This is a genomic window from Allobosea sp. CCNWLY174 (assembly GCF_037120455.1).
Lineage (GTDB): Bacteria > Pseudomonadota > Alphaproteobacteria > Rhizobiales > Beijerinckiaceae > Allobosea > Allobosea lupini.
The window spans coordinates 110,080-165,943 of the sequence record NZ_JBBBBQ010000010.1; the positions used below are offsets into that span (position 1 = coordinate 110,080).

The 55,864-nt window shown below is 67.6% G+C and carries 53 protein-coding genes and 1 tRNA gene (2 of these 54 running past the window's edge); 30 read left to right on the forward strand and 24 right to left on the reverse strand.

Annotation, left to right across the window (positions count from 1 at the left end; translation table 11 throughout):
• The 9 genes from deoA to V7S63_RS23900 form a co-directional block, all read right to left on the reverse strand.
• On the reverse strand, positions 1-882 hold the 5' portion of the coding sequence (gene deoA, locus V7S63_RS23860; protein ID WP_336532051.1) for a thymidine phosphorylase. It extends 426 nt beyond the left edge of the window; only the first 882 of its 1,308 coding nucleotides appear in the window; it begins with the start codon at positions 880-882; the stop codon falls past the left edge of the window.
• Positions 882-1,643 (reverse strand): deoxyribose-phosphate aldolase, encoded by a 762-nt coding sequence (deoC, locus tag V7S63_RS23865; RefSeq protein ID WP_336532052.1) that lies wholly within the window; start codon positions 1,641-1,643, stop codon positions 882-884. Before deoC ends, deoA begins: the two co-directional genes overlap by 1 nt.
• Before the next feature lie 2 nt (positions 1,644-1,645).
• Entirely contained in the window at positions 1,646-2,458 is an 813-nt protein-coding gene (locus V7S63_RS23870) for a purine-nucleoside phosphorylase (protein WP_091835537.1), read from the reverse strand.
• A 61-nt stretch (positions 2,459-2,519) separates the two neighbouring features.
• Positions 2,520-2,930: a cytidine deaminase gene (locus tag V7S63_RS23875; protein WP_336532053.1), complete on the reverse strand. Its 411-nt coding sequence runs from the start codon at positions 2,928-2,930 to the stop codon at positions 2,520-2,522.
• Positions 2,931-3,902 (reverse strand): ABC transporter permease, encoded by a 972-nt coding sequence (locus V7S63_RS23880; RefSeq protein WP_336532054.1) that lies wholly within the window; start codon positions 3,900-3,902, stop codon positions 2,931-2,933.
• Between the two features lie 4 nt (positions 3,903-3,906).
• Positions 3,907-5,007, reverse strand: a complete 1,101-nt coding sequence (locus V7S63_RS23885; RefSeq protein ID WP_336532055.1) for an ABC transporter permease — start codon at positions 5,005-5,007, stop codon at positions 3,907-3,909.
• A complete protein-coding gene (locus tag V7S63_RS23890; RefSeq protein WP_336532056.1) occupies positions 5,004-6,536 on the reverse strand; it encodes an ABC transporter ATP-binding protein in 1,533 nt (510 codons plus the stop codon). Before V7S63_RS23890 ends, V7S63_RS23885 begins: the two co-directional genes overlap by 4 nt.
• Positions 6,537-6,549: 13 nt before the next feature.
• On the reverse strand, positions 6,550-7,551 hold the full coding sequence (locus V7S63_RS23895; RefSeq protein ID WP_336532057.1) for a BMP family lipoprotein: 1,002 nt from the start codon (positions 7,549-7,551) through the stop codon (positions 6,550-6,552).
• 132 nt (positions 7,552-7,683) lie between these two features.
• On the reverse strand, positions 7,684-8,454 hold the full coding sequence (locus V7S63_RS23900; RefSeq protein ID WP_336532058.1) for an SDR family oxidoreductase: 771 nt from the start codon (positions 8,452-8,454) through the stop codon (positions 7,684-7,686).
• Positions 8,455-8,582: 128 nt separating this feature from the next.
• On the opposite strand from V7S63_RS23900, the gene V7S63_RS23905 reads away from it, so the two are divergent.
• Positions 8,583-9,368 (forward strand): HesA/MoeB/ThiF family protein, encoded by a 786-nt coding sequence (locus tag V7S63_RS23905; protein WP_100963842.1) that lies wholly within the window; start codon positions 8,583-8,585, stop codon positions 9,366-9,368.
• Position 9,369: 1 nt separating this feature from the next.
• Here the strand turns inward: V7S63_RS23905 and gshB are convergent, their stop codons facing one another.
• The 3 genes from gshB to rsmI all read right to left on the reverse strand — a co-directional run bounded on the left by gshB (position 9,370) and on the right by rsmI (position 11,691).
• Positions 9,370-10,317 (reverse strand): glutathione synthase, encoded by a 948-nt coding sequence (gshB, locus tag V7S63_RS23910; protein ID WP_100963840.1) that lies wholly within the window; start codon positions 10,315-10,317, stop codon positions 9,370-9,372.
• A gap of 70 nt (positions 10,318-10,387) precedes the next feature.
• Complete coding sequence (locus V7S63_RS23915) at positions 10,388-10,768, reverse strand: YraN family protein (RefSeq protein WP_336532059.1); 381 nt, start codon at positions 10,766-10,768, stop codon at positions 10,388-10,390.
• Positions 10,765-11,691 (reverse strand): 16S rRNA (cytidine(1402)-2'-O)-methyltransferase, encoded by a 927-nt coding sequence (gene rsmI, locus V7S63_RS23920; RefSeq protein ID WP_336532060.1) that lies wholly within the window; start codon positions 11,689-11,691, stop codon positions 10,765-10,767. The genes V7S63_RS23915 and rsmI overlap by 4 nt, the downstream gene beginning before the upstream one ends.
• Before the next feature lie 171 nt (positions 11,692-11,862).
• Here rsmI and V7S63_RS23925 point away from each other — a divergent pair, with 171 nt between their 5' ends.
• Complete coding sequence (locus V7S63_RS23925) at positions 11,863-13,074, forward strand: penicillin-binding protein activator (protein WP_244543843.1); 1,212 nt, start codon at positions 11,863-11,865, stop codon at positions 13,072-13,074.
• Between the two features lie 134 nt (positions 13,075-13,208).
• Here V7S63_RS23925 and V7S63_RS23930 read toward each other — a convergent pair whose 3' ends face one another.
• On the reverse strand, positions 13,209-15,494 hold the full coding sequence (locus V7S63_RS23930; protein WP_091835501.1) for an NADP-dependent malic enzyme: 2,286 nt from the start codon (positions 15,492-15,494) through the stop codon (positions 13,209-13,211).
• A 134-nt stretch (positions 15,495-15,628) separates the two neighbouring features.
• Positions 15,629-17,464, reverse strand: a complete 1,836-nt coding sequence (locus V7S63_RS23935; protein WP_336532061.1) for a methyl-accepting chemotaxis protein — start codon at positions 17,462-17,464, stop codon at positions 15,629-15,631.
• 102 nt (positions 17,465-17,566) lie between these two features.
• On the opposite strand from V7S63_RS23935, the gene mutS reads away from it, so the two are divergent.
• On the forward strand, positions 17,567-20,293 hold the full coding sequence (gene mutS / locus V7S63_RS23940) for a DNA mismatch repair protein MutS (RefSeq protein ID WP_336532062.1): 2,727 nt from the start codon (positions 17,567-17,569) through the stop codon (positions 20,291-20,293).
• On the opposite strand, the gene V7S63_RS23945 is transcribed toward mutS, so the two are convergent.
• On the reverse strand, positions 20,277-21,506 hold the full coding sequence (locus tag V7S63_RS23945; protein WP_336532063.1) for a BaiN/RdsA family NAD(P)/FAD-dependent oxidoreductase: 1,230 nt from the start codon (positions 21,504-21,506) through the stop codon (positions 20,277-20,279). The genes mutS and V7S63_RS23945 overlap by 17 nt on opposite strands.
• Before the next feature lie 160 nt (positions 21,507-21,666).
• Positions 21,667-22,710, reverse strand: coding sequence for a GMP reductase (locus V7S63_RS23950; protein ID WP_091835488.1), 1,044 nt, complete (start codon positions 22,708-22,710; stop codon positions 21,667-21,669).
• A gap of 189 nt (positions 22,711-22,899) precedes the next feature.
• Here V7S63_RS23950 and V7S63_RS23955 point away from each other — a divergent pair, with 189 nt between their 5' ends.
• The 16 genes from V7S63_RS23955 to phoB all read left to right on the forward strand — a co-directional run bounded on the left by V7S63_RS23955 (position 22,900) and on the right by phoB (position 38,429).
• The gene (locus V7S63_RS23955; protein ID WP_336532064.1) at positions 22,900-23,253 is read left to right on the forward strand and encodes an ArsR/SmtB family transcription factor; all 354 of its coding nucleotides are present in this window, start codon (positions 22,900-22,902) and stop codon (positions 23,251-23,253) included.
• Entirely contained in the window at positions 23,250-23,723 is a 474-nt protein-coding gene (locus V7S63_RS23960; protein WP_336532065.1) for an SRPBCC family protein, read from the forward strand. Before V7S63_RS23955 ends, V7S63_RS23960 begins: the two co-directional genes overlap by 4 nt.
• A gap of 65 nt (positions 23,724-23,788) precedes the next feature.
• Positions 23,789-24,463 carry a glutathione S-transferase family protein gene (locus tag V7S63_RS23965; protein ID WP_336532066.1) on the forward strand — a complete coding sequence of 225 codons (675 nt, stop codon included), beginning with the start codon at positions 23,789-23,791 and terminating at the stop codon, positions 24,461-24,463.
• Positions 24,464-24,508: 45 nt separating this feature from the next.
• Positions 24,509-24,985: an SRPBCC family protein gene (locus V7S63_RS23970; protein WP_091835474.1), complete on the forward strand. Its 477-nt coding sequence runs from the start codon at positions 24,509-24,511 to the stop codon at positions 24,983-24,985.
• A 144-nt stretch (positions 24,986-25,129) separates the two neighbouring features.
• On the forward strand, positions 25,130-26,923 hold the full coding sequence (locus V7S63_RS23975) for an ABC transporter ATP-binding protein/permease (protein WP_336532067.1): 1,794 nt from the start codon (positions 25,130-25,132) through the stop codon (positions 26,921-26,923).
• 64 nt (positions 26,924-26,987) lie between these two features.
• Positions 26,988-27,551, forward strand: a complete 564-nt coding sequence (locus V7S63_RS23980) for a hypothetical protein (RefSeq protein ID WP_336532068.1) — start codon at positions 26,988-26,990, stop codon at positions 27,549-27,551.
• Between the two features lie 327 nt (positions 27,552-27,878).
• Positions 27,879-29,402, forward strand: coding sequence for an ABC-F family ATP-binding cassette domain-containing protein (locus V7S63_RS23985; RefSeq protein ID WP_336532069.1), 1,524 nt, complete (start codon positions 27,879-27,881; stop codon positions 29,400-29,402).
• Positions 29,403-29,622: 220 nt separating this feature from the next.
• Positions 29,623-30,570, forward strand: coding sequence for a lysylphosphatidylglycerol synthase domain-containing protein (locus V7S63_RS23990; protein WP_248307383.1), 948 nt, complete (start codon positions 29,623-29,625; stop codon positions 30,568-30,570).
• Between the two features lie 105 nt (positions 30,571-30,675).
• Complete coding sequence (locus V7S63_RS23995) at positions 30,676-31,779, forward strand: helix-turn-helix transcriptional regulator (RefSeq protein ID WP_336532070.1); 1,104 nt, start codon at positions 30,676-30,678, stop codon at positions 31,777-31,779.
• A 90-nt stretch (positions 31,780-31,869) separates the two neighbouring features.
• On the forward strand, positions 31,870-32,922 hold the full coding sequence (locus V7S63_RS24000; protein ID WP_336532071.1) for an ATP-binding protein: 1,053 nt from the start codon (positions 31,870-31,872) through the stop codon (positions 32,920-32,922).
• A 108-nt stretch (positions 32,923-33,030) separates the two neighbouring features.
• Positions 33,031-34,056: a phosphate ABC transporter substrate-binding protein PstS gene (pstS, locus tag V7S63_RS24005; RefSeq protein ID WP_091835456.1), complete on the forward strand. Its 1,026-nt coding sequence runs from the start codon at positions 33,031-33,033 to the stop codon at positions 34,054-34,056.
• Positions 34,057-34,230: 174 nt separating this feature from the next.
• Complete coding sequence (gene pstC / locus V7S63_RS24010) at positions 34,231-35,202, forward strand: phosphate ABC transporter permease subunit PstC (protein WP_091835453.1); 972 nt, start codon at positions 34,231-34,233, stop codon at positions 35,200-35,202.
• A 15-nt stretch (positions 35,203-35,217) separates the two neighbouring features.
• Positions 35,218-36,108 carry a phosphate ABC transporter permease PstA gene (gene pstA, locus V7S63_RS24015; RefSeq protein ID WP_091835450.1) on the forward strand — a complete coding sequence of 297 codons (891 nt, stop codon included), beginning with the start codon at positions 35,218-35,220 and terminating at the stop codon, positions 36,106-36,108.
• 22 nt (positions 36,109-36,130) lie between these two features.
• Entirely contained in the window at positions 36,131-36,937 is an 807-nt protein-coding gene (gene pstB, locus V7S63_RS24020) for a phosphate ABC transporter ATP-binding protein PstB (RefSeq protein ID WP_091835447.1), read from the forward strand.
• Between the two features lie 39 nt (positions 36,938-36,976).
• On the forward strand, positions 36,977-37,702 hold the full coding sequence (gene phoU, locus V7S63_RS24025; RefSeq protein WP_091835444.1) for a phosphate signaling complex protein PhoU: 726 nt from the start codon (positions 36,977-36,979) through the stop codon (positions 37,700-37,702).
• A 28-nt stretch (positions 37,703-37,730) separates the two neighbouring features.
• Entirely contained in the window at positions 37,731-38,429 is a 699-nt protein-coding gene (gene phoB / locus V7S63_RS24030; protein ID WP_091835441.1) for a phosphate regulon transcriptional regulator PhoB, read from the forward strand.
• A gap of 9 nt (positions 38,430-38,438) precedes the next feature.
• Here phoB and V7S63_RS24035 read toward each other — a convergent pair whose 3' ends face one another.
• Both V7S63_RS24035 and V7S63_RS24040 read right to left on the reverse strand, forming a co-directional pair.
• Positions 38,439-38,759, reverse strand: a complete 321-nt coding sequence (locus V7S63_RS24035; RefSeq protein ID WP_336532072.1) for a YnfA family protein — start codon at positions 38,757-38,759, stop codon at positions 38,439-38,441.
• A gap of 77 nt (positions 38,760-38,836) precedes the next feature.
• Positions 38,837-39,385, reverse strand: a complete 549-nt coding sequence (locus tag V7S63_RS24040) for a GcrA family cell cycle regulator (protein ID WP_091835435.1) — start codon at positions 39,383-39,385, stop codon at positions 38,837-38,839.
• Between the two features lie 660 nt (positions 39,386-40,045).
• Between V7S63_RS24040 and V7S63_RS24045 the strand changes: the two genes are divergently transcribed.
• The 3 genes from V7S63_RS24045 to V7S63_RS24055 are packed head-to-tail and all read left to right on the forward strand — an operon-like array spanning position 40,046 to position 43,187.
• On the forward strand, positions 40,046-41,257 hold the full coding sequence (locus V7S63_RS24045) for an aspartate aminotransferase family protein (RefSeq protein ID WP_336532073.1): 1,212 nt from the start codon (positions 40,046-40,048) through the stop codon (positions 41,255-41,257).
• Positions 41,258-41,262: 5 nt separating this feature from the next.
• Positions 41,263-42,189, forward strand: coding sequence for an ornithine carbamoyltransferase (gene argF, locus V7S63_RS24050; protein WP_336532074.1), 927 nt, complete (start codon positions 41,263-41,265; stop codon positions 42,187-42,189).
• Positions 42,189-43,187, forward strand: coding sequence for an Hsp33 family molecular chaperone (locus V7S63_RS24055; RefSeq protein ID WP_100959790.1), 999 nt, complete (start codon positions 42,189-42,191; stop codon positions 43,185-43,187). Before argF ends, V7S63_RS24055 begins: the two co-directional genes overlap by 1 nt.
• Before the next feature lie 121 nt (positions 43,188-43,308).
• On the opposite strand, the gene argE is transcribed toward V7S63_RS24055, so the two are convergent.
• Positions 43,309-44,487 carry an acetylornithine deacetylase gene (argE, locus tag V7S63_RS24060; RefSeq protein WP_336532075.1) on the reverse strand — a complete coding sequence of 393 codons (1,179 nt, stop codon included), beginning with the start codon at positions 44,485-44,487 and terminating at the stop codon, positions 43,309-43,311.
• Positions 44,484-44,876, reverse strand: a complete 393-nt coding sequence (apaG, locus tag V7S63_RS24065; protein ID WP_100960770.1) for a Co2+/Mg2+ efflux protein ApaG — start codon at positions 44,874-44,876, stop codon at positions 44,484-44,486. The genes argE and apaG overlap by 4 nt, the downstream gene beginning before the upstream one ends.
• A 244-nt stretch (positions 44,877-45,120) precedes the next feature.
• On the opposite strand from apaG, the gene V7S63_RS24070 reads away from it, so the two are divergent.
• The 3 genes from V7S63_RS24070 (at position 45,121) to V7S63_RS24080 (ending at position 47,041) form a co-directional block, all read left to right on the forward strand.
• Positions 45,121-46,284 (forward strand): 2'-deoxycytidine 5'-triphosphate deaminase, encoded by a 1,164-nt coding sequence (locus tag V7S63_RS24070; protein ID WP_336532076.1) that lies wholly within the window; start codon positions 45,121-45,123, stop codon positions 46,282-46,284.
• Positions 46,285-46,537: 253 nt separating this feature from the next.
• Entirely contained in the window at positions 46,538-46,840 is a 303-nt protein-coding gene (locus V7S63_RS24075) for a hypothetical protein (protein ID WP_336532077.1), read from the forward strand.
• 126 nt (positions 46,841-46,966) lie between these two features.
• Positions 46,967-47,041: transfer RNA gene (locus tag V7S63_RS24080), tRNA-Gly, on the forward strand.
• 99 nt (positions 47,042-47,140) lie between these two features.
• On the opposite strand, the gene V7S63_RS24085 is transcribed toward V7S63_RS24080, so the two are convergent.
• Positions 47,141-48,028, reverse strand: coding sequence for a LysR substrate-binding domain-containing protein (locus V7S63_RS24085; protein WP_336532078.1), 888 nt, complete (start codon positions 48,026-48,028; stop codon positions 47,141-47,143).
• Positions 48,029-48,136: 108 nt separating this feature from the next.
• On the opposite strand from V7S63_RS24085, the gene psrA reads away from it, so the two are divergent.
• The 5 genes from psrA to V7S63_RS24110 all read left to right on the forward strand — a co-directional run bounded on the left by psrA (position 48,137) and on the right by V7S63_RS24110 (position 52,681).
• Entirely contained in the window at positions 48,137-49,225 is a 1,089-nt protein-coding gene (gene psrA / locus V7S63_RS24090; RefSeq protein ID WP_336532079.1) for an iron-containing alcohol dehydrogenase PsrA, read from the forward strand.
• 78 nt (positions 49,226-49,303) lie between these two features.
• Positions 49,304-50,179 (forward strand): phosphate/phosphite/phosphonate ABC transporter substrate-binding protein, encoded by an 876-nt coding sequence (locus V7S63_RS24095; RefSeq protein ID WP_100959792.1) that lies wholly within the window; start codon positions 49,304-49,306, stop codon positions 50,177-50,179.
• A 31-nt stretch (positions 50,180-50,210) separates the two neighbouring features.
• Entirely contained in the window at positions 50,211-51,020 is an 810-nt protein-coding gene (gene phnC / locus V7S63_RS24100) for a phosphonate ABC transporter ATP-binding protein (RefSeq protein WP_336532080.1), read from the forward strand.
• Positions 51,021-51,034: 14 nt separating this feature from the next.
• On the forward strand, positions 51,035-51,838 hold the full coding sequence (phnE, locus tag V7S63_RS24105; RefSeq protein WP_100959796.1) for a phosphonate ABC transporter, permease protein PhnE: 804 nt from the start codon (positions 51,035-51,037) through the stop codon (positions 51,836-51,838).
• 105 nt (positions 51,839-51,943) lie between these two features.
• Positions 51,944-52,681, forward strand: coding sequence for a metallophosphoesterase family protein (locus tag V7S63_RS24110; protein ID WP_336532081.1), 738 nt, complete (start codon positions 51,944-51,946; stop codon positions 52,679-52,681).
• Positions 52,682-52,700: 19 nt separating this feature from the next.
• On the opposite strand, the gene V7S63_RS24115 is transcribed toward V7S63_RS24110, so the two are convergent.
• The 3 genes from V7S63_RS24115 to V7S63_RS24125 all read right to left on the reverse strand — a co-directional run.
• Positions 52,701-54,257, reverse strand: a complete 1,557-nt coding sequence (locus V7S63_RS24115; protein WP_336532082.1) for a SpoVR family protein — start codon at positions 54,255-54,257, stop codon at positions 52,701-52,703.
• Between the two features lie 11 nt (positions 54,258-54,268).
• Positions 54,269-55,573 carry a YeaH/YhbH family protein gene (locus V7S63_RS24120; protein WP_336532083.1) on the reverse strand — a complete coding sequence of 435 codons (1,305 nt, stop codon included), beginning with the start codon at positions 55,571-55,573 and terminating at the stop codon, positions 54,269-54,271.
• Positions 55,574-55,648: 75 nt separating this feature from the next.
• Positions 55,649-55,864 carry the 3' end of a PrkA family serine protein kinase gene (locus V7S63_RS24125; RefSeq protein ID WP_100959804.1) on the reverse strand. Its footprint extends 1,731 nt past the window's final position, so only the last 216 of its 1,947 coding nucleotides appear in the window; the start codon falls outside the window, past its right edge; the stop codon is at positions 55,649-55,651.

Sequence of the window (55,864 nt, forward strand, 5' to 3'; positions counted from 1 at the left end):
CGCTTCTTCGCGCGTCGCCGCCAGCCGGCCGAGCAGCAGCATCTCGGCGGAGAGCGCCACGGTGACCTCATGGAAGCGCGGCTCGCGCCGCCGTCCGGTCAGATGATCGAGCGCATAGGCGACCTCGAGCGCATTGCCGGCGGCTGAGGCCAGCGGCTCGCTCATATCGGTGAGCAGCGCCCGCGTCGGCAGGCCGGCGCCATTGCCGACATCGCTGAGGCTCTGCGCCAGCGCTTGCGCCTTTTCGAAATCGCGCATGAAGGCGCCGGAGCCGAACTTCACGTCCATGGCGAGGCCGGAGAGCCCGGCGGCCAGCTTCTTCGACAGGATCGAAGCGGTGATCAGCGGGATCGATTCGACCGTGCCGGTCACGTCGCGGATCGCATAGAGCCGCTTGTCGGCCGGGGCGAGATCGGCGGTCTGGCCGATGATGGCGCAGCCGGCCTCGCGCACGACATGGCGGAAGAGGTCGATGCCCGGCTGGGTGACATAGCCCGGCACCGCGTCGAGCTTGTCGAGCGTGCCGCCGGTATGGCCGAGGCCGCGGCCGGAGATCATCGGGACATAGCCGCCGCAGGCCGCCACTGCCGCGGCGAGCGGCAGCGAGACCGTGTCGCCGACACCGCCGGTCGAGTGCTTGTCGAGCGCCGGGCCCGGCAGGTCGCGCCAGTCCAGTACCGTGCCGGAATCGCGCATGGCCAGGGTCAGCGCGACGCGCTCCTCGGCGTCCATGTCGCGAAAGAAGATCGCCATGGCGAAGGCGGCGGCCTGGCCCTCGCTGACCGCGCCGTCGGTCAGCCCGGCGATCATCTGGCGGATGTCGTTTACGCTCAGGCGCTCGCCATCGCGCTTGGCGGCGATGATTTCCTGCGGCAGGCGCATCAATAGGCTCCGTCGGTCCGTTCGGCCGGGGCCGTGCCGGCGATGATGTCGACGAGCACGCCATAGAGCCCGCTGGCGCCGAAGCGGAAGGTCTTCGCCGTCGCCCAGTCAGGGCCCATGATCTCGTCGGCGAGATCGAGATAGGTGTTTGCGTCGGCCAGCGTGCGCAGCCCGCCTGATGGCTTGAGGCCGACTGGTTTGCCCGAGGCCTTGATTGCCTCCAACATGGTGCGGGCGGCCGCCGGCGTGGCGGAGGTCTTGGTCTTGCCGGTCGAGGTCTTGATGAAATTGGCGCCCGCTGCGATCGCACGCTCGGAAGCGGCGCGAACCGCGAGCTGATCGGGATACTCGCCGGTTTCGAGGATGACCTTGAGCGTCTTGTCGCCGCAGCTGCCGCGCGCCTCGGCGACCATCTCGCGGGCGATCTCGGCATCGCCGGCGAGGAAGGCGCGCCAGGGCAGCACCAGGTCGATCTCGTCGGCGCCATCCGCGATCGCCTCGGTGATGTCGCTGCCGATCAGGCTGCAATTGCTGTTGCCGGCCGGAAAGTTGATCACGGTTGCGATCCTGACCGGCGAGGCTTTCAGCGTCTGGCGCGCCAGCTTGAGGAATTGCGGCCAGATGCAGATCGCCGCGACCGGGCCGGGCGCTGCGACCGCCCGTGCACAGAGCTGCAGCGTGCCGGTCTCGTTCGCCTGATCGGACAGATCCGTCAGATCGAGCAGGCGTAGCGCGCGCAAGGCGAGGTCGGCGTCCGACATGATCAGAGCTCGCTCAGGAAGGCGCGCAGCACCCGCCGCAGCGCCGTGGTCGCGGTCGCCGCGACGTCGCGCGTCTCGCCATGGCTGGGCGCGCCGCCCAAAATGCCCGCGCCCATATTGGTGACGATCGAGAGGCCGGCGACGCGCAGGCCATAGCGGCGCGCCAGGATCACCTCCGGTACGGTCGACATCCCCACGAGATCGGCGCCGAGCGTCTTGGCCATCTTGATCTCGGCCGGCGTCTCGAAGCTCGGTCCGGAGAACCACATATAGACGCCTTCGCCCATATTGGCGCCGCTGGCCGCCGCCGCCTTCTTCAGCCGGGCGCGCAGATGCGGGTCATAGGCGTCGACCATCGGCACGAAGCGGCCATCGCCGGTATCGCCGACCAGCGGGTTGGGGCCATTATAGTTGATGTGGTCGGTGATCAAAGCGAGGCTGCCCGGCCGAAGATCGGGCCGCAGCGAGCCGGCGGCGTTGGTCAGCACCAGCGGCGGCGAGCCGAAGGCGGCGAGCATGCCTAGCGGCACGCGCATGATGGCGGGATCGCCGGTTTCGTAGAAATGCGCGCGGCCCTCGAAGACCAGCACCCGCTTGCCGTGCAGCACGCCATAGCTGAGCCGCTTGGCATGGCCGGAGACCGCGCCCTTCGGGAAGCCGGGGATCTCCTCGAACGGAATCGAGATCGGCTCGACCATGTCGTCGATGATGCGGCCGAGCCCGGTGCCGAGCACGATGGCGCAGTCGATGCCGCCATCGATGCCACGATCGATCAATACCGATGCCGCTTGGTCGAAAAGCGCATCCGCTGCCATGTTGTCTGCTCCATCGGCGCGTTGGCCGCGCTCGTCGGGTCACCTGGACGGTGCCCGCAAATCACTTCGGCAAATTGGCCGGTCCGAACGAGGCTGGCAACAGCTCGGCCAGCGAAAATCGGGCGCGGATTCCGTCCGGCCCGGCGATCAGGATCAGCGTCTCCGGCGCGGCGAATTCGCGGATACGCTGCCGGCAGGCGCCGCAGGGCGTCACCAGCTCGGCGCCATCGCCGATGACGACGATCGCGCGGATCGCCCGCGCCCCGCCCGCGATCATCGCCGAGATCGCTCCCGCTTCGGCGCAGGCGCCGACCGGGTAGGCGGCGTTCTCGACATTGCAGCCGGGATAGACCTTGCCGTCATCGGCGAGGATTGCGGCCCCGACCTTGAAGCGGGAATAAGGCGCATAGGCCTTCTGTTGTGCTGCTAGCGCCGCGGCAAAGAGCGCGTCGAGATCGGGTTCGGCGGACACTCAGCGTTCCTTGACATAGGGCAGGCCGGACGCCTTCGGCGGCGTCGCCTTGCCGATGAAGCCGGCGAGCAGCACCACGGTCATCACATAGGGCAGGGCCTGAATCGCCTGCACCGGCACCTGCCCGATGCCGGGTAGGACGACGCCTTGAAGTCTGATCGCGACAGCGTCGAGCAAGCCGAAGAGCAGGCAGGCGAACAGGGCCGGCCAAGGCCGCCAATTGGCGAAGATCACGGCGGCCAGCGCGATGAAGCCCTTGCCGGCCGTCATCTGCGGGAGGAAGCCGGCCGATTGCGAGACGGCAAGATAGGTGCCGCCGAGGCCGCAGAGCGCGCCGCAGATGATCACCGCGGCATAGCGCAAACCGGCGACCGAGACGCCGGCCGTGTCGACTGCGGCCGGGTTCTCGCCGACGGCGCGCAGGCGCAGGCCGAAGCGGGTGTGCTTCAGTGTCAGCGCCGTCAGCACGAGGGCGAGCACGGCGAGATAGACCGGCGCCGCGTGGCCGGAGATGGCGATGTCGTAGATCGGTCCGAAGACGGGGATATCCTTCAGCGCCCCGACGAAAGGCAGATCGAGTTCGGGAAAGCGGGCGGCCCCTTCGAGGTTGGGCGTGCGCCCGCCCTGGCCGTACCAGGCATTGCCGAGGATGGCGGTGAGCCCGACCGCCAGCATGTTGATCGCGACGCCGGAGACGATCTGGTTGCCGCGCCAGGTGATTGCGGCAAAGCCATGCACCAGCGAGAGCGCAATCGCGGCGAGCATGCCGGCCCCTAAGCCGGCCCAGGCCGAGCCGCCGTGATAGGCGACCACCGCCGAGGCGAAGGCGGCGATCAGCATCTTGCCTTCGAGGCCGATGTCGACGACGCCGGAACGCTCCGACCAGAGCCCGGCCAGCGCCGCGCAGAGCAGCGGGATCGACAGGCGGATCGTCGAATCGAGGATGACGGCGATGGTCTGCACGATCTCCATCGCCTTAGCCCCCGCGCCCGAGAGCAAGCACGCTGGCGACGAGCCGCCGGAACAGCCCGTCGAGCGCGCCGGCGAAGAGGATGACGATGCCGCCGATGACCACGACCATGTCGCGGGTGATGGTCGGCTTGTCGAAGGAGAGCTCTGCTCCGCCCTGATAGAGCACGCCGAAGAGCAGGGCCGTGAGGCCGACGCCGACCGGATGGCCGCGCCCCATCAGCGCGACCGCAATGCCGACGAAGCCGTAGCCCGCGGTGAAATCGAGCACGAGCCGGTGCTGCACGCCCATGGCTTCGTTGACGGCGAGACCGCCCGCCAGCGCGCCCGAGATCGCCATCGCCACCATGATGATCCGCGCCGGCGGGATGCCGGCATAGGCGGCGGCGCGGGGATTGGCGCCGACGGTGCGGATCGCATAGCCGAGCCGCGAGCGGTAGATCAGCGCCCAGACCGCGACCAGCGACGCCAGCGCCAGCAGGAACGAAGTGTTGAGCGGCGTCGAGGGCAGTTTCAGCCCGAAGGCGCCGAGCAGCTCATGGATCGGCGTCAGCACCGCCTGCTTCGGGAAATCCGGAGTTTCCGGCTGCATCGAACCGGTTTTCCCCATCACCTCGACGAGGAGATAGACGATCAGCGTCGCGGCGATGAAGTTGAACATGATCGTGGTGATCACGACATGGCTGCCGCGCGTCGCCTGGAGATAGCCGGGGATGAAGGCCCAGAGCGCCCCGCCCGCCGCGGCCGCGAGAATGGCCAGCGGCACCAGCAGGATGCCCGGCAGCGGCGCCAGCCAGAGGCAGGCGAGCGCGGCGAAGATGCCGGCGATGGTGGCCTGGCCTTCGCCGCCGATATTGAACAGCCCGGCGTGGAAGGCGACCGCGACGGCAAGGCCGGTGAAGATGAAATTGGTGGTGTAGTAGAGCGTGAAGCCGAGGCCTTCGAGGCTGCCGAGCGAGCCTTTGAGCAGCAGCGCCGTCGCTTCCAGCGGGCTTTCGCCGATCGAGAGGACGACGAGCCCGGCGACGACGAGCGCCGCCGCGACCGAGACCAGCGGCACCAGCGCGGTGTCGGCCCAGCGCGGGAGATCGATCGGGGCGGCGCTCATGCCGCCCGCTCGCTGACGCCGGCCATCAGCAGTCCGAGATCGCGCTCGTCGGTCGCCACCGCCTCGCGCTCGCCGGTGATCTGGCCGCCGCAGAGTGCCAGGATCCGGTCGGACAGCGCCATCACCTCTTCCAGCTCGACCGAGACGAGCAGGATCGCGACCCCAGCGTCGCGCAGGGCGATCAGGCGGCGATGGATGAACTCGATCGCGCCGATATCGACGCCGCGCGTCGGCTGGCCGACCAGCAGCACCTTCGGCGCCCGCTCGATCTCGCGGGCGAGCACGATCTTCTGCTGGTTGCCCCCGGAGAACTTCGCGGTCTTCAAACCGGGATCGACCGGGCGGACATCATAATCCTGCATCCCGGCGCGGGCATGCTGCTCGATCAGTGTCGGCGACAGGAAGGGCCCGCGCCCGAAGGCCGGGTCGTCATGATAGCCCAGGATCGCGTTCTCGGCCGCGGCGAAGGCGGTGACGAGGCCGGTGCGCAAGCGGTCCTCGGGAATGTGCATCAGGCCGAGCCTGCGCAGATTGGCCGGGTTGCGGTCGGCGGCGTTGAGGATCTGGCCGCCGAGCCGGATCACGCCGCGGGCCGGCTGGGTCAAGCCGGCGAGCACGTCGAGCAATTCGCTTTGCCCGTTGCCGGCGACACCGGCGATGCCGACGATCTCGCCTTCGTGCAGGGTCAGGCTGGCATCGCGCAGCGTCTCGCAGCCGCGTTCGTCGATCACGGAGAGGCCAGCGGCTTCCAGCACCGGCGCGCCGCGCTTTCGCGGTGTCTTCTCGACGCGCAGCAGCACGCGCCGGCCGACCATCGCCTCGGCGAGCTCGGCCGGGGAAGTCCGTTCCGTCTCGACATGGGCGACCATCTCGCCGCGCCGCATCACCGAGACGCGGTCGGTCACCGCCATGATCTCGCGCAGCTTGTGGGTGATCAGGATCACCGTCTTGCCCTGCGCCTTCAGCGCCCGCAGCAGTTCGAAGAGCTGGTCGGCCTCGGCAGGGGTCAGCACCGCCGTCGGCTCATCGAGAATGAGGACCTCAGCCCCGCGATAGAGCGCCTTCAGGATCTCGACGCGCTGCTGCAGACCGACCGAGAGCTCGCCGACGATCGCGTCGGGATTGATGGCCAGGCCGTATTCCTGGCTGAGGCGCGCCAGTTCGGCCCGCGCCTTGCCGATGCCGCGCTTGAGCAGCGCCCCGCCCTCGGCGCCGAGCACGATGTTCTCGACGACCGAGAGCGGCTCGACCAGCATGAAATGCTGGTGGACCATGCCGATCCCGGCGGCGATCGCATCAGAAGAAGAGCGGATGCGACGCGGCTCGCCGCGCACCCGGATCTCGCCGGCATCGGCCTCGTAGAAGCCGTAGAGGATCGACATCAGCGTCGACTTGCCGGCGCCGTTCTCGCCGACGATGCCGTGGATCGAGCCGGCGGCGACCGACAGCGAAACGTCCTTGTTGGCCTTGACCGGGCCGAACGCCTTGCTGATGCCGCTGAGCTCGATCGCAGGGTGCGGGTTGTTCACCGACGCGCCGCGCTCACATCGTGCACTTGGAATCCGACATGTAGTCGTGGACCTTGACGGTGCCGGCGATGATGTCGGCGCGCGCCTTGTCGGCGGCGGCCTTCATCTCGGGCGTGATCAGCGCCTTGTTGGTGTCGTCGAGGGCCCAGCCGACGCCGTCTTCCTTCAGCCCGAGCACCGAGACGCCGGGCTTCCAGGTGCCGTCGCGCGCCTCCTTGAACGAGGTGTAGGCGGCGACGTCGACGCGCTTCAGCATCGAGGTCAGCACCTTGCCGGGATGCAGCATGTTCTGGTTGGAATCGACGCCGATGCCGAGCTTGCCGGCGTCGGCCGCGGCGCGCAGCACGCCGATGCCGGTGCCGCCGGCGGCGTGGTAGATCACGTCGGCGCCGCGATCGATCTGCGACTTGGCGAGCTCGCCGCCCTTGACCGGGTCGTTCCAGGCGGCCGGGGTCGAGCCGGTCATGTTCTGGAAGATCTCGGCGTCCTTCTTGCCGGCCTTGACGCCCTGGACGTAGCCGCAGGCGAATTTGCGGATCAGCGGGATGTCCATGCCGCCGACGAAGCCGACCTTGTTGGTCTTCGAGGCCAGGCTGGCGAGGAGGCCGACGAGATAGGAGGCCTCATGCTCCTTGAACACCACAGACTGCACGTTCGGCAGCTCGACCACCATGTCGATGATGGTGAACTTCAGATTCGGGAACTCGGCTGCGACCTTCTGCAATGCGGTCGCCTGCGAGAAGCCGACGGCGATGATCGGCGAATGGCCGTCGCGGGCGAAACGACGCAGCGCCTGCTCGATCTGCGCATCGTTGGTCGGCTCGAAATCGCGGAACTCGACGCCGGTCTCGGCCTTGAACTTCTCGGCCCCGACGAAGACGCCCTCGTTGAAGGATTTGTCGAACTTGCCGCCCTTGTCATAGACGATCGCCGGCTTGATCGCCGTCTGGGCGACGGCCGCCATGGCCGAAAGGGCGACGCCCGCCAGAGCGAGGGCGAGAGATTTCAAACGCATCGAGCCGTTCCCCTGTCACATGCGGAATGGTTGCGCCATTCCTGCCTGGGGTCACGATGGCACGGCTTGCGGACGGGGCCAAGCGGGCTTGCAGGCCCGCTCGGCGATATCGGTCACATATGAACAGTCGGCTCAGCCGCGCTGGATCGAGACGCCGCCATCGGCGAGGAAAGCCGTGCCGGTGACGAAGCTCGATGCGTCCGAAGCGAGGAAGAGCGCGGCGCGGGCGATCTCCTCCGGCTGCGCCATGCGCTTCAAGGCGTGGATGCCCTCGACGAAGGCCAGCACTTCGGGTCCGGCGCCCGGCGCATTGGTCGTCGCGGCCGGCGTGTCGGTACCGCCCGGCAGGAGGGCGTTGACGCGGATGCGCTTGCCGCCGAGCTCGGCTGCGAGCGCTTTCACCAGACCGATCTGACCTGCCTTGCTGGCGGCATAGGCCGACATGCCGGCAAGCCCGGCGGTATGGCCGACGAAGCTCGAGGTGAAGATCAGCGAGCCGCCGCCGCGAGCCTCCAGCGCCGGCGCCTGATACTTCGCGCCGAGGAAGGCGCTGGTCAGGTTGATCGCGATCACCTCGTGCCAGTTCTGGTTCGCCATCTGCCCGATCGGGCCGAGCTCGCCGATGATGCCGGCATTGTTGAAGCCGATGTCGAGCCCGCCGAAGCGCTGGGTCGCGGTCTCGACCAAGAGCTGCGCCAGTGCCTCCTCGCGGATGTCGCCGGCGACGGCGATCGCTTCGCCGCCGTCCGCCTTGATCTCGCCGACGAGCGCATCGAGCTCGCTCTGCCGCCGCGCGGTAACGACGAGGCAGGCACCCTCCGCTGCGAAGAGTTTTGCCGCTGCCCGGCCGATCCCTGAGCTCGCGCCGGTGACGATCGCGACCTTGTCCTTCAGTGCCGTCATGTCCCGTTCCTTCGTTCAGACGATGAGGCGCGGGTGATCGCAGGCGCGTGGACGGTGCAGACACCCGCTTCCTGTCACCGCATCGCACCCGATTGCTGAGGCGAACGGATCGGCCTAGCTTGCCGGCCATGACGCTGAACGAAGCCGAGATCGAGCGCTATGCCCGCCATCTGGTGCTGCCGGAAATCGGCGGCCCCGGCCAGGCGAAGCTCAAGCGCGCCCGCGTTCTGGTGATCGGCGCCGGCGGCCTGGGCGCACCATTAATCCCCTATCTCGCGGCGGCCGGCGTCGGCACGATCGGCATCGTCGACGACGACCATGTCTCGCTCTCGAATCTGCAGCGGCAGATCATCTTCGGCGCGGAGGATATCGGGGCACGCAAGGTGGTCGCCGCGGCCAATTTCGTCACGCGGCTCAACCCGCGGGTCGAGATCGAGGAATACGTCACGCGGATCGACCCGCACAACGCGCGCGCCCTCGTCGCCTTCTATGACGTGGTCGCCGATGGCTCCGACAATTTCGCGACGCGTTATGCCGTCTCCGACGCCTGCTTCCACGAGAAGAAGCCGCTGGTGACGGCGGCGCTCGGCCGCTTCGACGGCTCGCTCACCACGATCCGCGCGCATGAGACGGCTCCAGACGGGAAGCCCAACCCGACCTATCGCTGCCTGTTCCCGGACGAACCGCCCCCCGGCACGGTCGCGCCCTGCGCCGAGGCCGGCGTGCTCGGTGCGCTCGCCGGCGTGATGGGCTCGCTGATGGCGCTGGAAGTGATCCGCGCGATCACCGGCTTCGGCGAGCCGCTGGTCGGCAAGCTCCTGCTCGTCGATGCGATGGCGATGCGCTTTGAGACGATGAAATACGGCTGGGATCCGGACAATCCGCTGAACGGGACGTCTGGCGTCGCCGCCTGAACTAGTTCGCCGCGCGCTTGGCCTCGATCACCTCGAAGAGCTGGGCCGCCAGATCGGGACCGCCGAGCTTCTTGATGGCGCGCACCCCGGTCGGCGCGGTGACGTTGATCTCGGTCAGCTTGCCGCCGATCACGTCGATGCCGACCAGCAGCAGGCCCCGCTCCCTGAGCGCCGGGCCGATGCGCTCGCAGATCTCGAGCTCGCGCTTCGACAGGTCGGTCGGCCTCGCCGCGCCGCCGCGCACCATGTTGGCGCGCAGGTCGCCGGCCGCCGGCACGCGGTTGACCGCGCCCGCCGCCTTGCCGTCGATCAGGATGATGCGCTTGTCGCCCTCCGTGACCTCCTTGAGGAAGGCCTGCACCACCCAGGGCTCGCGGAAGAGATTGGCGAACAGGTCGTAGAGCGAGCCGAAATTCGGGTCGCCCTTGCCGGTCTTGAACACGGTCGCGCCGCCATGGCCGTAGAGCGGCTTCATCACGATGTCGCCGAACTCCTCGCGGAAGGCTTCGATCTCGGCGCGGTCGCGCGTGATCAGCGTCGGCGGCATCAGCTCGGGGAAATGCGTGACGAAGAGTTTTTCCGGCGCATTGCGGACCTCGGTGGGGTCGTTGACGACCAGCGTCTTCGGATGGATGCGCTCGAGCATATGCGTCGAGGAGACATAGGCCATGTCGAAGGGCGGATCCTGGCGCAGCAGCACCACGTCGAGCGTCGAGAGATCGGTCCGCTCGGGCTGGCCGAGGGTGTAATGGTCGCCCTCGACGTCGCGCACCTCGACCGGGCTTATCACGGCGGTGACCTTGCCATCGCGCAAGGTGAGCTTGTCGGGGGTGTAGGTGAAGAGCCTGTGCCCGCGCGCCTGCGCTTCCAGCATCAGCGCGAAGCCGGTGTCGCCGGCGATGCGGACCTTCTCGATCGGGTCCATCTGGATGGCGACGTTCAGCGGCATGGCGGAAGCTCCGGTTGCGGCCGTTATATCGGCTGCGACAGCCCGCTCGTGCAAGTGGCTCAGCCTTGCGTCAGAGCACCAGCTCGAACACGCGGGGCACATGGCGGGGCGGCCGCCAGGGCGCGAGGAAGACCGCGTCGGCCCTGAGTTTACGTTGCATCGCCCAGGGATTGCGCGCCAGCCATTGTCGGATGCGGGCTTCGATCAGCCGGCGCTTGTCCGCCGTGATCGCGCTCGCCGCGTCGTCGAGCGATGCGCGCGCCTTGACCTCGACGAAGACGATGTCGTTCCCGCGCGCCATGATCAGGTCGATCTCGCCGCCCTTGCCGCCGAAGCGGTGCTGCAGCAGGCGGTAGCCCTTGAGGCTGAGGAAGGCGACGGCGAGCCATTCGCCGCGGCGGCCGGACAGGCCGGAACGGCGCGCACGCCGGCTGCGCAGCGCCTCGCTCATGGCGTGCGCGTCAGTTCGAGGGCGCGGGCATAGACGACGCGGCGCGGCTGGCCGCTGGCGGCGGCGACCTGCGCCACCGCCTCCTTCAGCGAGACTTTCGCCAGCGCGACGCGCAGGGCTTCGTCGAGCGTGTCGCCCTGCGCGGCCGTGGCCACGGCGGAGGCGTCGGGCGGGCCGATCACCACGACGATCTCGCCGCGCGCCTCCTCGGCTTCGGCATAGTGGGCGGCAAGCTCGGCAAGGGCGCCGCGGCGGACGTTCTCGTAATATTTGGTCAGTTCGCGCGCGACCGCGCCGGAGCGCGCGCCTAGCACTGCAGCGGCGTCGGCCAGCATCTCGGCGAGCCGGCGCGGCGATTCGAAGAAGACGAGCGTGCCGGGAATGGCGGCAAGCTCGGTGAGGCGTGCCTTTCGTGCCGCGCTCTTCGGCGGCAGGAAGCCCTCGAAGAAGAAGCGATCGGTCGGCAATCCCGCCAGCACCAAAGCCGCCAGCACGGCGGAGGGGCCGGGAATGCCGGTGACCGGCAAACCCTCCGCCACAACTTCGGCGACGAGCTTGTAGCCGGGATCGGAGACGAGAGGCGTGCCGGCATCCGAGATCAGCGCCAGCTTGCCGCCCTGGCGCAGCTTGTCGAGGATCTTCGGGCGCATCTGCGCGGCGTTGTGCTCGTGATAGGGCAGCAGCGGCGTCGCGATGCCGTAATGCGCCAGCAGCGTCTTAGAGGTCCTTGTGTCCTCGGCCAGCACCGCGTCGGCGGCAGCCAGCGTCGACAGCGCCCGGAACGAGATGTCCTTGAGATTGCCGATCGGCGTTGCGACGATATGCAGGCCCGGTACGAGCGGCTCGGCCTCGGCCCGGAGCCCGAAGGCCGCATAGCTCGGGGCGCGACCTGGGGCGGGCGGGGCGGATATGGGGCCGGACATGGCGGCGAAACTGCCACAGCGGCCCGGAAGATGCCACTGCCGGTACGGCAACCTAGAGTTAACAACTTGAAAATAGCCTTGCTCACTGGCAGGACTGGTCCACGGTTCGGGACAAGATTCAGCTGGTGTGGGCTTGGTCTCGCGCCTCGCCGAGGAGTGGAGACGAAAGCCGTGTCGCGTCAGAGCAAGCTCCTCACTCCGCCGAGCCGCCGCCTCATCCTGTTGTCCGGTGTCGGCGCGGCGCTCGCCGCCTGCAGCGGCGGAACCGGCGGCCTGCCCGGCTTCGACAGCTCCACTGCGCCGCAGGCGGGCGGCGCTGCCCAGCCCAGCGGCCCGACCATCGGCACCGGCTCGGTCAAGGTCGGCCTGATTCTGCCGCTCACCGCCGAGGGCTCGGGCGCGACCGTCGGCAACTCGCTGAAGAACGCCGCCGAGATGGCGCTTGCCGAATTCCCCGGCGCCGACCTCACGCTGCTGGTCAAGGATGATCGCGGCACGCCCGATGGCGCCCAGGCCGCGGCGCAGGAAGCTCTCCGCGAAGGCGCCGAATTGATCATCGGCCCGCTCTTCGCGCCCTCCGTCCAGGCCGTCGGCCAGGTCGCCCGTGGCGCCGGCAAACCGGTGATCGCCTTCTCCAGCGACAGCAACGTCGCCTCGCGCGGCATCTACCTGCTGTCGTTTCCGCCGGAGAACGACGTCAACCGCGTCATCGCCTATGCCTCGGCACAGGGGCGCAAATCCTTCGCCGCGCTCGTGCCTGAGACCGCCTATGGCAAGGTCGTCGAGGGCGCCTTCCAGCAGGCGGTCGCCAATCGTGGCGCCCGCGTCGCTGTGATCGAGCGCTTCGGCGCAGACCAGAACAGCATGCGTGCCGCCGCCACGCGGCTGGCGCCGGCGCTGCAGCAGGCGGACGCGCTGTTCGTGCCGGCCGACGCCGCGACGATGCCGACGCTGGGCCTCATCCTGCAGCAGGCCGGCTACGACCCGGCCAAGGTCAAGCCGCTCGGCACCGGCGTCTGGAACGACGCCAATGTCGCGCGCGTTCCGGCGATCCAGGGCGGCTGGTTCGCCTCGCCCGACACCGCCGGCTTCAACGCCTTCGCCGGCCGCTACCAGAAGCGCTTCAACAGCGCCCCGACCCGCACCGCGACATTGTCCTATGACGCGGTCTCGCTGGCGGCGGCGCTCGCCCGCACCCAGGGCAGCCAGCGCTTCTCGGAAAGCGTACTCACCAATGCGTCCGGTTTTGCCGGTGCCGACGGCGTTTTCCGTTTCCGTCCCGACGGGCTGAACGAGCGCGGCCTTGCCGTGCTCGAACTACGCAACGGCCAGATCGTCACGGTCAACGCCGCCCCGCGCGATCTCGGCCCGCGCACGAACTGACGCGGCAACAGGGTGTCATTCTCGGGCGGTGCGCAGCGGAGAGCCAGGAATCTCCAGCATGAAGAGGCGCCCCTTCAAGGGCGCCTTTTTTGTCATGAGATGCTCGGGTCTTCGCCCGAGCATGACGGCAGGTGTCACCCGCCGATGTTGAACGCCGCCAGCGCCGCCATGTTGACGATGTCGGAATCCTTGGCGCCGAGCGGCACGATCTGCACCGGCTTGTCGAGGCCGACCAGCAGCGGGCCGATCACGGTGGCGCCGCCGAGCTCCTGCAGCATCTTGGTCGAGATCGAGGCCGAGTGGAACGCCGGCATCACCAGCACGTTCGCCGGTCCGGTCAGGCGGCAGAACGGATATTGCGCCATCAGGTCGCGATTGAGTGCGACATCGGCGGCCATCTCGCCATCGTACTCGAAGTCGACGCGCTGGCCGTCGAGGATCGTCACGGCATCGCGCACTTTCTCCGAGCGCTCGCCGGCCGGATGGCCGAAGGTCGAGAAGGCGAGCATTGCGACCTTCGGCTCATAACCGAGCCGGCGGGCGACGCCGGCGGCCTCGATCGCGATCTCCGACAGTTCCTGCGCCGTCGGCATCTCGGTGATCGCGGTGTCGGCGATGAGCACGGTCCGCCCGCGCGTGATCGCGATCGAGACGCCGATCAGGCGGTGGCCCGGCCGATCGTCGATGACGCGGCGAACCTCCTCCAGCGCGATCGAGTAGTTGCGGGTGACGCCGGTGACCATCGAATCGGCATCGCCGAGCGCGACCATCGCGGCAGCGAAATGGTTGCGGTCCTGGTTGATCAGGCGCTGGCAGTCGCGGAACAGATAGCCGTGCCGCTGCAGCCGCTCGTAGAGATACTGCGCATAGGCGGAGTTGCGGTGCGAGAGCCTGGCGTTCTGGATCTCGATGCCCTTGGCGGCGAGGTCGACGCCGAGATGCTCGGCGGTCTCGTTGATGCGCTCCTCGCGGCCGACCAGGATCGCCCTGCCGAGCTCCTGGTTGACGAAAGAGACGGCGGCGCGGATGACCTGCTCCTCCTCGCCCTCGGCGAAGACGACGCGCTTGGGATAGCGTCGCACGCGCTCGAAGATGCGGTTGAGCGTGCCGGCGACGGGATCGCGCCGGGCCGAGAGCTGCGCCTTGTAGGCGTTCATGTCGACGATCGGCTTGCCGGCCACGCCGGACTCCATCGCCGCCCTGGCGACCGCCGCCGGCACGACATGGATCAGGCGCGGGTCGAACGGCACCGGGATGATGTAATCCTTGCCGTAGCGTGGGCGTGAGCCCTGATAGGCGGCGGCGACCTCGTCCGGCACGTCCTCGCGGGCGAGCTGCGCCAGCGCCTCGGCCGCGGCGATCTTCATCTCCATGTTGATCGTGGTGGCGCGCACGTCGAGCGCGCCGCGGAAGATGTAGGGGAAGCCGAGCACGTTGTTGACCTGGTTCGGATAGTCCGACCGCCCGGTCGCCATGATCGCGTCCTCGCGAATGGCGTGGACCTCCTCCGGCGTGATCTCCGGATCGGGGTTGGCCATGGCGAAGATGATCGGGTTCTCCGCCATGGACGCGACCATCTCCGGCGTCACCGCGCCCTTCTGCGACAATCCAAAGAAGGCGTCCGCCCCTTCCAGTGCCTGCGCCAGCGTGCGCCGGTCGGTGACCGCCGCATGGGCCGACTTCCACTGGTTCATGCCTTCGGTGCGGCCCTGGTAGATCACGCCCTTGGTGTCGCAGAGGATGACGTTGTCGGGCTTGAAGCCCATCGCCTTGAGCAGCTCCGTGCAGGCGATCGCGGCGGCGCCGGCGCCGTTGACGACGAGCCTTGTCGTCTGGATGTCGCGCCCGGTCAGGTCGAGCGCATTGATCAGGCCGGCGGCGGCGATGATCGCGGTGCCATGCTGGTCGTCATGGAAGACCGGGATATCCATCAGTTCGCGCAGGCGCTGCTCGATGATGAAGCATTCCGGCGCCTTGATGTCCTCGAGGTTGATGCCGCCGAAGGAGGGGCCGAGATAGCGCACTGCGTCGATGAACTTGTCGGCATCCTCGGTGTCGACCTCGAGGTCGATCGAATCGACGTCGGCGAAGCGCTTGAACAGCACCGACTTGCCTTCCATCACCGGCTTGGAGGCAAGCGCGCCGAGATTGCCGAGGCCGAGGATGGCGGTGCCGTTCGAGATCACCGCGACCAGGTTCGAGCGGGTGGTGTAGTCATAGGCGCGGCTCGGGTCCTCCGCGATCGCCAGCACCGGCACGGCCACGCCCGGCGAATAGGCCAGCGACAGGTCGCGCTGGGTCGCCATCGGCTTGGTCGGCACGATCTCGAGCTTGCCCGGCCTCCCCTGCGAGTGGAAGAGCAGCGCCTCCTGGTCGGTGAAGGTCGGACGGGTGCGCTTGGGCGGGGAGCGATCGTTCATGCGCTTATTCTTTTTCACAGGCGTTTCCTCGGGGGGAACGACCATAGGGCAGCGTCGCTTTCCTCGACAAGGCGCGATTGCGCGACAGCAGTTTTCCCGCTGCGGCAGGGGTCGGCCTGCGCTCGGATCCGGTTCTAGAGGCCGGCGCGCATGCGCGCGACGCTGTCGCCGACATAGCGGTCGAGCTCGACCGCCTGCTCAGAGACCAGGCGCGCCGCGGCGACGACGCGCACGGCGGCTTCGCCGGTGGCGCGGGCTTCGCCGCCGGCACTGGCGACGTTCTGCGTGACGGTGGCGGCCGAGCCGGCGACGACCTGGGCGTCGAGGGCGATGCCCGAAGCGATCGCGCCCTGACCGGTGACGACCTGTGCGATCGCGTCCGAGGTCGTCTCGATCGTCCCCATCGTGCCTTCGATCTGTCCGACGGCGTCGGCGACTGCCGCTGCGGCGCCGCGGATCTCCTGCAGCGTCGCGGCGATGTCCTGCGTCGCCTGCTGGGTCTGCTCGGCGAGATTCTTGACCTCGCCGGCGACCACCGAGAAGCCGCGCCCGGCGACGCCGGCGCGCGCCGCCTCGATCGTCGCGTTGAGCGCGAGCAGATTGGTGCGCACCGCGATGTCCTCGATGAAGGCGAGTACGGCGCCGACCTTGTCGGCGGCGACCGCGAGCCCGTCGACATCGGTCCTGGTCGAGCGGACATGCCTGGCCGCCTGCCGGGCGGTCTCGGCTGCGAGATCGGTCTGGCGGGTGAGCTCGCGGATCGAGGCGTCGATCCGCTCGGCCGCATCGGCGACGCTGCCGACCCGCTGCGAGGCGAGCTCGGCCTGCTCCGTCGCTTCGCCGGCGCGGGCAGTGGTGCGGTCGGCATTGGCGGCCATGCCTTGCGCGGCTTCGAGCATGCTGCGCGCGGATTCGCCGACCCGGCGCAGCGCCTTGCCCACGGTCACTTCGAGATTGACGGCGAGCTCCTCCAGCGCGGCCTTGCGCAGCGTCTCGATCTCCTGCCGGCCGTTCGCCAGCGTCTTTTCCGTGGTCACGTCGATCAGGATGCCGTCCCAGACGGTCGTGCCGTCGGGCAGGTGCCGCCGGGTCGCCTCGCTGCGCAGCCAGACGACGGCGCCGCTGGCGGCTTGGTAGCGCAGTTCGGTGCGCCGGTGCCCGAGCTCGTTGATCTGGTCTTCCTCGTTGGTCGACGAGCAGCGCTGGCGATCCTCCGGCAGGATTCTCGACAGGAGAATCTCGGGATCGCTCTCGATCGCCTCGCGGCCGATGCCGAGCAATTCGTCCAGGCGGTAGCTGACGAAGCGGTAGCGGCGCTCGCCGTCCGGCCGATCGATCCGCTGATAGAGCGTGCCGGGCACATGATCGAGCAGCGTCTTGTAGCGATAGGCGGTCTCGCGCCGTTCGCGGTCATTGCTGAGGACGAGCCCGACCAGCACGGTGCCGAGCGTGCCGACGACGATCATGATCGGCACCGCCTCGGTGAGGAAGCGCTCGGCCGCGGCCCAGTTCGGCATGAAGATGTTCGAGGCGATCAGGCAGCCGGCGCTGATCAGGCTGAGCCAGGCGAGATCGCGCAGCGTCAGCGAACGCTTCTGTCGGCCGAGCCAGGCGGCATAGATCGCGCCCGCGACGGCATGCAGGACGATCCCCGCGATCCCGGTCGGCATGCCGACGCCGCCGAGATTGTAGCGTGCCACCGCCAGCGGTAGGGCAGTCAGCAGCGCCGCGATCGGCCCGCCGATCGGCCCTGCCAGGATCGCGAAGGTGTTGCGGGAATCGACCACCAGCCCGGGCTGGATGACGAAGGGATTGGCCATACTGCACAGCGCACCGACCGCGAACAGGACGCCGACCGCAAACTGGCGCAGCAGCGGGCGCTGGTCGATCCAGCTGGCCGCTGCGGTCAGGATCAGAGCCGCCAACAGCAGGAAGGACAGGCTCTGGATCAGGTTTATGAACAGCGACATGACGGGCCTTGGCCGGAGACAGCTCACGGACCCTGCTTAAATATGTTGAAAGCAGTCCTAACGGATGGCCTTGCCGGCGCGATTTGCTAGCGTGCGCGCCCCATGCGCCACACAAAACCAGACGACATCGCGGACGCCAGGACCGCAGCTGCGGCCGACGCCGGCCGCGTTACGCCGATGATGGCGCAGTACGTCGAGATCAAGGCAAACAATCCGGACTGCCTGCTGTTCTACCGGATGGGCGATTTCTACGAATTGTTCTTCCAGGACGCCGAGATCGCCTCGCGCACCCTCGGTATCGTGCTGACCAAGCGCGGCAAGCATCTCGGCCAAGACATCGCCATGTGCGGCGTGCCCGTAGAGCGCGCCGACGACTACCTGCAGAAGCTGATCGCCGCCGGCCATCGCGTCGCCGTGTGCGAGCAGATCGAGGACCCGGCCGAGGCCAAGAAGCGCGGCGCCAAATCGGTGGTGAAGCGCGACGTCGTGCGCCTCGTCACCCCCGGCACCATCACCGAGGAGCGCCTGCTCGATCCCGGCCGGGCGAGCCTGCTCGTCGCCGTAGCCCGGCGCCGGCTCTCGGACGAGATCTACGCCTATGGCATCGCCGCGCTCGACATCTCGACCGGCCGCTTCGCCGTGCTGGAGACAGATGAACGCGGCCTTGCCGTCGAACTCGCTCGTCTGGAGCCGCGCGAGATCGTCTGCCCCGATGCGATTCATGACGATCCCGAGCTCAGGGAATTCTGGCGCGATGTCGCCGCTCCCGTGACGCCGCTGGCACGCGAGGGGCTCGACCCCGCCTCCGGCGAGCGGCGGCTCAAGGAGTTCTTCGGCGTCGCCACGCTCGACGCCTTCGGCGCCTTCAGCCGCGCCGAGATTGCCGCCGCTGCGGCCGCGCTCGCCTATGTCGAGCGCACCCAGCTCGGCGCCCGCCCGCCTTTGTCGCCGCCCGTCCGCGAGGGGATGAGCGCGACCATGCTGATCGACGCGGCGACCCGCGCCAATCTCGAACTCACCCGGACCCTCGCGGGAGAGCGCACCGGCAGCCTGCTCGCCACCATCGACCGGACCGAGACGCCGGGTGGCAGCCGCCTGCTCGCTGAGCGACTCGCTGGCCCGCTCACCGATCCCGAGGCCATCGGCAGGCGGCACGACGCCGTCACGCTGCTTGTCGAGGTGCCCTCGCTGCGCGAGGCGCTGCGGCGTGATCTGTCGCGCGTGCCCGACATCGCCCGTGCGCTGGCGCGGCTTTCGCTCAACCGTGGCGGCCCGCGCGATCTCGCCGCGCTCGGCGCCGGGCTGGAGGCCGCCCGCGGTGTCGCCGCGGCACTGCTGCGCCAGGGCGATCTGCCCGACGAACTGCGCGAGGCGGCGCTGGCGCTCGGCCGCACCGATCCGGATCTGGCGACCCGCCTCTCCGCGACGCTGGCGGACGAGCTGCCGCTGCTGAAGCGAGACGGCCGCTTCGTCCGCGAGGGCTTCGATCCGGCGCTCGACGAGCTCCGGCTCCTCCAGGTCGATTCCCGCAAGGTGATCGCGCAATTGCAGGCGCGCTATGCCGCCGAGACCGATTGCCGGACCCTGCGCATCAAGCACAATTCCATGCTCGGCTATTTCGTCGAGGTGCCGCAGGCGGTTGGCGAGACCTTCCTCCGGGAGCCCTGGCGCGCCGTCTTCGTGCATCGCCAGACCATGTCGGACGCGATGCGCTTCTCCTCGGTCGAGCTCGGCGAGCTCGAAGCCAAGATCGCCTCGGCCGCCGACCGGGCGCTCAAGCTGGAGCTCTCGATCTTCGCCGCCCTGACCGAAGCCGTGCTCGCGCAGGCCGAGCCGATCAAGGCGGCGGCGCAGGCGCTGGCGGTGATCGACGTTGCCGCGGCACTGGCCGAGCTTGCCATCGATGGCGGCTGGACCAGGCCCCAGGTCGATGACGGAGCCGCCTTCACCATCAAGGCCGGCCGCCATCCCGTGGTCGAGGCGGCGCTGAAGCGGCAGGGCCAGCCCTTCGTCGCCAATGACAGCGAGCTGTCCGCGTCAGGCAAAGACCGCGATGGCCGCATCTGCCTGATCACCGGCCCGAACATGGCGGGCAAGTCGACCTTCCTGCGCCAGAACGCGCTCATCGCAGTGCTCGCCCAGATGGGCTCTTTCGTGCCGGCGCAAAGTGCCCATATCGGTATTGTCGACCGGCTGTTCTCGCGCGTCGGCGCCGCTGACGATCTGGCGCGGGGCCGCTCGACCTTCATGGTCGAGATGGTCGAGACCGCGGCGATTCTCAACCAGGCCGGGCCGCGGGCGTTGGTGATCCTCGACGAGATCGGCCGAGGCACCGCGACCTTCGACGGTCTCTCGATCGCCTGGGCCGCGATCGAGCATCTGCACGAGGCCAATCGCTGCCGAGCGTTGTTCGCGACGCATTACCACGAGCTGACCGCGCTGGCCGAGCGGCTCGACCGGGTCGCCAACGCCACCGTGCGCGTCACCGAATGGAATGGCGAAGTCGTCTTCCTGCACGAGGTCGTGCCGGGCGCGGCCGATCGCTCATACGGCATTCAGGTCGCCAAGCTCGCCGGTCTGCCGCCGGCGGTGGTCGAGCGCGCCCGCGCCATCCTCTCCGAGCTGGAGAAGAGCGAGCGCGAAAAGCCGGTCGCGGCTTTGGTCGACGATCTCCCGCTCTTCGCGGTGCAGATGCGCAAACCCGCGCCGGCAGCCGTCCCGGTCGCCGGCCCCGACGAACTGCGCGAGGCGCTCGCCGGGCTCGACCCCGACGAGATGACGCCGCGCGAGGCGCTGGAGGCGCTCTACAGGCTCAAGCGGCTGAATTGAGCCTGCGCCCGATCCCTTCGGCCGCTGCGACGCCCGTGGCGAAGCAGGCCTGCAGCAGATAGCCGCCGGTCGGCGCCTCCCAGTCGAGCATCTCCCCGGCGACGAAAATCCCAGGCAGGCGCTTCAGCATGAAATATTGGTCGATCTCTTCGGCCCGGATGCCGCCGGCGGTTGAGATGGCGCGGGCGAGCGAGGCCATGCCGGTGAGGCGCAAGGGCGCAGCCTTGATAAGCCCCGCGAGCGCGTCGGGCTCGGCCGTCAGCGGTCCGCTCGTAGCCTCCCGCAGCACGGCCGCCGCAACCGGCGAAAGCCCCGCCGCCTTGCGGAGATAATTGCTCAGCGTCTCGCCCGCACGGCGCTTCGCCAGCCGGTTGGCCAGCTCCAGCTCGGTCAGGTCCGGTCGCAGGTCGATCGTCAGGGCCGCTTCGCCATCGCGGGCGATGGTCTCCCGCAGCGGGCCCGACAGCGCATAGATCGCTCCGCCCTCGATACCTCCTGCGTCGATCATCGCCTCGCCCATCACGCGCTGTCCGGCGAAGCTCAGCGCGATCCGCTTCAGCGGCTGACCGGCGAAGCGCTCGCGCATCAAGGGCGACCAGTCGACCGAGAAACCGGCATTGGCGGGGCGCAGTGGCGCGATCACAGCGCCCTTGCCAGCAAGCAATTCGACCCAGGAGCCGTCCGCGCCGAGCCGCGGCCAGCTCGCGCCGCCGAGCGCCAGCAGGGTCGCGCGCGGCGTCACGATCTCCTCGCCGCCATCGCGCAGGGCGAAACGCAGCCCGCCGCTCTCGTCCCAGCCCGTCCAGAGCCGCCCTGCATGCAGCTGCACGCCGAGCCCGTCGAGCCGGGCCAGCCAGGCCCGCAGCAGCGGCGAGGCCTTCATTGCCCTGGGGAAGACGCGTCCGCTCGACCCGACGAAGCTCTCCGCCCCGAGCCCATCGGCCCAGTCGCGCAGCGCCTGCGGCGGGAAGGCGCGGATCACCGGCTCCAGCCAGGCGCGCGCGGTGCCATAGCGCTCAAGAAGAGCGTCGAGCGGCTCGGAATGCGTCAGGTTGAGCCCGCCGCGGCCGGCGAGCAGGAACTTGCGCGCCGGCGAGGCCATCCGCTCGTAGAGCGCGACCTTGTGGCCGGCCTGCGCCAGCCGCTCAGCCGCGATCAGCCCGGCCGGGCCGGCGCCGATGATGGCGACGTCGATGTCTCTAGTATGAACCATCCGGCCTTTTCTCGCGGGTCATCCCGGACGCAGCGAAGCGGAGATCCGGGATCCATTCCGGAGCCTTTCCGAAAGAGGTTCGGGAATGGGTCCCGGGTCTCCCTCCGGTCGCCCGGGACGACAGCATTCTTTTTTGCTCGGGACTATGCTGCCGGCAGTCTCAATTGCCGAACACGGTGTTGAGCTGGCTGCCGACCATGATGAAGGTGGTGCGCTTCGGCATCTCCTTGAGCCGGACCGCGCCGATATAGGTCATCGCCGAGCGCACCCCGCCCATGATCTCCTGCATCGTGCCCTCGACCGGGCCACGATAGGGCACCTCGACGGTCTTGCCCTCGGAGGCCCGGTATTTGGCGACGCCGCCGGAATATTTCTTCATCGCCGTGTCCGAGGACATGCCGTAGAACACCATCGCGACCGGCACTTTCTCGCCGTCATGGGTCTCGTAGCGGATCTCGCCCTCGCATTCGTCATGGCCGGCGAGCATGCCGCCCATCATCACGAAGTCGGAGCCGCCGCCATAGGCCTTGGCGACGTCGCCCGGCACGGTCAGCCCGCCATCGCCGCAGACCAGTCCTTTCAGGCCATGGGCCGCGTCGGCGCATTCGATGATCGCCGAGAGCTGCGGATAGCCGACACCGGTCATCTTGCGGGTGGTGCAGACCGAGCCCGGGCCGATGCCGACCTTGACGATATCCGCGCCGGCCAGGATCAGCGCCTCGGTCATGTCGCCGGTGACGACGTTGCCGGCCATGATCGCCGCGTTCGGGAAGGCGTCGCGGGTCGCCTTGACGGTGTCGACGAATTTTTCGGTGTAGCCATTGGCGACGTCGAGGCAGATCTTGTCGATCGGCGCCTTGGCATGCACCGCCTTGAGCTTGTCATGGTCGGAATCGGTGGTGCCCAGCGAATAGAAGGCATTGGCCGATCCCTCCTCCTTGAAGAAGGCGATCAGCTCGTCGGCGTCGTAATGCTTGTGCAGCGCGACCATGGCGCCGTGTTTCAGCAGCGCCCGCGCCATCGCCATGGTGCCGACCACGTCCATGTTCGCGGCGATCAGCGGGAAGCCGGTCCATTCGCGGCCGGTATGCGCGAAGCGGAAGCTCCGGTTGACGTCGACCTCGGCGCGGCTCCCGAGCGTCGAGCGCTTAGGCCTGATCAGCACGTCGCGGAAGTCGAGTTTCGGATCGTTCTCGATGCGCATGATCAAAGCTCCGGCGACTGGCGCATGTCAAAAAAGGCGCACGCGGCGTGAGGGAGCGTGCCGGGATTCATAGCCGCTCGAACCTTACGGAGCAATGCGCCGGGAGTGGGTGGGGTTCCAGCGGAAGGAAACTTTAGTGATCTCTAAAGTTTCTCTGGACAGGCTGCTCGCAGCACGATACTTAAGCATATGCTTCACCAATCTGACCAGCTCGATCTCATGTTCCAGGCGCTGGCGGACCCGAACCGCCGGCAGATGGTGCAGCGGCTCTGCGAGGGGCCGGCGAGCGTCAGCGAGCTCGCGGCTCCGCTGGAGATGACGCTGTCGGCGGTGGTGCAGCATCTTTCGGTTCTCGAGGGAGCCGGGCTGGTGCGGACGCAGAAGATCGGGCGGGTCCGCACCTGCCAGCTCGACACGCAGGCCCTGCGCGCGGCGGAGCGCTGGATCAGAGAGCGCCGCGCCCTCTGGGAGCGACGCTTCGACCGGCTCGGGGCCTTCCTTGCCGAGCAGGACCAGGACGCGAAGCAAGGAGACGAGCCATGAGCGAACGGACCGTCGTCCACGCCGATTTCACCATCGAGCGCCATTACGATGCGAGCCCGGCCCGCGTCTTCGCCGCCTTTGCCGATCCCGCCGCCAAAAGGCGCTGGTCGGCCTGCCATGACGAGGGCGGACTCGGCGAGCATGTGCTGGATTTCCGCGAAGGCGGCCGCGAGACCATGCGCGGCGCCCCGGCCGAAGGCGGCGTCTACGCGATGAACGCGACCTTCCACGAGATCGTGCCGGAGCAGCGCATTATCTATAGCTACGAATTGCTGCGCGACGATATCCGACTGTCGATCTCGCTGGCGACGATCGAGTTCCATCGCGACGGCGCCGGCACCCTGCTTCGCTTCACCGAGCAGGCCGCCTTCCTCGACGGCCATGACCGGCCCGACTGGCGCGAGCAGGGTTCGCGCGTCGGCTTCGACCGGCTGGCGGACTATCTCGCGCAGGAGCAGGCGCCAGCCTGAACCACGCCCTTCTTCAACCATCTCGGTTTCAGCCCGCTCCTTTCCAGAAGCAGGAATGCACAGCCATGTCCCTGACGCTCTATTTCCACCCGCTCTCGGGCTTCTGCCAGAAGGTGCTGGTTGCGCTCTACGAGAACGAGACACGGTTCACGCCGCATCTCGTCAATTTCGGCGATGCCACCGAGCGCGCCGATTTCCTGAAGCTCTGGCCGATCGGCAAGTTCCCGCTGCTGCGCGACGACAGCAATGGAAGGCTGGTGCCGGAGACCAGCCTGATCATCGAGTATCTCGCCCTGCACTATCCCGGCCCGATGGCGCTGCTGCCGGAGAACCCGGTCGCGGCGCTCGAAGTCCGGCGGCTCGACCGGATTTTCGATCTCTATGTCGCCATCCCCATGCAGAAGGTGGTGCTCGACCGGCTGCGCCCGGAAGGCAGCAGTGACCCGGTCGGCGTCGCCGAGGTCAAGGCGACCCTCGCTTGCGCCTATGACGTGCTCGAAGCGGAGATCGGCGAGCGGCAATGGGCCCTCGGCGACGCGTTCAGCCTGGCCGACTGCTCGGCCGCACCGGCGCTGTTCTATGCCGAGCGGGCGCTGTCCTTCCGCGACAGCCATCCGCGGCTCTGGGCCTATTTCGAGCGTCTGCGCACGCGGCCGTCCTATGCCCGCGCTCTGGCCGAGGCCGAGCCCTATTTCGAGTACTTTCCACGCAATCCAGGCGATGCCGGGCTCTCCCGCTAGCACGGCTTCGCGAACCCACACCGCCACTATCGAAAGGACAAGACCATGACCGCCAATCCCGTCGTCCATGCCAGCTTCACCATCGAGCGCAGCTATGCCGCCTCGCCCGCCCGCGTCTTCGCAGCCTTCGCCGATCCCGCGCAGAAGCGCCGCTGGTTTGCCGAGGGCGAGGGCTGGGAGGTCGAGCAGTTCGATGTCGATTTCCGCGTCGGCGGCCATGAGCGCAGCCGCTTTCGCTTCCAGGGCGGCCCGCCGATCACCAATGACACCGTCTACCAGGTGATCCAGCCGAACGAGCGCATCATCCTCGCCTATGCCATGGCGATCGATGGCGCGCCGCTCTCGGGCTCGCTGCTGACCATGGAGTTCGTGCCCGAGGGAACCGGCACCAGGTTCGTCTTCACCGAGCAGGGTGCCTATCTCGACGGCAAGGACGGCCCGATCCATCGCGAGGAAGGCTCGCGTGAATTGCTGGAGGCGCTTGCCAGGATACTCGGCGAGCCCGCTAACCCGGCCGCCTGACGCCTCGATCAGGCTGAATGGAGCCTAACTCCATTCAGCCACAGTTCATCCCCGGCCGGCTAACCGGCATGCTGGCGGCATCCGAACCGGGAAGACCCGGCGGGCGCCGCCTCCGATGTCGCGATCCGGGGGGATCACTCGACTGTGCTGAAGGCCGTCGATCCGAACACCGTACCGGCTGGCCCGCCATCCGACTGGCAGGTCACCAAGAGCTTCGCCCGTCTCACCGGCGGCTTCTGGCGCGGCGGCACCGCCGGCCGGGCCTGGCTCTGGTCGCTGACGCTGGCGAGCGCGATCATCCTCTCCGTCTTTGCCAACGTCACGGTCAACCGCTGGAACGGCTGGTTCTTCGATGCGCTAGAGAAGAAGGACGGCGAGAGCGCGCTGATCGCCATGGCCGTCTTCCCGGTGCTGGTGCTGATCGCGGCAGGCCTCGGCGTCATCATCCTGATCTCGCGCGAGACCTTCCAGGTCCATTGGCGCGCCTGGGTCACCGCCAAGCTCGCCGATGGCTGGATCGGCGAGCGAAGGTTCTACCGGCTCGGCCTCTCCGGCTACGAGCCGGCCAATCCCGAATACCGCATCGCCGACGATGTCCGCTGGGCGACGGAGCCGGTGGTCGATTTCGCCATCGGCCTGCTCTCGGCCGTCATCACCGCGATCACCTTTATCGGCATCCTCTGGTCGATCGGCGGCTCGCTCAGCGTCGAGGCGCACGGCGTCCCCTTCGAGATCCCTGCCTATATGGTCCTGGCGGCGATCATCTACGCGGTGCTCGTCTCCGGCCTGATCACCTGGGTCGGCCGGCCGCTGCCGCGCCTGATCGCCGCCCGCAACGAGGGCGAGGCGCGCCTGCGCTTCTCGTTGATGCGCATCCGCGACCACGGCGAGACGATCGCGCTCTCTCGCGCCGAGACCGGTGAGCGCCGCGCCGTCGCCGCGACCTATGACACGCTGGTGACGCGCTGGCTCGCCATGATCCGCCAGCGTGGCCGTCTGACCTGGATCACCAATGGCAGCGGCGCGCTGGTGCCGGTCGTGCCGCTTTTGCTGGCGGCGCCGAAATATCTCTCGGGCGAGATGTCGCTCGGCGACGTCGTCCAGGTCGCCGCCGCCTTCGTTGCCGTGCAGAACGCCTTCAACTGGGTGCTCGACAACTTCATGCGCATCGCCGAATGGCTGGCTTCGGCGCGGCGGGTCAACGAGCTTGCCGTCGCGCTCGGCGCGATCGAAGCCGGTGTGGCCGAGAGCGACATCGCCGTCCTCGCCAGCGAAGACGCGGGCCTGCGGCTGGACGAGCTGACGCTGACCGATCGCGACGGCCGCACCTTGCTCGCCGACGTCTCGACGGCTCTGCCCGCCGGCGCGACATTGCACGTCGCCGGCGAGCTCGGCCATGGCAAGGCCGCGCTGATCCAGGCGGTGGCGGGCCTCTGGCCGTGGGGGCGCGGCGCGGTGGCCCTGCCGGACGGGGCGCGCATCGCCGTGCTGCCGCAGCATCTCCATCTCTCGGAAGGCAGCCTGCGCGCCGCGCTCGACCCGATCGGCGGCCACAGCGACGCAGAGGCCGCCGCCGCATTGCGGCATTACGGCCTCTCAAGCCTGGTGTCGCAGATCGATCTCGCGCACGACTGGGACAAGGCGCTGACCACCGGCGATCGCCAGCGCCTCGCTTTGGCACGCGCCGAATTGGCAAAGCCGGATATCCTCGTGCTCGACGAGGCGACGAGCGGGCTCGAGACCGAGGCGGCGCTCGAACTGCTCTCGCGGCTCAGGGCGGCGCGACCGGATGCGGTGATGCTGCTGATCGGCCAAAGTCCCGGTTTCGCCGAGGCTGCCGATCATCACCTCACCATGCGGCGCGCCGGCGGCGTCGCCCGCATCGCCTCGTTCGACATGCCGCGCCCGGCCACACGGGTCGAAGCCGGCAGCGGCTGAGTTTGCAAGCAACTTACCTATCCAGCGCCGGTTGACCGGCCTCTTTCCGAAACGGAGTCAACGCATGCTGAACATCTGGGACGTCTATTGGGGCCTGCGGGTCGAGCAGTGCCCCTGCGACGTGCATTTCGTCGAATGGCTGGAAGAGCAGGGCCTGACCGGCAAGCGCATCTACCATTTCGGCACCGGCGGCCACCATTATGTCGGCATCCGCTGCGCCGAGCCGGAATTCGACAACACCGTGCTCGGGATCACCGCCTCGCCGAAGGAATACGAGGCCTTCGTCAAGCTCGCGATCGACAATCCGACGATCACCAAGACCTATTCCGCTTATTTCGGCGACATCTACACCAGCAATGCCCGGCTGCTGCCGCGCTTCGACATCGTCACGCTGTTCCACTCCTGCGAGTTCCGCACCGAAAAGAACGACGCCTATGGCGCGCTGACCGATCTTCAGGTGATGCAGCTCTTCACCGACCAGACTGATGCCGGCGGCCATATCCTGTTCTACACCGGCTCCTTCGCCTATGAGGCGGCTAAGCCGATCATCGCGGAGTGGGCGAAGTCGCGTCAGGTCGAGGAGATCGGCGAGTTCAAGACGCTCCGCGTCTTCCGCAAGACCGCCTGAGCCGGTTGCGCCGGGGCGTGAACGGCGTTAATTCCGTCCCGTCGATCCACTCGAAACTAAGGAGGGCTGCGTGATCACGTTCTTTCGTCACCATCGTCAGCGCGGCCCCGTTCAGGCCCTGCAAGCCGGCTTGCAGGGCTGACCGCACAGGCGATCGCTTCAGGTCTCTTCTAGGTCTGCCCTTCGTGAGGGCGTAGCGTCTTCGAGCCCAAAGCTCGGCCAGCTGCGTCCATCCCTCATCGAGCCAGGCGTTCCGCATTCGTGATGCTCGGGGCAAGGACCCCGGCCGAATGACGGCGCGCGGCTCGGGCAGTTCCGAGACCGACCATGACCTTGACTACCCTTCGCAATCTCGGCGTCACGCTGGGCGCGCCCCTGTTTTCCGACCTCTCGTTCTCCATCGTACCGGGCGACCGCCTTGGCCTCGTCGCCGCCAATGGCCGCGGCAAGTCGACCCTGCTCCGCTGCCTCTCTGGTTCGCTCGAACCATCCGCCGGCGAGATCACCCGCTCGCGCGGCCTGCGCATCGGCCATGTCGGGCAGGACGCCTCGCCGCAATTGCTGGAGCAGTCTGTCGACCAGTTGCTGCTCGACATGCTGCCGGCCGACCAGCGCGAGAGCGAGCATTGGCGCGTCGAGGTCGCGCTGGATTCGCTCGCGATACCGGAAGAACTGCGCCGCCGCCCGCTCGGGCAATTGAGCGGTGGCTGGCAAAGGCTCGTCCTGATCGCGCGCGCCGGCATCGTCGAGCCGGATCTGCTGCTGCTCGACGAACCCACCAACCATCTCGATCTCGCGCGCATCGGCGTGCTGGAGAGCTGGCTCGCCGCCCTGCCGCGCGACGTCGCGGTGATCCTGTCGAGCCATGACCGCGCCTTCCTCGACGCGACGACCAATCGGACGCTGTTCCTGCGCCAGAAGAGCTCGCAACTGTTCGCGCTGCCCTATTCGCCGGCGCGTGCAGCGCTTGACCAGACCGATGCGGCGCAGGCGCGCCGGCACGAGCGTGACCTCAAGTCCGTCCAGCAGATGCGGCGGCAGGCGGCGAAGCTGAACAATATCGGCATCAACTCCGGCAGCGATCTCCTGCTCAGCAAGACCAGGCAGCTCAAGCGCCGCGCCGACGAGCTCGAAGCGACGGTCCGCCCGGCCCATCGCGAGCGCTCTGCCGGGGCGATCAGGCTCGCCAGCAGCGCGACGCATGTGCGGGCGCTGGTCGAGCTCGACGACGTCGCGGTCGCGGCCCCGGGCGGTCGGCTGCTATTCAGGGCTGGCAGACGCTGGATCAGTCCGGGCGATCGTGTCGTACTCCTCGGCCTCAACGGCGCCGGCAAGTCGCTGTTCGTCGCCATGCTCCACGCTGCCATTCGCGGCGAGGAGCAGGCAGGTATCAGGGCGACCCCCTCGTTGGCACTCGGTTACGCCAGCCAGAGCCTCGCCGAATTGCCTGATGGTGATACCCCGCACGGGCTGATCAGCCGGCGCTTCGATGTCGGCGACCAGCCGGCCCGTGGCCTGCTCGCCGGCGCCGGTATCGCCATCGATCGCCAGACCGGGCCGATCGGCGCGCTCTCCGGTGGGCAGCGGGCGCGGCTCGCCATGCTGGTGCTGCGCCTCGCCAGGCCGAATTTCTACCTGCTGGACGAGCCCACGAACCATCTCGACATCGAGGGGCAGGAGGCGCTGGAGGTCGAGCTCACCGCCGGCGAGACCAGCTGCCTGCTGGTCTCGCATGATCGCAGCTTCGTCCGCGCTGTCGGCAACCGCTTCTGGCGGATCGACAAGCGGCGGCTGGTCGAGGTCGACGACCCCGAAGCTTTCTTCCAGGAGGCGATGGCGGCGGAGGGTTGACCGCCGCGGCCATCGCTACCGCCATGAGGCTGGCGCGTCCTGCGTAGGCCTCATGGCGCGCATTCGTCGCGCCGTCCTGTCTTGTGCATCGCGGCGAAGGCGCTATCTCTCGGGTCCGGCCGCCAGGCCAGCCGCCAGCAACCCGCCTTGCTCGCCGCGTTCCGCGTGCGTGCGCAACCCGACAAGAGCACTGATGTCGTTCGGCCCGCACGAGCCCGGAATGCCGTTGCGCAAGCGCAGCCGCTGGTGGTGGCTCGGCCCGCTCGCCTCGTCGGTGATCTTCGCGGCATCGCTGGTGGTGCTCTATTACATCGTCCGCGAGATCGAGCCCGGCGAGCTTGCCCGCGCCTTCGCCAACGCCAGCCAGCGCCAGCTCCTGCTGGCGCTGGGTTTCACCGCGCTGAGCTATCTGCTGCTGACCGGCTATGACGCGGTTGCGCTGCGCCGGCTCGGCCTGTCGATCCCCTATCGGACGACGGCGCTCGCCTCCTTCACCAGCTATTCCGTCGCCTTTACCCTGGGCTTCCCGATCGTGACCGGCGGGACCGTGCGCTACTGGGTCTATTCGGCCAAGGGCGTACGGGCATCGGAGGTTGCGAGCCTCACCGTGATCGCCGGCCTGACCTTCTGGCTCGGGCTCGGCATGATCCTCTGCGCCAGCCTGTTCTATGCGACGGAATCGGTCGCCGTGCTGGCGCGGACCTCGCCGCTGGTGATCCAGGTTGTCGGCGCCGCCGTAGCGCTCGGCACGGCAGGCTATCTCTTCTGGGTCGCGACCGGCGAGCGCACCTTGCGGGTCAGCGGCTGGAACCTGCCGCTGCCTGGGCTGGGCATTACCCTCGCGCAGATGCTGCTGGGCGCAGCCGAGGTCTGCGCCGCCGCTGCGGTGCTCTATGTGCTGCTGCCGGGCGGGCACAACCTGCCCTATGAAAGCTTCCTGGCCGCCTATATCTTCGCATGCCTGGTCGGCATCGCCAGCCATGCGCCGGGTGGGCTCGGCGTCTTCGAGGCGACCATGCTGGTCGCGCTCAGCCGCCTGCCTTTCGAGCAGGTGCTGGGCGCGCTGCTGCTCTTCCGCATCATCTACTACATCCTGCCCTTCATCCTGGCGCTGGTGCTGCTGGCGCTGAACGAGATGATCCGGCGCATCCGGCGGCACGAGATCTGACGCCGCCGCGTCTGATCGGGCAAGCATCCTTGACGTATCGGCACGGCGACGCCACCTCGATTCTGCCGGGCCTGTCGCAAGGAAGCAACCGGCCCGGGGAGAGCAGTGGACGCGGCGCACCTCATCGACGAGATCTACGAGGCCGCCGTCGTGCCGGAGCGATGGGCTGATGTGCTCGACCGGCTGGCGGCCAGGGCTGGCGCCGTCGGCACCATCCTGTTCGCGGCATCGCCGAGCCGGTTCCAGTGGACCTCCTCGCAGGCCATCCAAGGCGTCGCGGCCGAATGGGTCGCTTCGCCCTTCGTCGCGGACAATCTGCGGGGCAAGCGCCTGGTCCCGCTCTACGAACCGCGTTTCCTGACCGATCTCGATGCGATCGCGCCGCAGGAGCTGGAGCAGGACCCGTTCTATCGCGATTTCCTGAGGCCGCGTGGCTTGGGCTGGTGCGTCGGCACCTCGATCCGTGCGACCAGTGGCGACAGCATCGTCTTCTCGATCGAGCGCCTCTACGCCGACGGCCCTGTTCCGCGCGAGACGGCCGCCGCGCTCGACCAGTTCCGGCCGCATCTGGCGCGGGCCTCGATCATCGCGGCGCGTCTCGGCCTCGAGCGGGCGCGTGCCAGCGTCGCGGCGCTGGAGTTGATCGGCCTGCCGGCAGCGATCATCACTGGCCGCCATAGCGTGCTTGCGGCCAATGAGCTGATCATCGCGTGCGGCGCGTTCGAGATCGGCGCCTTCGACCGCGTGCGTCTCGCCGATCCCATGGCGAACGAGCGCCTCCAGCTCCATCTCGACGTGGCGGGGGACGCCGGGCTGTCGTTCCCGATCCGCGCCACCGGCGACCGGCCCGCCTTCGTCGCGCATCTGGTTCCGCTCAGGCGCGCCGGGCTCGACGTCTTCTCCGGCGCGGCCCAGCTGTTCTACCTCACCGAGGTCGGCCGTGGTGCGGCGCCGTCCGCGGCCATCCTCGAAGCGCTGTTCGATCTCAGCCCGGCGGAGGCGAAGGTGACCCGGCTTCTCCTGTCGGGCGGCACGGTTTCCGGAATCGCGAACAACCATGGCATCCGGCCTGAAACCGTGCGGGGCCAGCTCAAATCCGTATTCGCCAAGACGGGTGTGCGCCGCCAGGCCGAGCTGATCCAGCTGCTGGGTGGCATTCAGTCTCCGGGTGCCCCGGACCTGCTGTCGCGGCCGATCGCAAGCGAATAGCGCCCGGTTTCGCGCGGGGGAATTGCGCTGCACCACTGCTCCGGCCTATGACGCCTCGCCGCAGGCCACGCATCGGAAGGCAGGAACCGCATGCACGCTTTGGTCGACCCGAAGGCGCCTGTCACGGCGGCGCTGATCGAGGCCATCGGCGTTCCCGCCGTATTGCTCGACCCGCAGGGTGTGATCCAGGCGCTGAGCCCGACGGCTCCGGCGCTGGTCACGGCGCTCGCCAAGGGCAAGCCGCTCGCCCTCGTGATGCGTGATCCCGATCTGATCGACGCGATCGAGCAGGTCTCACGCCATGGCGGCCGCCGCGCCGTCGAGCTGATCGAGCGCGTGCCGGTCGAGCGCACCTTCCGCATCCATATCGCCGCGCTCGCCGGCAGCGGCTGGCGCCGCGCCGTGCTCCTCACCTTCGAGGATCTCAGCGAGCAGCGCATGACCGAGCGCATGCGCGTCGATTTCGTCGCCAATGCCAGCCACGAGCTGCGCACGCCGCTCGCGTCCGTGCTCGGCTTCGTCGAGACCTTGCAGGGCCCGGCCCGCAACGATGCCGCCGCCCGCGACCGCTTCCTGACGATCATGCGCGAGCAGGGCCTGCGCATGGCGCGTCTCGTCGACGACCTGCTCTCGCTGTCGCGCATCGAACTGCGCGCCCATCTCGCGCCGGAGACGCCGGTCGATCTCGCCAGCATTGCCCGCGAAATTCTCGACTCCCTTGTCCTGATGGCGCGCGAGCGCGAGGTGACGCTGAAGCTCGACGCGCCGCAGCAGCCCGTCACCGTCGCCGGCGACCGCGACGAATTGCTGCGGCTGATGGAGAACCTGGTCGAGAACGCGATCAAGTACGGCCAGCGCGGCGGCGAGGTCGGCATCACCGTCGCGATATCCGGCGAGGAGGCCAGCCTCAGCGTGCGCGATGACGGTCCCGGCATCGCCCCGGAGCACCTGCCGCGCCTGACCGAGCGCTTCTACCGGGTCGACACCGCCGCGAGCCGCGAGGCCGGGGGCACCGGCCTCGGCCTCGCCATCGTCAAGCACATCGTCCTGCGCCATCGCGGCCGCCTGACGATCGAGAGTGTGGTCGGCCAGGGCGCGACCTTCCGGGCGATCCTGCCGCGCCTGCTGGACCCGACCCGTTAACGATTTGTGACGGCGGCAAGCGCGCGTTCATGACTGTGTGTCATGTGGCTGTCATATAGCCGGTGTTCTAGCAGGGCCGCTGCACTTGCGATCCAGAGAGGACATCTGATGCGCAAACTTCTCATTCTCACAGCCGCCGCCATCGGCCTGACGGGCGCTGCCCAGGCTGCCGACATCACCGGCGCCGGCGCGACCTTCCCCTTCCCGATCTACGCCAAATGGGCCGAAGCTTATAAGAAGGATACCGGCATCGGTCTGAATTACCAGTCGATCGGCTCGGGCGGCGGCATCCGCCAGATCAAGTCGAAGACCGTCGATTTCGGCGCCTCCGACATGCCGCTGAAGGGCGAGGACCTGGACAAGGACGGCCTGCTGCAGTTCCCGGCCGTGATGGGTGCGCTCGTCCCGGCGATCAACATCGCCGGCGTCGAGGCTCGCCAGATCAAGTTCTCGGGTCCGATCCTGTCGGACATCTACCAGGGCAACATCAAGAAGTGGAACGACCCCAAGCTCACCGCCCTGAACCCGGATGTGAAGCTGCCCGACGCCAACATTACCGTGGTCTATCGTTCCGACGGTTCGGGCACGACCTTCGTCTGGACCGATTATCTCTCGCGCGTCTCGCCTGAGTGGAAGTCGAAGATTGGCGCCAACACCTCGGTGCAGTTCCCGGTCGGCATCGGCGGCAAGGGCAATGAGGGCGTCTCGGCCTCGGTCAAGCAGATCGCCAACTCGATCGGCTATGTCGAATACGCTTACGCCAAGCAGAACAAGCTCGCCTACGGCCTCGTCCAGAACCGTGACGGCAAGTTCCCGGTGCCGGAGACCGAGTCCTTCCAGGCCGCGGCGGCCAACGCCAACTGGAATGAAGCGCCCGGTTTCGGCATCATCATCAACAACCAGCCCGGCGAGAAGGCGTGGCCGATCACCTCGGCGACCTTCATCCTGATGCACAAGAAGGCCGAGAAGCCCGAGCAGTCCAAGGCTGCGCTGGCCTTCTTCGACTGGGCCTACAAGAACGGCGACAAGCTCGCGGTCGATCTCGAATACGTGCCGATGCCCGCGAACGTGAAGGACCAGATCCGCGCCAGCTGGAAGGGTATCACCGACGCCTCCAGCAAGCCGGTCTTCTGAGCGATTACAACGACATGGCGAAGCGGGGAGCATCCCCCGCTTCGCCTCTCACTCGACCTTCATCCCGAGCAGCGGTGCTCATTGTCCGCTGCTCGGGATGAAGGTTCGATCCAGAGAAACGATCGTTCTTAATCTTGTTGCCTGCGATTGCTGGCTTAGACCGGAGTTCCACGGATGACAGCCGTGACAGATCCTATGAGCCTTCCGGCCGCTGGCGCTCAGCGCAAGACTCCGAAGGGCACCTTCGATATCGTCTTCCGCAACGCCAGCCTCCTGTCGGCCTTGTTCGTGCTTGTGCTGCTCGCCGGCATCATGCTTTCGATGATCATCGGCGGCTGGCCGGCCTTTCGCGAGATGGGCCTGGGCTTCATCACCTCCAGCGTCTGGGACACGCAGAACGATCAGTACGGCGCCTGGCCAGCCATTGTCGGTACGCTCTCGACAGCCTTTCTCGCACTGCTGATCGGCGTCCCCTTGTCGCTTGGCATCGCAGTCTTCCTGACGCAGCTCGCTCCGCCCTGGTTCAAGCGGCCGGTCTCGACCGCGATCGAGCTGCTCGCCGCCGTGCCATCGATCATCTATGGCATGTGGGGCCTGTTCGTCTTCGTGCCGCTGTTCGCGGCCTATGTGCAGCAGCCGGTCTCACGCATCGTCGAGGGCATGCCGATCGTCGGCACGATCCTCTACGCCGCCTCCCCGTCGGGCCTCGGTATCCTGTCGGCGGGCATCATCCTGGCGTTCATGATCATCCCATTCATCGCCTCGATCGTGCGCGACATGCTCGACCAGATCCCCTCGGTTCTGCGCGAGAGCGCCTATGGCATCGGCGCCACGACCTGGGAGGTGGTGCGGCATGTTCTCGTCCCGCAGGCCGGTGTCTCGATCATCGGCGCGATCATGCTTGGCCTCGGCCGCGCGCTCGGCGAGACCATGGCGGTTACCTTCGTCGTCGGCAACGCCAACCGGCTCTCGGCCTCGATCATGGATCCCGGCTCGACCATCGCCTCGCGTATCGCCAACGAGTTCAACGAGGCGATTGGCCTGCAGCTCAATGCGCTGATCGCGCTCGGCTGCATCCTGTTCTTCGTTACCTTCGTCGTCCTGGTGATCGCGCGCATCCTGGTCGCGCGGGTCAAATCCTTCTGAGCGAACGGAAAGACCATGAGCCTCGCCACGCCCTCAACCGCTCGCGCGCTGCCCCCTGCAACCTGGGGCCGGGTACGCCAGTCGCGCCGGGTCGCCGACCGCGCGATGAAGATCATCGCGACAGGCTTCACATTGCTTGCGATCTCGGTGCTGTTCTGGATCCTCGGCATGCTGGTCGTGAAGGGCCTTGGCGGGCTCTCCGCCGCGACCTTCACCGAGACCATGCCAGGCCCGGGTTCAGAGGGCGGCGGCCTCGCCAACGCCATCGTCGGCTCGCTGGTGCTGACCTTCCTCGGCATCGCAGTGGCGACGCCGATCGGCGTGCTCGCCGGCACCTATCTGGCCGAATACGGCAAAGGCTCGAAGCTCGCCGACCTGATCCGCTTCATCAACGACATCCTGCTCTCGGCGCCGTCGATCCTGATCGGCCTGTTCGTCTACGTCATCCTGGTCGAGCCGCTCGGGGGCTATTCCGGCTGGGCCGGCGGCGTCGCGCTCGGCATCATCGCGATCCCGGTGATCGTGCGCACCACCGAGGACATGCTGCGCCTGGTGCCCGGCCCGTTGCGCGAGGCCGGCTCGGCGCTTGGCGCGCCGCCCTCGGTCGTGATCACCTCGATCACCTGGCGTGCCGCCAAGTCCGGCATGGTCACCGGCATCCTCCTGGCCCTCGCCCGTATCGCCGGCGAGACCGCGCCGCTGATCTTCACCGCGCTCAACAACAGCTTCTGGTTCTCGCCGACGCTGCTCGGCGGCGTCTCCAACCTGCCGGTGACGATCTACCAGTTCGCGTCGGCCCCTTACGAGAACTGGCAGCAGCTCGCTTGGGCGGGATCGCTGATCATCACCGTCTCAATCCTCGTGCTTTCCCTCATCGCCCGGCGCATCGTGCGCGGCGGCAAGTGAATAGCGTCCGATCGGAAGGACCATGCAGATGCTTTCGACCCTCGAACTGAGCCCGCAGACGCTGGATGCCGAAGCGCCCGTCCGCATCGCCGTGAAGAACCTCGATTTCTACTACGGCGAGCACAAGGCGCTGAAGAACATCAACCTCGACTTCCGCGACCGGCACGTCACGGCGCTGATCGGCCCCTCGGGCTGCGGCAAGTCGACCCTGCTGCGCATCTTCAACCGGATCTACTCGCTCTATCCCGAGCAGAAGGCGACCGGCGAGATCCTGCTCGACGGCCGCAACATCATCTCGAACGACATCGACGTGAACGAATTGCGCTCGCGCATCGGCATGGTCTTCCAGAAGCCGACGCCGTTCCCGATGTCGATCTACGACAATGTCGCCTTTGGCATCCGTCTCTACGAGAAGCCGCCGAAGTCGGAGCTCGATGACCGTGTCGAGGGCGCCTTGCGCCGCGCCGCGCTTTGGGACGAGGTCAAGGACAAGCTGAAGAGCTCCGGCATGGGCCTTTCGGGCGGCCAGCAGCAGCGCCTCTGCATCGCCCGCACCATCGCCCAGAAGCCCGAGGTCATCCTGTTCGACGAGCCGACCTCGGCGCTCGACCCGATCTCGACCGGCAAGATCGAGGACCTGCTCGAGCAGCTCAAGACCGACTTCACCATCGTCATCGTCACCCACAACATGCAGCAGGCGGCGCGCATCTCGCAGTATACCGCCTTCATGTATCTGGGCGAGGTGATCGAGTTCGACGCGACCAACACGATCTTCATGAACCCGCACAAGAAGCAGACGCAGGACTACGTCACCGGCCGCTTCGGCTGACGTTCTGAAAGCGCCGGCCAGACTCGAAGGATACGCCCGATGTCGGATCAACATATCGTCCGCTCCTACGATGCCGATCTCGAGGGCCTGCGCCGCAGCCTCGCCGAGATGGGCGGCATGTCCGAGCGCATGCTCGGCGACTCCACCGTGGCTCTGGTGCGCCGCGACACCGCGCTCGCCCAGAAAATCATCAGCGCCGACCAGCGCCTCGACAATCTCCAGCGCGAGGTCGAGGAAAAGGCGGTGCTGACCATCGCTCGCCGCCAGCCGCTGGCGAACGACCTGCGCGAGCTGATCTCGGCAATCCGCATCGCCGCCGACATCGAGCGCGTCGGCGACCTCGCCAAGAACATCGCCAAGCGCGCCGTCGCGATCTCCGGCCAGTTCTCGCCGCCGCATCGCGCCGTCGTCGGCCTCGAGCATATGAGCCGCCTGGTCCAGGCCCAGCTCAAGGACGTGCTCGACGCCTATGCCGCCAGCAACGAGCAGAAGGCGATGGATGTCTGGCGCCGCGACGACGAGATCGACGCGCTCTACACCTCGCTGTTCCGCGAGCTCCTGACCTATATGATGGAGGACCCGCGCAACATCACCTTCTGCACGCATCTGCTGTTCTGCGCCAAGAACGTCGAGCGCATCGGCGACCATACCACCAACATCGCCGAGACCATCCACTATCTCGTCACCGGCCAGTCGATCGACGAGACCCGGCCGAAGCTCGACACCACCAACATCCTCGTCGACCTGCCGGCGGCCAATGGCTGAACCGGCGGGCGCTTGAACGGACGCTGACATGCCCGCACGCATCCTGATCGTCGAGGACGAGGAGCCGCTCACCTTGCTGCTGCGCTACAATCTCGAGGCCGAGGGCTTCGAGGTCGACAGCGTGGCGCGCGGCGACGACGCCGAACTGCACCTGCGCGACCATACGCCCGACCTCGTCCTGCTCGACTGGATGCTGCCCGGCCTCTCCGGCATCGAGCTCTGCCGGCGCCTGCGTACCCGGCGCGACACCGAGCGCGTGCCGATCATCATGCTGACCGCCCGCGGCGAGGAGACAGAGCGGGTCCGCGGCCTTGCCACCGGCGCCGACGACTATGTCGTCAAGCCGTTCTCGCTGCCCGAACTGATCGCCCGCATCCAGGCGCTGCTGCGCCGCGCCAAGCCCGGCCATGTCGCCGGTCTGCTCGCTGCCGGCGATCTCGAGCTCGACCGCACCACCCGGCGCGTCCGCCGCGCCGGCGCCGAATTGCATCTCGGCCCGACCGAGTTCCGCCTGCTCGAATTCCTGATGCAGGCCCCGGGCCGGGTCTATTCCCGGGCGCAACTGCTCGACGCCGTCTGGGGTCGCGACGTCTATATCGACGAACGCACCGTCGACGTTCATGTCGGGCGCCTGCGCAAGGCGATCACGCCGGCCAATGCCAAGGACCCGCTGCGCACGGTGCGCGGCGCCGGCTACGCCTTCGACGAGACGTTTGCCCGCAGTTGAGCGCTTTTGTCAGCGCGGCGCGGCGATGATCACCGCTGCGCCGGCAAGGCAGAGCGCGGCGCCTGCCAGGTCGTAGCGATCTGGTAGCACCTTCTCGACCAGCGCCATCCAGGCCAGCGACGCCACGATATAGACGCCGCCATAGGCGGCGAAGGTGCGCCCGGCGGCTGGACTGTCGAGCAGGGCCAGCAACCAGGCGAAAGCCGCGAGCGATACCAGGCCCGGCAGCAGCAACCAGACCGGCTTGCCGAGCTTGAGCCAGGCCCAGAAGGCGAAGCAGCCGGCGATCTCCGCCAGCGCCGCGGCGGCATAGGTCGCGAAGGTCGCCATGGCGCTCTCCCGTGGTTCGCCCATGAAAAAGCCGGCCACGAGGGCCGGCTTTTCCGATTTTGGATGGTTACGCCGCCTCAGGCGCGGACGGGCTTGCGCTCGCGGCGCCGGTCGGCCGCCGGCTGGTAGGCGATCCGGGCATGATAGGCGCAATAGGGCATGCCGGTCGCGCTGCGGCCGCCGCAGAAGCGGAACTCCGGCGTGGTCGGGTCGCCCATCGGCCAGCGGCACATATACTCGCGCAGATCCATGATCGTGACCCGCTCGGAGAACGGCACGACCACGTCCTCGGCCGGCGCCGGAGCGCGCTCGACCTGTGCTTCGGTCGCGATTTCGGGTGCGAACTGCGGTGCCAGCGCGGTGTTGCCGCGGGTCAGCCCGGCGCCACCGTTCTGATGGCCGGCGGGATGGCTCGGCGGGCGGGCCGCCGGCTTGCGCGGGCGCGGCGTGGCCGAACCGGGGCTCTTGGCCCGGCCGGACAGGCCGAGACGGTGAACCTTCCCGATGACGGCGTTCCGCGTGACGCTGCCGAGCTCGGCGGCGATCTGGCTCGCGCTCAGGCCGTCATTCCAGAGCTTCTTGAGCAGTTCGACGCGTTCGTCGGTCCAGGCTCCGGCTTCGGTCATGGGGTTGCACCTGTCTTCGTCATGCTTCGCCAGCGGGCCGGCGAGGCATAGGGAGAGATCATGGCGGAATCCGATACCGGCAGCGTCCGTCACAAAACGGAAGCCGTTACGCCCGGAACTGACGATACAGGAGACGCCGCACGAGATGTCGTATCTGACGAAGAGGACCATACAAGATGGCCTGACTCGGCCACAAGAGTCGCCGAATCGTAATTCGGCTTTTCCCCAGCCAATCGCCGCAGACGGCCGGACAGTGAGTCTATTCGGCAACGCTGCCGCGAGAGCCGGATCCGATCAGGGTGGCATACCCTGATCGGTGAATCCGTCTCCCACTTTTGGAATGGAGACCGTTTTGCCCCAACGGCTTGCGGGAGAAGCCGTTGGGGACGGGCTCCAAGTCAGCCGGAATTGACAGGGCCGGGCCGGTTTTGCATAGTCGTGCGACGCAGCCGCCCCCAAGGGCGGCGCTTATGTTTTTGAGCGATCGGGATTTTCCTTTGATGCGGCTTGACGCGCGACGAGACGGCGGGAGCGGCCAGCGACGATAATGTCGCCGGCGGGTCGCATCGTGCCGGCATCATGCCGCCTTGCGTCCCATCCTGCCGTTCCCGGCCTGAGATTCCGCGCTATTTTCCCGTCTCGCCGCAAGGATTTTGCTCCATGAGCACCGCTTCCGCTTCTTCCGTTCTCCTGCCGACCTATGCCCGGGCCCCGATCGCGCTCGAGCGTGGCGAGGGCGCCTGGGCGATCACCGCCGACGGCACCCGCTATCTCGATTTCGGCGCCGGCATCGCCGTCAATTCGCTGGGGCACGCCCATCCGCATCTGGTCGAGGCGCTGACCGCCCAGGCGCAGCGGATCTGGCACACGTCCAATCTCTACACCATGCCCGAGGGCGAGAAGCTCGCCCGCCGGCTCTGCGAGGCGACCTTCGCCGAACGCGTCTTCTTCACCAATTCGGGCGCCGAGGCGAACGAGTGCGCCATCAAGATGGCGCGCAAGTACCACGCCGCGAAAGGCCATCCGGAGCGCTTCCGGGTCGTCACCTTCGAGGGCGCCTTCCATGGCCGCACGCTCGCGACCATTGCCGCCGGCGGCCAGCAGAAATACATCGACGGCTTCGGCCCGAAGGTCGATGGCTTCGATCAGGTGCCGTTCGACGACGAGGCGGCGCTGAAGGCCGCGATCGGCCCGGAGACCGCCGCGCTTATGATCGAGCCGATCCAGGGCGAAGGTGGCCTGCGCTCGGTGCCGATGCGTGTCCTCAAGCAGCTGCGCGAGCTCTGTGACGAGCACGGGCTGATGCTGATCTTCGACGAGATCCAGACGGGCGTCGGCCGCACCGGCAAGTTCTTCGCCTATGAGCATTCCGGTGTCGCTCCCGACATCATGTCGATCGCCAAGGGCATCGGCGGTGGCTTCCCGATGGGTGCCTGCCTCGCCACCGAAGAGGCCGCCTCCGGCATGACGCTCGGCACCCACGGCACCACCTTCGGCGGCAATCCGCTCGCCATGGCGGTCGGCAACGCCGTGCTCGACGTCATCCTGGCGCCGGGCTTCCTCGACCATGTCCAGAAGACGGCCTTGCGCCTGCGCCAGTCGCTGGCCCAGCTCAAGGATCAGCATCCCCAGGTGATCGAGGAGATCCGCGGCGAGGGGCTGATGCTCGGCCTCAAGCTCAAGACCCCGAACACCGATTTCGTCGCGCAGGCGCGGGCCGCCGGCCTGCTCGTGGTCGCGGCCGGCGACAATGTCGTGCGCCTGCTGCCGCCGCTGATCATCGGCGAGAGCGAGGTGGCCGAGGCGGTGGCGCGGCTGGACAAGGCGGCTGGCGCGGTCGAGGCGGAGCTCGCCCGGCCGGCAGCGGAGTGAGCATGATGTCTGCGACGCGTCACTTTCTCGATCTCTCGGATTTCTCGGCCGGAGAGCTCCGCTCCATCCTCAAGGCCGGCGAGGACATCAAGGCCCGCCGGCGCACGCCCGCGGCCGCTGCCGACCGCCTGCTCGAAGGCAAGGTCATCGCCATGATCTTCGAGCAGCCATCGCTGCGGACCCGCGTCTCCTTCGACGTCGGCATCCGCGAGCTCGGGGGCTCGCCGATGATGGTGACCGGCCAGGAGATCGAGCTCGGCGAGCGCGAGACCATCGCCGACACCGCCCGCGTGCTCTCGCGCTATGTCGATGCGATCATGATCCGCATGCTCGACCACGACGCCGTGGTCGAGATGGCGCAATACGCCACCGTGCCGGTGATCAACGGCCTGACCAAGCGCCAGCATCCCTGCCAGGTCATGGCCGATGTCATGACCTTCGAGGAGCGCAAAGGCTCGATCAAGGGCAAGCGCATCGCCTGGACCGGTGACACCAACAACGTCCTGACCTCCTGGGTCCATGCCGCCGGCCGGCTCGATTTCGAGCTCGCCATCGCGACGCCCGAAGAGCTCGCGCCTCCGCCGGCGCTGCTCGACTGGGCCCGCGACCAGGGCGCCAGGCTGCAGTTGACCCATCGTCCCGAGGCGGCGGTCGAGGGCGCCGACTGCGTCATCACCGATTGCTGGGTCTCGATGGGCGACCAGGAAGGCACGCGCCACAACCTGCTGCGGCCCTACCAGGTCGATGAGCGCCTGCTCGGCCGCGCCGAGAAGGATGCGATCTTCATGCATTGCCTGCCGGCCTCGCGCGGCGAGGAAGTGACCGACCAGGTCATGGACGGCCCGCAATCGGCTGTCTTCGACGAGGCCGAGAACCGGCTGCATGCCCAGAAGGGCATCCTGGCCTGGTGCTTCGGCGGAGTGGCGGCCTGATGGCGGAAGGCTCGCCCGCGGGCGCACCCGACGATCGGGTGCTGCCCTTCGCCGTACCCGATCTCGACGTGCGCGGCCGGGTCGTCAGGCTCGGCCCTTCGCTCGACCAAATCCTAGCGCGGCATCATTACCCCGAACCCGTTGCGCGCGTCCTCGCCGAGGCCGCGGCGCTCGCCGTCATGCTCGGTACCACGCTCAAGGGCGAAGGCCGCTTCCAGCTGCAGACCAAGAGCGATGGGCCGGTCTCGATGCTGGTCGTCGACTTCAACGCGCCCGACTGCTACCGCGCCATGGCTCGCTACGATGCCGATCAGCTGGCGGCCGCGATCGATGCAAACGCGATCTCGACCGGCGATCTGCTTGGCAAGGGCCACCTCGCCATGACCGTCGACCAGGGCAGCGAGGCGACGCGCTATCAGGGCGTCGTCGCGCTCGACGGACAGAGCCTGGAAGAAGCCGGCCACCAGTATTTCCGCCAGTCCGAGCAGATTCCCAGCCGCATCCGGCTCGGCGTCGGCTCGGTCCTGACCGGCGCCGGCCTCGCCTGGCGTGCCGGCGGTCTGATCGTGCAGTTCATGCCGAACTCGCCCGAACGCATGCGCGCCGCCGATCTCCACCCTGGCGATGCGCCCGAAGGCCATGAGATCCTTGCCGCCGGCGACGATGACGGTGTCAGCGACGACGCCTGGACCGAGGCGCGCTCGCTGGTCGAGACGATCGAGCATCACGAACTGCTCGATCCGCTGCTGGAGAGCGAGCGCCTGCTCTACCGGCTCTTCCATGAGCGCGGCGCCCATGTCTTCGAGCCCGTCGCGGTGCACGAGGCCTGCCGCTGCTCGCGCGAACGCGTGCTCGGCATGCTCAAGGGCTTTTCTGCCGACGACCGCAAGGCGATGATCGCCGATGACGGCACGCTCGGCGTCACCTGCGAGTTCTGCTCGCGCCGCTACGAGTTCGACCCGGCCGAGGTCGAGGCGGAGATCGCGGCGGGGGCGTGAACATGGCGCGTCATGCTCGGGCTTGACCCGAGCATCTCAGGCCGGAGAAGACTCCGTCTAGTGCCTTCTCGTCAGGAGATTCTCGGGTCTGCGCCGCGCTTCGCCCGAGAATGACGGCGCTTTACCCCACCCGGCATTCCGCCAGCAGACGGCGCATGAAGGCCTCACCGGCGGCGAACTGCTCCAGCGTGATGTACTCGTCCGGCTGGTGCGCCTGGTCGATCGAGCCGGGGCCGCACACGATGGTCGGCAGGCCTGCGCGCTGGAAATGCCCGGCCTCGGTGGCATAGGCGACGGCGATGGTGCGGTTGCGGCCGGCGAGGCGCATCACCAGCGTCTCGGCCTCCGAGCCCGGATCGGGCGCGAGGCCCGGCACGTCCGAGCTCATCACCGTCTCGATCGCAGCCGACGGCGCGGTCCTGCGCATCCGCGCCAGCACCTCCTCCGACAGCCTGGCGAAACGGGCCGGCACCTCTTCGGGATCTGAGCCCGGCAGCGTGCGCACCTCCCAGGCGAGATCGCAGCGATCGGCCAGGATGTTGCGGGCGATCCCGCCATGGAACTTGCCGATATGGACGGTGTCATAGGGCGGATCGAAGCGCCCGCTCTCGTCGATCCGGCCTTCGCGCTCATCGGCCATGGCGACGAGGCCGGCGGCGAGGCGCGTGCCGGCATGGACGGCGCTGGCGCCGAGATGCGGCTTGGACGAATGCGCGGCGAAGCCGGTGATCGCGGTGAAGAAGGTGCGAATGCCCTTATGCGCGTCGGCGAGTTCGAGCGAGGTCGGCTCGCCGACGATGACCGCGCGTGGCTTGGGCAGGCTCCTGCCCATCGCGGCGATGCCGTCGACGACGCCGAGGCAGGTCACCTCTTCGTCATAGGAGAAGAACAGGTGGATCGGCGTCTTGAAGTCGGCGGCGAGAAAGTCCGGCACGAGCGCCAGCGCCAGCGCGACGAAGCCCTTCATGTCGACCGAGCCGCGGCCATAGGCCTTGCCGTTCTCGACATGCAGTGTGAACGGATCGCGCGACCAGGCCTGACCCTCGACCGGCACGACATCGGTATGGCCGGAGAGCACGATACCGCCCTTGTCCTGCGGGCCGATCGTGGCGAACAGCGCCGCCTTGTCGCCGGTCGCGTTCGGGAAGCGCACGGAGGGTACGCCCCAGCCAGTGAGGTAGTCCTCGACGAAGGCGATCAGGTCGAGATTGGATTTGTGGCTCACCGTGTCGAAGGCGACGAGGCGGGCGAGCATGTCGAGCGGCTGGTAGCGCTGCCCGGTCGGTGTGGCGATCGTCAATGCAGGACCTTCTTCACATAGGGCGAGTCGAGCGGAAACAGCGGCACCTCGACATCGAACCGCGCGCCGTCCTCGCCGAGCATGGCATAGACGCCGCGCATGCTGCCATCGGGCGTCATCAGCGGGCAGCCGGAGGTATAGCTGAAGCGCTCGCCCGGCTGCAGCACCGGCTGCTGGCCGATCACGCCGTCGCCGCGGACCTCGTGCACCTCGCCGCGCCCGTCGGTGATGACCCAGTGCCGCGCCATCAGCTGCATGGTTCGGGGCGACAGGTTCTCGATCTCGATCGTATAGGCCCAGAAATAGCGGCTCTGGTCCGGCGTGGATTCAGAGTCCATGAACTTGGGCGAGGCGGTGACGCGCACGCCATGGGTTTCGGCCTGGTAGATCATCGCGGCTCCGTGCCGTCTGCGCGCGGCTCTCGCCGGGGCGGCGGGAAGGTCTTGTTATGACCTGCAACGGCGCAGCGTCAATGCCGTCAACCGGATGTAGACCCGATGATCCGCAGCGATGCCGGCATGTGGAAAACGTGGCACCGGACTCGCCAGCGGCTCCCCGGTGCGGCAGGAAGAACGATCAATCTCGCGGCAGGCTGGCTTTGCGCCGCGCTTCACAAGGTGGTCTGATAGCGCCATGGCGACATCGCCCGACATGCTGGCCGAGATCGCGACCGCGCCGGCTTCGCTCGCCGGCCCTTCCGGCGTGCTGCCGCGCCAGGATATCCGCAAGCTCGTCCATCGCGGCATGGTCCGCTCGACCTCCGGCGCTTTCGCAGAGAGCCAGTACCAGCCGGCGAGCCTCGACCTCAGGCTCGGCCACAAGGCTTATCGCGTCCGCGCCAGCTTCCTGCCCGGGCCGAACAAGAGCGTCGCCCAGATGCTCGCCGACCTGACCCAGGACGAGGTCTCCCTCGAGGAGGGCGCGATCCTCGAGAAGAACTGCGTCTATGTCGTCGAGCTGATGGAGTCGCTGCACGATCTGCCGGCGACGATCTCGGCCTTCGCCAATCCGAAGAGCTCGACCGGCCGGCTCGACGTCTTCACTCGCCTGATCGCCGACCGCAGCGAAGCCTTCGACAGCGTCGCCGGCGGCTATTCCGGCAAGCTCTACGCCGAGATCTCGCCGTCGAGCTTCTCGATCAAGGTGCGCAAGGGCAGCCGGCTCAACCAGTTGCGCTTCCGCCGCCGCAGCTCCGGCCAGGAGGAGGCGGAGGGCTTTCGCGTCTCCGACCGCGAGCTGCGCGAAGTCCATCGCCAGACCGCTCTGGTCGACGGCCCCGCGACGATCCGCAACGGCCTCCTGTTCAGCATCCATCTCGGCGATGCCGAGGGCGAGATCATCGGCTACCAGGCCCAGCGCTTCACCGACGTCATCGATGTCGACCGGGTCGGCGGCTACGAGATCGACGATTTCTGGACGCCGATCCCGGCCAAGCGGGGACGGCTCATCCTCGACCCGCATCAATTCTACATCCTCGCCTCGAAGGAACGGATCTACATCCCGCCGGCCTTTGCCGCCGAGATGGCGCCGATCGACCCGGCCATGGGCGAGTTCCGCGTCCACTATGCCGGCTTCTTCGATCCCGGCTTCGGCGTCGGTGCCGGAGGCGTGCCCGGCAGCCGCGGCGTGCTCGAGGTCCGGAGCCACGAGGTGCCTTTCCTGCTCGAGGACGGGCAGGTGGTCGGGCGCCTCGCCTTCGAGCGGATGGCGGCCGAGCCCGACGCGCTCTACGGCGCGATCGGCACCTCCAATTACCAGGGCCAGGCGCTGAAACTTTCCAAGCATTTCCGGAGTTAGGCTGCAGGCGACGCGTTCGCGGCCGATTCAACCTTTCCTTAGCTGCGAATCCGCAACGCACGCAGGAAGATTGCCCGGACGGCGAGCTACGGGGCGACAAAACGGCGATTCCGTGTCAGATGGCTGCAAGCGCCGATGGCGTTGCCGGCCGCTGGCCTGCGGCGTGTTCATGCTTGTGTCACCGGCGGCAGGCTTCGACCGCCTTCCGCTTCATGGCTTTCGTGGCCAAATGTCTACAGGGAAAGGATTTCTCATGCGCGCCCTCATCATCGCCGGCGTCCTCGCCGCCGCCCTCGGCGGCTGCCAGAGCGTCGAGCAGTCGGCGGCCGAGTCCGACCAGGTCTGCCTCGATGCCGGCCACCGCCCCGGCACCCGCGCCTTCGAGCGCTGCCGTAGCGAGGTGTTCCAGAGCTTCCGCCGCTCCAACGCCCAGGCGAGCAACGCGGTTGCGGCCGGCGTCGTCGCCGGCGCGGTCGGCGGTGCGGTCATCGCCGCTTCGTCGCGCCGCCACTACGGCTACGGCTATTATGGCTGCGGCTATTACGGCTGCTACTGAGACGCTCGGCGTCTGAACGAAAGCCGCGCCGGGCGACAGGGTCCGGCGCGGTTTTTTCGTTTATATCCGGAATGTTGGATCGACCGGCTTGCGGCGGGCAGCCCGGCCCGGCTATACGGACAGCACGCGGGCGTAGTTCAGTGGTAGAACGTCAGCTTCCCAAGCTGAATGTCGTCGGTTCGATCCCGATCGCCCGCTCCAAAATCTCCTTGAAGCTCAGTCGATTGCGGCGGCTCGTCGTTGGCGGCCGATCCTGCTGAAGTAGCCGTCGCTTGCGCCGTTCCGCGTTCCCTCAACGATCTACGCATCGACGATGCCTGAGGCGTCGCGGGTCCGCTGGACGACGTCGAGGAAGGCCTTGATGATCCGGCTGGTCTGCCGCTGCTTCAGCACGACCACATGCGCATAGGTGTAGACCTCGGCGCCCTCGATCGGGATCAGCCGCAGCGTCTCGTCCGGAACGAACTCGGCCTCCGAGACATAGCTGATGCCGAGCCCGCGGATCACCGCCTCGCGGATCGCCTCTCGGCTGCCGATCTCCATCACCAGACGCGGCTTCGTGCCCGTCTTGGCGAGCGCACTCTCGAAGGCACGCCGTGTCGTCGAGCCCTGTTCGCGTGCGATCATCGGCTCCCCCGCCAGCTCCGGCAGCCGGATGCTGCGCTGATCTGCCAGGCGATGATCGCGCCGCACGAAGACCGCGACGGGGTGGCGGCGATAGGGGATGGTCAGCAGCCGGTCGTCCTCGTCGATATAGGCGAGCACCGCGACGTCGCAGCGATAGCTTTCGAGGTCGCCGAGCACCTCGGCGGAGTTGCCGATCTTCACGGCCAGCTCGATCCCCGGATAGGCCTGGTTGAAGGCGGCGAGCATTTCGGTGACGTGGAACGGGCCGACGGCGCCGATCGAGAGCCGGCCCGTGCGGAGCTCGCGCGATTCCGTCAGGAAGGCGAGCGCCTCGGCCTCCTCGGCGAAGAGCCGGGTGGTGATGTCAAGCAGTTGGCGCCCGCTCTCGCTCAGCTCGCGCCGCCGGCCGCGCTTGACGAAGAGCTCGACCCCGAACTCCTCCTCCAGCGCCCCGACCTGCGCCGTCAGCGTCGGCTGGCTGATGTTGAAAGCCTCGGCGGCGGCGTTGAAGCCACCGGCATTCGCGACGTTGTGGAAGGACCGGAGCTGAGTATAACGCATAGAGAATTTCTATTCATTCAGATCGAAAAATCAATTTGTTATAAGAATGGAGCTCTGTGAGCATCCCTGACAACGAGCCGGCAAGGCGCATTGCGAGGGATGGACCGCATGAACTGGGCGTACTGGAACCCCGTGAAGATCCGGTTCGGCAGCGGCCTCCTCGACGAGGTCGCCGGGCAGATCGGCGGGCGGCGCTGGGCCCTCGTCACCTATGACCAGCCGCTCTTCCGCGAATTCTCCGCCAGGTTGACCGCAGTGGTCGGCGCGCCGGTCGTCTCGATCACCAATATCGAGACCAATCCGGACTGCGCCGATCTCGCCGAATCCTGCCGCCAGTTCGGCGCGGCCGAGCCGGCCGAGGTCATCGTCGCGCTCGGCGGCGGCTCGATGATCGACGCCGCCAAGGTGCTGGCGGCCAGCGACGGCGACTTCGAGACAGTCCGCCGGCACCTGACCGAGAAGACGCCGCTCGACGGGGCCGCGATCATCCCGATCATCGCCGTCCCGACCACGGCCGGCACCGGCTCCGAGGTCACCTCCTGGGCGACGGTCTGGGATCAGGCCAATGGCAGCAAGTATTCGCTCGCACATCCCCGTCTCTATCCGGAAACGGCCGTGCTCGACCCCGCCTTGACGGTCGGCGCGCCGCGCGGCCTCACCCTGGCGACCGGGCTCGATGCCCTCTCCCACGCGCTGGAGAGCATCTGGAACGTCAACGGCAATCCGGTCTCGGCCAATTATGCGGTCGAGGCTGCCAGGGAGATCATCGAGACGCTGCCGCGCCTGCTGGAACGCCTTGGCGATGTCGAGCTCCGGACCCGGCAGATGCGCGCCAGCCTGCTGGCGGGCCTCGCCTTCTCCAACACCAGGACGGCACTCGCCCACAACATCTCCTACGACATCACCCTGAAGAGCGGCACGATCCACGGCATCGCCTGCTCCTTCTCGCTGCCCATGGTGATGCGCTGGGCGATGGGCGCGCAGCCGCAATGCGATGCCGCGCTGCGCCGTGTCTTCGGCCCCGATCTCGAGGCGGGGGCCGAGCGGCTCGGCGCTTTCCTGCGGGATCTCGGCGTTGCGACCGACCCTGCCGCCTATGGCGTCTCGGCCGGCGAATGGAACCGTCTCGTCGGCAAGGCGCTCGAAGGCGAGCGCGGCCGCAATTTCATCGGACGGCAGGCGGCCATGGCCGCCTGAGAGCACGCATCGGGCAACGACGCCCGCAACGGTTCGCCGGACGATCAGAAGATCGCCGGATCATCTCGGGAGGATGACATGACCACCACGCGTCGCACGATATTGAAGGGTTCGCTGGCTGCGGGATCGCTGCTGGCGGCACCGGCCCTGGTCCGAGCCCAGACCAAGCTGGTCCGGGTTGGGCTGATCCCGTCCGAGGATTCGCGAGCGATGCTGGAGTCGAGCGCCCAGCTCCTCGCCGCGCTCCAGAAGAATCTCGGGATCACCGTCCAGGGCTTCGTCGCCTCCGACTACAACGGCGTGATCGAGGCGATGCGCTCGAACCATGTCGACGTCGCCTATCTCGGCCCGTTCTCCTATGTGCTCGGCACCACCGTCGCGGCGATCGAGGCCTTCGCCACCGCCGAGACGGCCAAATCGAGCCGCAGCTTCTATCGCAGCCAGATCATTGCGCGGAAGGACAGCGGCATTAGCGACTGGAAGGGCCTGAAGGGGCGGACCTTTGCCTTCGTCGATCCGTCATCGACCTCGGGCCATCTCTTTCCCAAGGCTGGGCTGATGAAGCTCGGCTTCGATCCCGAGAAGGATTTCGGCCGGGTCCTCTTCACCGGCTCGCACGATGCCAATGCGCTCGCCGTCGCCAACAAGCGGGTCGATGCGGCGACGATCGCAGACCGCATCCTCGATGCTGCCGTCCAGAAGAAGCTGGTCGATCGCGCCGACCTCCAGGTCGTCTGGGAGTCGGACCCGATCCCGGAATCGCCGACCTGCTGGCGCAAGAACCTGCCGGAGGAGCTGAAGGCGAACATCAAGTCGGCCTTCCTGAACATTCGCGACATCACCTGGGCCGACCAGGGCAAGCTCAACCGCTTCGTCGAGACGAACGACCAAGCCTACGACATCATTCGCGAGACCGCGAAGGTGCTGAAGCTCGATCTCACCAAGATGAAGTAGTCGCGCAAACGCGACCGGCGGAGGAAGCGGCATGATCAAGATCGAAGGGCTGAAGAAGTCCTATGCGGGCCGCCCGGTCCTGCAGGGCATCGACCTCAGCGTCAAAGCCGGCGAGTTCCTCGTCGTGCTTGGTCCCAGCGGCGCCGGCAAGTCGACGCTGTTGCGCTGCATCAACGGACTGGCGCAGCCCGATGCGGGCCGGACCGTCATCGACGGCAAGGTGCTCGACCTCAGGCGCGGCGCCGCCGGCAAGCGGCCGGTGGCGATGATCTTCCAGCACCACAACCTCGTGAAGCGCCTGTCGGTGCTGAAGAACGTGCTGGTTGGCCGCATGGCGGGGCTGTCGTCCTTCCTCTCGATGCTGCAGCTCTTCCCGAAAGCCGATGTCGCGATCGCGATGGAGTGCCTGGCCCGGGTCGAGCTCGCCCAGAAGGCGAATTCGCGCGGCGACCAGCTCTCCGGCGGCGAGCAGCAGCGCGTCGGCATCGCCAGGGCTTTGGCCCAGCAGCCGGCGGTGATCCTCTGCGACGAGCCGGTGGCGAGCCTCGATCCCAAGACCTCGCGCGTCGTGCTCGGCTACCTCAAGGCGATCTGCAAGGAGGAGGGCATCGCGGTGATCTGCAACCTCCATCAGGTCGACTATGCCGTCGAGTTCGGCGAGCGCATCGTCGGCCTGAGCGGCGGCCGGGTGGTCTTCGACGACACGCCCGACCAGCTGACCTCGGAGATCGTCCACCAGATCTATCCCGGCCTTGAGGACCCCGGCATCGCCCGCGTGCTCAAGCCTCGCCCGGCGAGCCACCCTGTGCTGGCGCCGATGATCGCCACCGCAACCGCCTGACGGGGAAGCAAGCCATGTCGTTCGGAACGCTGCAGCTCGTCCTTCGTCCCCCGCAAGGCCGCTTCGGCTGGTGGGGCGTCGGCTTCGTCACGCTCTCTGCTTTGGTCTTCCTGTGGTGGGCCGCGCTCGGCTCGCAGATCAACGCCAATAATCTCTGGAACGGCATCCCCTACATGGTGGACTTCCTCGTCCGGATGATGCCGCCCAACCCGGAATTCCTGGAGCGGCTCTGGCAGCCGGCTCTGGAAAGCCTGCAGGTCGCGGTTTGGGGGACGCTGCTCGGCGTCGTCATCGCCCTGCCGGTCTGCTTCTTCGCGGCGCGAAACCTGAGCCCGAGCCCGGTCGTCTTTCATGCGACACGGCAGCTGCTCAACTGCATGCGCGGCATCAACGAGATCATCCTGGCGCTGATCTTCGTCGCCGCCATCGGTCTCGGCCCCTTCGCCGGCGTGCTGGCGCTCGCCATCCATGGCGCCGGCATGCTCGGCAAGTTCTTCGCCGAGGCGATGGAGGATATCGACGAGGGGCCGCTGGAGGCGTTCCGCTCGGCCGGGGTCGGCCCGTTCAAGACCTTCTTCTTCGGCGTGCTGCCGCAGGTCCTGCCGGCCTGGCTCGGGACGATCTTCTACCGGCTGGAGACCAATGTCCGCCAGTCGACCGTGCTGGGCATGGTCGGCGCCGGCGGCATCGGCTTCGAGCTCGTCTCCTCGATGAAGCTGTTCAAGTACCAGGACACCGCGACCTGCATCCTCGTCATCCTCGCCATGGTCCTGATCGCCGACCTCGTCTCATCCCGCGTCAGGGCCCTGATCCGCTGATCGTATCGTCGAAGCCACGACGTCCCGGGCCTTGGCGCGAGGCCCGGGACGCGTCATCACAGGATCGGCCGGTCCTGAACCGGCTCAGGATTCGGGATTTGCGACATGCGGCTAGGCGTCATCGCCGACATCCATGGCAATCTGCCGGCGCTCGAAGCCGTGCTTGCCCGGCTGTCCAGGCTCTCCGTCGATCGCGTCGTCAATCTCGGCGACTGTGCCTCGGGCCCGCTCTGGCCGGCGGAGACCGTGCGGCTCCTGCGGGCGACCCCGATGAGCCATGTTCGCGGCAACCACGACAGGGCGCTCGGCGCGGCTTCGCCCGACGGCCTCGGCGCCTCAGACAGCTTCGCCTGGCGCGATCTCGACGCCGATGCCCGCGATTGGCTGGTCGGCCTGCCCTTCGAGCTCGAGGTCGGCGGGGCGCGCTGCCTCCATGCCAGCCCGAAGGACGACGACACCTATCTGCTCGACGCGATCGAAGGCGGACGCCTGGTCGCCGCCGCCCCGGGCGCGGTCGAGACGTTGCTCGGACCGACTCGTCCCGCCGTGGTCCTGTGCGGGCACAGCCATCAACCGCGCCTGCTTCGGCTCGATGACGGCACCGTCGTGGTCAATCCAGGCAGCGTCGGCAATCCCGCCTACAACGCCGACGAGCCCTGCATCCATGTCTCGGAGAGCGGCGCGCCGCATGCCCGCTTCGCCGTGGTGACGATGGCGGATTTCGTCGAGATCGAGCACCACGCGGTCGCCTATGACTGGGAGCATGCGGCAAGGCGGGCTGAAGGCAATGGCCGCGCCGACTGGGCCCATGCCTTGCGGACCGGGCGGGTTCTGCCGACATAAGTAGGGCCTGTGCCGCTGGTCACTGCGCCAGCTGGCTGCTGGAGCGTTCATAGACCGTTGCGCCTGTCTGCGCGTCGATGCCCTGCAGGCTGACCTCGTAGCCCCAGAGCCGCTGGACATGGCGCAGGGTCGCCTCGCAGCTGCCGCCATCCAGCACGATGCCGTCGCGGACCTTGTGCTGCAGGCGCAGGTGCCGCTGGCCGAGCAGGTCGACATCGACGACCTGGATGTCGGTGTTGTTCGTTCCGATGTCGTATCGCTGGGCCAAAGCGGCGCGTATCTTCCGATAGCCGCGCTCGTTGTGGATCGAAGCCACGCTGTAGAACGACTCGTTGGCCGCATCGGAGAGCAGGAACAGCCGCCATTTCCGGATCAGCGCCGGGCTGAGGAACTGGCGGATGAAGGATTCGTCGCGGTGGTTGGCCCAGGCGTCGAGCAGGATCGTGCGCCAGTCGCCGCTGCCCGCGATCTCGGGGAACCAGTCGCGGTCCTCCGCGGTCGGCTCGGTCGCGATGCGCTTGATGTCCTGCATCATGTCGAGGCCGAGCGCATAGGGGTTGATGCCGGAAAAGCGGGGATCGTCGAAGCCGGGCTGGAAGATGACGTTCGAATGGTTGCGCAGGATCTCCAGCATGGCGCCTTCGCCGATCCGGCCTTGATCGAACAGTGCGTTCATCACGGTGTAGTGCACGAAGGTGGCGCAGCCCTCGTTCATCACCTGCGTCTGCCGCTGCGGATAGAAATACTGCGCGATGACGCGGACGATCCTGAGGACTTCGCGCTGCCAGGGCTCGAGGATCAGGCTGGTCTTCTCAAGGAAATAGAGCAGGTTCTCCTCGGGCAGGTTGAGCGCCTTCTTCCGCTCGGCGATCAGGTCCGCATTTTCCGCTGCCGCCGCCTTGCTGCCATCCGCCTGGCGCGGGAGCGTCCGCCAGAGGTCGTTATAGGAGCGTTCCTCATATTCCAGCCGTTCGCGCAGGCCCTCGCGCTGCTTCTCGGAGGAGAGTCTGGGCGGGCGGCGATAGCGGAACACGCCCTGGTCCATCAGCGCGTGGGCGGCGTCGAGAATGGCCTCCACGGCTGCGACGCCGTGCTTCTCCTCGCAGCGGGTGATGTAGCTCTTGGCGAAATCGAGATAGCCCAGGATCGCGTCGGCGTCGGTCCACTGCCGGAACAGATAGTTGTTCTTGAAGAAATGGTTGTGCCCGAGGGCCGCATGCGCCGTCACCAGCGCCTGCAGGGCCAAGGTGTTCTCTTCCATCAGATAGACGATGCACGGATCGGAATTGATGACGATCTCATAGGCCAGGCCGCGGCCGCCCTTGCGGTAGTGCAGCTCGTGATGGAGGAAGTGCTTGCCGAACGACCAGTGGCGATACATCAGGGGCATGCCGATCGAGGAATAGGCGTCGAGCATCTGCTCGGAGGAGATCACCTCCATCTGCACCGGGTAGATGTCGAGCCGCAGCTCCTCCTTCGCCACCGCTTCGATGACGTCATAGGCATGCGACAAGGTTCCGAAATTCCAGTCCGAGCCGGTGAACAGCAGATCGGATCGGTGCGCGTGCCTGGGCATCGGCGCGTCCTTCAGTTGCGCGGCCGCGCCGGCTGCCGGGTGAAGAGCTGGCGGAAGACCGGGTAGATGTCGGCAGCCTTCGCGATGCGGGTCGTGTCGAAATTCGGCCAGCGTTCCTTGACCTTGAGATAGGCGCGCCAGAGCGAGGTGCCGTTGTCGGTCGAGCCGAAGATCTCGCTCTCGCGTTCGTCGATGATCTCGACATAGGCGAAATACTGGCACAGACGCATGATCTCGCCGTCGAGCAGGCGTAGGCATCGCTCGGAATCACTGGCGAAATTGTCGCCGTCCGAAGCCTGCGCGACGTAGATGTTCCAGTCCTTGCTGGGGTAGCGCTGCGCGATGACGCGCTGCATCTCCTCCAGCGCGGTCGAGACGACGGTGCCGCCGCTCTGCGTGCTCAGGAAGAAGGTATCCTCGTCGACTTCCTGCGCCGTGTGGGTATGGCGGATGAAGACGATCTCGGTGCGGTCGTAGCGCCGCTTCAGGAACAGGTGGAGCAGCACGAAGAAGCGCTTGGCGAGGTCCTTCTCGCGCTCGCCCATCGAACCGGAGACATCCATCAGGCAGAACATCACCGCGTTGGCGTTCGGCAGGGGCTGCGCCTCGAAGCGGTTGAAACGGATGTCGACGGGGTCGATGAAGGCGATCACCCGGCGCCGGCGTTCCAGCCGGTCGATCTCGGCGCGCAGGGCCGCGGCCTTGGCGCCCATCGCATCCGTGCCCTCGGCCTCGATTCGCGCCAGTTCGGCGAGAATCGCCTCGACCTCTGCGCGCTTGGGCCTTTGCAGTGCGATGCGCCGGCCATGGCTGTTGCGCATGGTGCGGCCGACATTGATGTTGGTCGGCGAACCGCCGGTGGAGAAGCCGGCCCGCCGCGGCTTGGCAGCCATGATCTCCTTCAGGGCGAGCTTGACCATGTCGGGCAGCTCGAGATCCTCGAAGAACAGGTCGAGCACCTCCTCGCGCGACAGCACGAAGCGGAAGTCGTCCTCTGAATCCTGCAGGCCGGGCGACGATCCCGCTCCGCTGCCTTGGCCCGGCTTCGGCATTCTGTCGCCTGGCGAGAACTGCTTGTTCCCGGGCAGGACATGCTGGCGCCGGCCGCTGTTCCTCGCGTCGCGGAAGCTTGGTTCGCTCGTGCCCTTCGCCGGGATCGAGACGGCGTGCTCTCCGTCCGCATCGGCGATCTTGCCGGAGCGGATCTGCTCCTGGACGCTACGCTTCAGCTCCGCCCGCACGCGATGCAGAAAGCGCTGGCGGTTGCCCAGGCTTTTGTCCTTCGGATTCAGGCGGCGATCGATGAAGATCGGCATGGCAGGCTCCGGCCGGCATTCTGATTTTGCATCGGCTTTGTCCGAAAACCGCACCCCACTTTTCGGGCCGATGCTTTAGCCCGCCTTGTTGACGCGCATGTACCAGTCCACCAGGCGCCGGACCTGGCGTTCGGTATAGCCACGTTCGACCATGCGCTGCACGAAGCCGTGATGGCGCTTCTCGGTCACGCTGTCCTGCTTGGAGCCGAAGCTGATCACCGGCAGCAGGTCCTCGACCTGGCCGAACATCCGCTTCTCGATCACCTCGCGCAGTTTCTCATAGCTGGTCCA

What these genes read in the sequence shown, in the direction of transcription:
- deoC (WP_336532052.1), bottom strand. Translation starts at nt 1,643, where the DNA reads ATGTCGGACGCCGACCTCGCCTTGCGCGCGCTACGCCTGCTCGATCTG.
- V7S63_RS23870 (WP_091835537.1), bottom strand. Translation starts at nt 2,458, where the DNA reads ATGGCAGCGGATGCGCTTTTCGACCAAGCGGCATCGGTATTGATCGAT.
- V7S63_RS23880 (WP_336532054.1), bottom strand. Translation starts at nt 3,902, where the DNA reads ATGGAGATCGTGCAGACCATCGCCGTCATCCTCGATTCGACGATCCGC.
- V7S63_RS23885 (WP_336532055.1), bottom strand. Translation starts at nt 5,007, where the DNA reads ATGAGCGCCGCCCCGATCGATCTCCCGCGCTGGGCCGACACCGCGCTG.
- V7S63_RS23895 (WP_336532057.1), bottom strand. Translation starts at nt 7,551, where the DNA reads ATGCGTTTGAAATCTCTCGCCCTCGCTCTGGCGGGCGTCGCCCTTTCG.
- V7S63_RS23900 (WP_336532058.1), bottom strand. Translation starts at nt 8,454, where the DNA reads ATGACGGCACTGAAGGACAAGGTCGCGATCGTCACCGGCGCGAGCTCA.
- V7S63_RS23905 (WP_100963842.1), top strand. Translation starts at nt 8,583, where the DNA reads ATGACGCTGAACGAAGCCGAGATCGAGCGCTATGCCCGCCATCTGGTG.
- gshB (WP_100963840.1), bottom strand. Translation starts at nt 10,317, where the DNA reads ATGCCGCTGAACGTCGCCATCCAGATGGACCCGATCGAGAAGGTCCGC.
- V7S63_RS23915 (WP_336532059.1), bottom strand. Translation starts at nt 10,768, where the DNA reads ATGAGCGAGGCGCTGCGCAGCCGGCGTGCGCGCCGTTCCGGCCTGTCC.
- rsmI (WP_336532060.1), bottom strand. Translation starts at nt 11,691, where the DNA reads ATGTCCGGCCCCATATCCGCCCCGCCCGCCCCAGGTCGCGCCCCGAGC.
- V7S63_RS23930 (WP_091835501.1), bottom strand. Translation starts at nt 15,494, where the DNA reads ATGAACGATCGCTCCCCGCCCAAGCGCACCCGTCCGACCTTCACCGAC.
- V7S63_RS23935 (WP_336532061.1), bottom strand. Translation starts at nt 17,464, where the DNA reads ATGTCGCTGTTCATAAACCTGATCCAGAGCCTGTCCTTCCTGCTGTTG.
- mutS (WP_336532062.1), top strand. Translation starts at nt 17,567, where the DNA reads ATGCGCCACACAAAACCAGACGACATCGCGGACGCCAGGACCGCAGCT.
- V7S63_RS23945 (WP_336532063.1), bottom strand. Translation starts at nt 21,506, where the DNA reads ATGGTTCATACTAGAGACATCGACGTCGCCATCATCGGCGCCGGCCCG.
- V7S63_RS23950 (WP_091835488.1), bottom strand. Translation starts at nt 22,710, where the DNA reads ATGCGCATCGAGAACGATCCGAAACTCGACTTCCGCGACGTGCTGATC.
- V7S63_RS23955 (WP_336532064.1), top strand. Translation starts at nt 22,900, where the DNA reads ATGCTTCACCAATCTGACCAGCTCGATCTCATGTTCCAGGCGCTGGCG.
- V7S63_RS23960 (WP_336532065.1), top strand. Translation starts at nt 23,250, where the DNA reads ATGAGCGAACGGACCGTCGTCCACGCCGATTTCACCATCGAGCGCCAT.
- V7S63_RS23965 (WP_336532066.1), top strand. Translation starts at nt 23,789, where the DNA reads ATGTCCCTGACGCTCTATTTCCACCCGCTCTCGGGCTTCTGCCAGAAG.
- V7S63_RS23970 (WP_091835474.1), top strand. Translation starts at nt 24,509, where the DNA reads ATGACCGCCAATCCCGTCGTCCATGCCAGCTTCACCATCGAGCGCAGC.
- V7S63_RS23980 (WP_336532068.1), top strand. Translation starts at nt 26,988, where the DNA reads ATGCTGAACATCTGGGACGTCTATTGGGGCCTGCGGGTCGAGCAGTGC.
- V7S63_RS23985 (WP_336532069.1), top strand. Translation starts at nt 27,879, where the DNA reads ATGACCTTGACTACCCTTCGCAATCTCGGCGTCACGCTGGGCGCGCCC.
- V7S63_RS23990 (WP_248307383.1), top strand. Translation starts at nt 29,623, where the DNA reads ATGCCGTTGCGCAAGCGCAGCCGCTGGTGGTGGCTCGGCCCGCTCGCC.
- V7S63_RS24000 (WP_336532071.1), top strand. Translation starts at nt 31,870, where the DNA reads ATGCACGCTTTGGTCGACCCGAAGGCGCCTGTCACGGCGGCGCTGATC.
- pstS (WP_091835456.1), top strand. Translation starts at nt 33,031, where the DNA reads ATGCGCAAACTTCTCATTCTCACAGCCGCCGCCATCGGCCTGACGGGC.
- pstC (WP_091835453.1), top strand. Translation starts at nt 34,231, where the DNA reads ATGACAGCCGTGACAGATCCTATGAGCCTTCCGGCCGCTGGCGCTCAG.
- pstA (WP_091835450.1), top strand. Translation starts at nt 35,218, where the DNA reads ATGAGCCTCGCCACGCCCTCAACCGCTCGCGCGCTGCCCCCTGCAACC.
- pstB (WP_091835447.1), top strand. Translation starts at nt 36,131, where the DNA reads ATGCAGATGCTTTCGACCCTCGAACTGAGCCCGCAGACGCTGGATGCC.
- phoU (WP_091835444.1), top strand. Translation starts at nt 36,977, where the DNA reads ATGTCGGATCAACATATCGTCCGCTCCTACGATGCCGATCTCGAGGGC.
- phoB (WP_091835441.1), top strand. Translation starts at nt 37,731, where the DNA reads ATGCCCGCACGCATCCTGATCGTCGAGGACGAGGAGCCGCTCACCTTG.
- V7S63_RS24035 (WP_336532072.1), bottom strand. Translation starts at nt 38,759, where the DNA reads ATGGCGACCTTCGCGACCTATGCCGCCGCGGCGCTGGCGGAGATCGCC.
- V7S63_RS24040 (WP_091835435.1), bottom strand. Translation starts at nt 39,385, where the DNA reads ATGACCGAAGCCGGAGCCTGGACCGACGAACGCGTCGAACTGCTCAAG.
- V7S63_RS24045 (WP_336532073.1), top strand. Translation starts at nt 40,046, where the DNA reads ATGAGCACCGCTTCCGCTTCTTCCGTTCTCCTGCCGACCTATGCCCGG.
- argF (WP_336532074.1), top strand. Translation starts at nt 41,263, where the DNA reads ATGTCTGCGACGCGTCACTTTCTCGATCTCTCGGATTTCTCGGCCGGA.
- V7S63_RS24055 (WP_100959790.1), top strand. Translation starts at nt 42,189, where the DNA reads ATGGCGGAAGGCTCGCCCGCGGGCGCACCCGACGATCGGGTGCTGCCC.
- V7S63_RS24070 (WP_336532076.1), top strand. Translation starts at nt 45,121, where the DNA reads ATGGCGACATCGCCCGACATGCTGGCCGAGATCGCGACCGCGCCGGCT.
- V7S63_RS24075 (WP_336532077.1), top strand. Translation starts at nt 46,538, where the DNA reads ATGCGCGCCCTCATCATCGCCGGCGTCCTCGCCGCCGCCCTCGGCGGC.
- V7S63_RS24085 (WP_336532078.1), bottom strand. Translation starts at nt 48,028, where the DNA reads ATGCGTTATACTCAGCTCCGGTCCTTCCACAACGTCGCGAATGCCGGT.
- psrA (WP_336532079.1), top strand. Translation starts at nt 48,137, where the DNA reads ATGAACTGGGCGTACTGGAACCCCGTGAAGATCCGGTTCGGCAGCGGC.
- V7S63_RS24095 (WP_100959792.1), top strand. Translation starts at nt 49,304, where the DNA reads ATGACCACCACGCGTCGCACGATATTGAAGGGTTCGCTGGCTGCGGGA.
- phnC (WP_336532080.1), top strand. Translation starts at nt 50,211, where the DNA reads ATGATCAAGATCGAAGGGCTGAAGAAGTCCTATGCGGGCCGCCCGGTC.
- phnE (WP_100959796.1), top strand. Translation starts at nt 51,035, where the DNA reads ATGTCGTTCGGAACGCTGCAGCTCGTCCTTCGTCCCCCGCAAGGCCGC.
- V7S63_RS24110 (WP_336532081.1), top strand. Translation starts at nt 51,944, where the DNA reads ATGCGGCTAGGCGTCATCGCCGACATCCATGGCAATCTGCCGGCGCTC.
- V7S63_RS24115 (WP_336532082.1), bottom strand. Translation starts at nt 54,257, where the DNA reads ATGCCCAGGCACGCGCACCGATCCGATCTGCTGTTCACCGGCTCGGAC.
- V7S63_RS24120 (WP_336532083.1), bottom strand. Translation starts at nt 55,573, where the DNA reads ATGCCGATCTTCATCGATCGCCGCCTGAATCCGAAGGACAAAAGCCTG.